The following is a 57671-nucleotide window of genomic DNA, read 5'->3' as shown; positions in this document are numbered from 1 at the left end:
AGATGGGTTGAAGATACTGAAATACAGAAACTGATGGGACTACAAAATGAAGAAGAAAACCGATAATCATCCAAAAAGAATATTTAAAAAGTTACTATTATGTATACTTGCAGTTATACTCCTTGTAACCATATGGTTCGAGATTCCTGTCACGGAATACATAAGTCTTGATGGCAATGGAAAGATAGATGCGCCTGTCAGATTTGCGCTAGTTACCGATCTTCACTCTTGCTACTATGGCAAGAATCAAAGTCAGCTTGTAGAAATGATTGATAAAGGGCATCCTGATGCAGTTCTTTTATCAGGAGATATTTTTGATGACAAGTTTTCTGATGATAATTCCAAAATATTTGTAGAAGCCATAGTCTCAAAATATCCCTGTTTTTATGTGACCGGAAATCATGAGTTCTGGAGTGAAAGAGAAACAGAAACAAAGAAATATCTGACATCTATAGGAGTTGTGGTTCTTGAGGGAACTTCCTGCACAATAAACATCAAAGGAAATGATATCGATATATGCGGGGTTGATGATCCAACTTATATGACACCAGATGAGTGGATGGCCCAGTTAGACAATGCCAATACAATGTCTAATCCAGAGCACTATAGGATTCTACTGTCTCATAGGCCTGAGAAAATTAATGAATACACGAATTATAACTTTGATCTTGTAGTTTGTGGTCATGCTCACGGAGGACAGTGGATAAATCCGTTTACGGGAAGAGGCACAATAGCACCAGATCAAGGGCCCTCTCCAAAGTATGTTGATGGTCTGTATGAGATTTCTGATAGTACTAACATGATAGCAAGCAGAGGTCTTGTAAGAGAAAGGATGCCATATCCAAGATTCTTCAATCATCCAGAGATAGTTATTATTGAGATTGGGGCATAGATACACTCTTCAAGAGAATATCCGTCATGTTCGTTGTTGATTCTCAGCCTGTAAGGGTTCTAAAAAGTGCTTACAGGCTGGAAATCAACAATATTCATTAGCTCAAAAATAACTTTCCCCCATAAAAATGTAATGTTATCCCGATTTTCCCAATGATATGTTGTTTTCTTTACTTATGATTTTACATATTATTGCATTTATGCTTAATACTCCGCCCATCTGCTTCTATAATCTCCCCTCAGCTTATGCTATTATTAAGATTGAAAATGAAAGCTTTATGGTACCTGGTAACCCATTTCTTGCCCCATATCAGTCTCCAAAACAATCCAAACGACATCTCATAAAATAGAATCTCATTAGAAAAGCAATTTAATTCATCGATTAAACTCTGTAAGTGCTTGAGCGACAATACCCTTAACTTCGATATATTCCGATTTTAAGATAGGCGGAAACTGTGTATTATTGGCAACATAAACTATCTGTCCATTTATATTATCAACACGTCGTAAATATAGTTTTTTCTCTTTTTTGTCATGCAAAACTACAACATCACCAATCGAAGGCAAAATTGATATTCTTCGAGTAATAAGATCTCTTTTTAGTACTATCTGATCCCCAATATGTATTGTTGGTTCCATCTCAGTTGTTCCCACTTTGTAATCAGCATTAAATTCTATAGAGAGTCCCCACTGATTATTTAGCCTTTTTTCTGATCCTATAAGCTCAATATTATTGTATCCTCCAAACTGGATAGTATTACAATCTACTAACTTTTCTACAGAACAATTAAGATATTTTGCTATGAGCATTAAATCGTACAATTCTACATAATCACATTTTCCAGTATAGTATCTGCGCAACACCTTTTCATCAATACCAGGAATATCCTCGCAATATGTTTGCCTTTCTAAAAGTATAGCTCTGAAATTTTTCCAAAAAAAATCTCCCCAATATTCTTCAACTGTAAAGATACGCTCTAATTCATCAAAATCATCTCCAAAGAATTCAACTACTTTCTGTATGCTTTTCTTTTGAGGATTACGACTATATGGCTTTATCCATCTATTTACCATTGCCTTAGTAACGTCAATTTCATTGGCTAGCTGTGCTTGAGACATTTTTGTCTCATGCAACTTCTTTCGTAAATAATAATTGAATGACATAGCGCCTCCTTGATAATTAATTACTTTAATCATATTTATCAAACCATATTTGTAATATTATATTATCTTATTACTATCTTTTATAGTCTTTTGTAGATAATTATTATCATTTGTATTTTATGTTTTATAAGGCTGAATTGGAATCCGAGATTCCTGTTTGCAAAAGTTAATTCTTGAACGCTGCAATACTTGCATGAACAATTCCTGGTAACTCCTTAGCAAAAGACGTATCGGCTCAACGATCAAATTTACAATTATTATATTTTGAATTATAATAATCTCAAATATAACTATTGGAGGTTGCCATGTCTAAGTTTATAGATCGTATAGATGAACTTGAAACGCTCGAAAGAGAATATGATAGAGATGATGCAGCTTTTGTAGTTATCTATGGACGCCGAAGAGTTGGAAAGACAACTCTTATTAACCATTTTTGTGAAGGCAAAAAATCTATCTATTTTCTTGCTACTGAAGAAAATGAATCTGAGAACAGAAACAGCTTTAAGAATCTTGTGTCTGATAATTTTGGTAATGAGCTTCTTGCAAGCGCAAGTCTTACTAATTGGGAACCTATCTTCAAAGTCATCGCTGAAGAATCCAAGCAAGAACGTCTTATTCTTGTCATAGATGAGTTCCAATATCTATGTAAAGCTAACCCCGCATTTTCTTCTATCATGCAGAAAATCTGGGATGAGACATTGCAAAAGGAAAATGTAATGCTCATCCTATGTGGATCTCTTATAAATATGATGACTTCACAGGTACTGAATTATGATTCTCCTTTATATGGCAGGCGAACTGCACAGATCAAACTTAAACAAATAGATTTTTCCTATTATCATGAGTTTGATGAAAAGCTTTCCCTGGATGATCAGATCCTCCAGTACGCTGTCACAGGTGGAGTTCCAAAGTACATTAATCTTTTCACCAAAAAGAAAAATATCTACACTGCTATAAAAGATAATATCCTTTCAACCGGATCATTCCTTTATGCAGAGCCTGAGTTCCTTCTTCAAAAAGAAGTATCAGAGATAGGAAGTTACTTTTCTGTACTAAAAACAATAGCAGCAGGCAACCATAAATTATCAAAGATTGCAACATCCCTTGGCGTACCGCAGTCAAATCTGACCACTTATCTTAAGAATCTTATAGACCTGGATATAGTTGAAAGAGAAATACCTATAACCGAGGAAAATCCTGAAAAAAGCAAAATGGGATTATACATGATCAAGGATAACTTTATTTCCTTCTGGTTTAAATTCGTATATCCTAACAAAAGCCTTATCGAATCGGGGCAGATGAAGTACGTTGAGGATAAGATTCGTATGAATTTTATTGATAACCATGTCTCCTATGTATTTGAAGACATCTGCCGTACAAAGGTATGGGACCTCCTATCAGAAGGAATCTCTTTCAATCGTGTCGGCAGGTGGTGGGGTGCTAAAGATGTCGAAATTGATATTGTCGCATACGATTCAGTCGGAACTGATATGATCTTTGGAGAATGCAAATACTCGAAGAATAAAAAAGGACTAAGTGTTCTTGAATCGCTCCAAAGCAAAGCAAAATCAGTTAATTGGAAAAAGAACAGCCGCAACGAATACTTCATAATCTATTCCAAAAACGGCTTTACCGATGACCTCATCAAATATTCAAAAGAACACAAAAATGTATTTCTAAAAGATACAAAATGATATTATTAGTGTATAAACACATAAAAAGGAGCTACCTATGAAATTCATCTCATGGAATATAGATTCAATTAATGCAGCACTTACAGGCACAAGCCCTCGTTCAGAGCTTAGCCGCAAGGTGCTCGATACTATTGCTGCGCAGGATGCTGACATCATCGCAATTCAGGAGACCAAGCTTCCTGCAACGGGAATGAATGCAAAGCAGGAAGAAGCACTTAAGTCTTATTTTCCCGAATATGATTTTGTATATGTAAGTTCACATGAGCCTGCGAGGAAGGGCTATGCAGGAACTATGGCTCTTTATAAAAAGGGTATGAAATTAGAAGCGGATTTCCCGACAATAGGGGCTCCTGATACTATGGACTGTGAAGGAAGGATGATCACTCTTGAACATGAGAAGTTCTTCTTCAACCTTGTATACACACCTAATGCAGGTGATGGTTTAAAGCGCCTTAATGATCGTCAGGAATGGGATAAAAAGTATACTGATTATATGAAAAAGCTTGATTCACAAAAGCCTGTTATCTCATGCGGTGATTACAACGTAGCTCATGAAGAGATTGATCTTGCTAATCCCGATAGCAATCACATGTCAGCTGGCTTCACAGATGAGGAACGCGAAGGTTTTACTAATCTTCTTAACGCAGGATTTGTAGATACATTCAGACACGTGAACGGAAATATACCAAATGTATATTCCTGGTGGGCACAGCGTATTAAGACTAGTAAGATCAACAACTCCGGATGGAGAATTGATTACTTCCTTGTTAGTGACAGAATAAAAGATAAGGTTACAAAATCCGAGATGCTGGATTCAGGCGAGCGTCAGGACCACGCACCGATAATCCTTGAACTTGATATCTAAAACAAAAACACTGTTTGAAACACGAACTATCACGTTTCTAAACAGTGTTTTTTCTTAAAGATCAACCTCGCTCAATCTTTTTTCATTGATCTTAATCCACTCATCCAAAGGAAGCGGCTTATAATCTGAATACATACAAAAGCAGTTTATGATCTCGCAAGGGATAGGAATCGTCATCTCATCACCGCCTTTGGGTCTTACAATGCGGGTCCTTCTCCTATTTTCAAGTACATATCTGTCTACAAAATCCTGATCAGATGTTGCATGAATATGACCGTGCAGCATATAAGAATGCGCCTTGCCGTTCACCAAGTCATACTGCCTGTTGTAACACATAATAGGATAATGAGAGCATATGACTCTGCGGTTATTGTCATGTAGCTCCATATAATCAGACATCTTCTGGAAAAGAGTTCTGTCGAAAGCGGTCTTTCTCAGCACATGATCATGATTACCAAGGACCATGAATTTCTTACCATGGAGCCTTAATATAATCTCCTTGGCACGCTTAACATCCTTGGACATAATGAAATCTCCAAGAATCACAACTTCATCCCTCTTCTGGACCACGCTGTTCCACTGGCTGATCATGTACTCGTTCATCTCATCCACTGTTTCAAAGCCGCGCTTATCCATGAGTTTATTAACTATATCATCATCAAAATGCATATCTGCTATATATCGTCTCAAGCCTGTGTTTCTCCTTATAATATCAACCTTATCACTACTATTTTAGCATATATATCTTCATCAAAGATTCCATGATACAGTAAGGTATAAATATGTATGACTTCTTGAATGTAAATTACAGAAACGCGCATTTACTGCGGATTTCGTAAGAAAGTGAATCGGTAGGTAAATAGGCTAGGCACCGAAGGTGTTCTCAATTGGCCTATTTACATGACTTTTGGAACGAAGTGACAAAAAGTCATATAATATACATAACGCTATCACATCATACTTCCCATTTATTTTAAGGGCCAATAACGTAGATTTGGCAGATACCACTGATATAATCCTCGATCGTTATCCGTACGAGGAGTGTCCAGGGGCATCGTATGTTCAATCGTACAATAACTTCACGTTTTCACCACTCAAAGCGCGAACAGCCAAAGCCCCTACGACGAGTGGCAAGGTAGATCGAGGATTATATCAGTGGTATCTGCCAAGGCACAATCCCCCAAATGGGACCTATGCTAAGTCTAAGTTATGCGAGTGTTAAGGTTATGTTAAGGTTCTTTAGGTTTACCGGAAAGGTTCGAATGATATCCTTTGTTCATAAGATAACAACACCGATTGAACAAAACGCAAATTCATTCGGCACTCACATAAACGGAGGATAAAAATCATGTGGACAAGAAAAGAACTTAAAGAAAAGGCAAAGAAATCGTTATCTGTAAACTACTGGAAGACCGTGCTTGTAAGTCTGATACTTGCATTCATACTCGGTTCAACAGGAAGCTCTATTGCAGGAAAGAGTCTTACAGAAAAGAAAGGCACTGATAATACTGTTAATACAGAATATCAGACAGAAAACGTTACAGATAATAATTCAATGAATTTCCCCTTTAGAACTACAGAAGATGGTAAATTAGAATTTTCTGATGGAAATTCCAGCTATGAACTTAGCAATTCACCTGAAAGCATTCCTGGTAGAATCGAACATGTTTCTAACATGATCGATAGTGGTAAATTCGGCGCAGGAATGATAATTGTACTAATCCTCGTACTTGTAACAGTAGTACTTATTTTAATTGGTACAGCTATCGCCATTGATATCCTTATACTCAGCCCTATGGAAGTTGGCTGCAAGAGATTCTTCACAAGAAACCTCAACCAGAAAGCTAATGTAAGTGAAGTTGCATATGCATTTGATAACAATTACAAGACTGTTGTAAAGACTGTTTTCTTCAGAGATCTGTACACAGCTCTTTGGAGTTTGCTCCTCATCATTCCTGGTATTGTAAAAATGTATGAATATCGTATGATCCCTTACATCCTTGCTGATCACCCAGAGCTTACAAGCAAAGAAGTATTCGCTAAGAGTAAAGAAATGATGAAAGGCCAGAAGTGGCACGCATTCGTACTTGACCTCTCTTTCATTGGATGGGGAATCCTTTCATTATTCACACTTGGACTCCTTGGCACATTCTATGTAACACCTTATAGAAACATGACCAACGCAGCTCTTTATGAGAAGCTCGAGTATGGAAGACTTGCTATCGAAGAAAAATAAAAACATTCACTGAAAAAGGAGCCAGCTTATGGACAAGATCCTCATAGCAGATGATGAAGCTGAAATCAGAAGTTTACTAAAACTATATCTCGAAAATGAAGGTTATGCAGTTGCAGAAGCTGGCGATGGCAAAGAAGCTCTTAAAGTTCTTGCAGGCGGAGACGTAAGTCTCTGCCTGCTTGATGTCATGATGCCGGAAATGGACGGTTTTCATGTGCTAAAAGAGCTCAGGAAAAACAATAACATTCCCGTCATCATCATATCCGCCAAGGATACCGATCCTGACAAGATCATAGGTCTCGACCTTGGAGCAGATGACTATATGGTAAAGCCCTTCAACCCTCTTGAAGCTGTTGCAAGAGTCCGTTCCAACCTCCGCCGTTACCACTCTTTAAAAGGAGATATGGAAGTAAAGAAAGAAGGACTTCTTTCTCTCAGAGATCTTAGACTCGACAGAGATGCCTGCATTCTCTATCGCGGTGAAAATAAGATAGAGCTTACCTCAACAGAACTTAAGATGATGGAACTCTTCATGGAAAATCCAGGTAAAGTTTTTACTAAAGAAAAGATCTATGAATATGCCTGGGGAGATAATTACGTAGTCGCTGATAACAATATCATGGTAGCTATAAGCAAGCTAAGGTCCAAGCTTGACGATGACCCATCAGCCTATATCAAAACTGTACGAGGACTTGGTTATCGTATTGAAAAAGAATAAAACGATATTTTTAACCATTGCAGCTTTAATTCAAAAGCCCTCACCTACTACGGATTTCATATACAAATCCACGACTTTGAGAATAAAGAGACATTAGTTCAAATATGAGGTTATCATGGACAAACTCAAAAGCTTTTTAATAAAACGACTGATCCTGATTCTTATAATAGTTGTCACGATAGAATTAATTCTAAACGCAATAGTTAACTTTGCATTTTTTCCTTTAATACAGATGCTTATGGGAGTCTCCGGATCATCCGCCTTATCAATCACTAACATTCCATATTTAATCTGGGGAATTTTAACCGGCAACAACGCATTTATATTCGGTTCATTTAGAACATCCGCAGCCGTATTCCTCATTCTTTTATCAATTTTCCTTCTGGCTCTGCCTGTCATAATAGGCATACTTACATATGCAACAATAGTCACCAAACAGGTAGAAATCTTGGAAAAAGAACGTGATCAGGAACGAAAAGATTTTGAAGCCCAACGTAACCTTATGCTCTCAGATTTCGCCCACGACCTGCGTACTCCAATAATGACAATAGGCGGCTATGCTACAGCCATAAATGATGGCATGGTCAAAGATGATGCTCAGAAAAAAGAGTATCTTACCGCAATAGCTTCAAAGTCAAAGAGAATGACCGAACTCATAACTTTACTATTTGAATACGTCAGAGTCGGAAGTGCCGGATTCACCTTAGACAGAAAAAAAATAGATCTCCATGCTTTCCTTACCGAAATAATCGCAAACAGCTATACAGACCTAGAAGACGCCGGAATGGAAGTAGATATAAATATCCCTGAAGATACCTTCTATATAAGTGCCGACGAACTCCACCTAAAAAGAGTTATAGAAAACCTGATAATCAACATCATCCGTCATAACCCTTCCGGAATAAAAGTAGGTTTTGAAATCACAAAACTTGCCGGTGTCGAATTCCTCGCCGTAGCTGACAGCGGCGATGCAATAACAAAATCCGAAGAAGAACTTTTCGAACCCTTCGTCAAAGGCGAAGACTCCCGCTCCAAGAACAGAGGAAGCGGCCTCGGCCTATCCGTCGCCAAGCAGGTAATGGACATGCATGGATTCGAAATCCACCTCAAACAGCCCTACAAAAACTATACTAAAGCATTTCTACTTAAGTTTACCGAAAGCACGAATACTTATTGAAATATACTATCCAAAAAATAGCTCTCTAATTGTCTGAAAAATAGACGTAGACAAGGCAGATGCCCCTGATATAATCCTCGAGCGTAATCCGTACGAGGAGTGTTCAGGGGCATCGTATGTTAAATCGTACAATATTTTAATTTTAAAGACATCGTAAGGCGCGTACAGCCACAGCCCCTACGACGAGTGGCAAGGTAGCTTGAGGATTATATCAGGGGCATCTGCCGCCTCACGCTACACCCTCACAGTACTTTCGACAAAAATTCCTTAAGTCTGTCGCTCTTTGGATTTTCGAAGATCTCTTCGGGAGTTCCCTCTTCCTTGATTCCCTTTTCATCGAAGAATAGTACTCTGTCGGCAACCTCTCTTGCAAATCTCATCTCATGAGTTACAACTGCCATTGTCATACCATCATCTGCAAGTTCCTTCATTAGTGACAGAACTTCCCCGACCATCTCAGGATCAAGAGCAGATGTGGGCTCATCAAAGAGCATTACTTCAGGATTCATAGCAAGAGATCTTGCTATTGCGATTCTCTGCTTCTGTCCACCGGAAAGACTGTCAGGGTATGCATCTTTTTTATCATAAAGTCCAACTCTTTTTAAGAGTTCACATGCCTTTTCTTCAGCCTCTTTCTTGGACATGATTCCAAGCTTTACAGGTGCAAGTGTAAGATTATTAAGGATGGTCAGATGTGGAAAAAGATTAAAATGCTGGAATACCATTCCCACTCTTCTTCTGATATCGTTGATATTTGCTTCCTTGGATGTGATATCTTCTCCATCCAGATATATATTACCGCCTGATACCTTTTCAAGCTGGTTAAGAGTTCTGATAAAAGTTGACTTACCACAACCTGAAGGTCCGATGATAGCTACAACTTCGCCCTTTTTGATCTGAAGATTTACATTTTCAAGTACGCTGTTATCATCAAAGGACTTAGAAAGATTTTTGACCTCTATTAAGATCTGATCATTTACATTTCCGCTCAAGATTTCTACCTCTGTTTCTCATGTAAATAGTCGTATGACTATTACTTTTGATAATCATTTTTCATTATTACTTTTAACCATTTTATCTTTGATTATTATTCTTTATCTTTGATTAAAAGAATTGATATTATAATGTATCTTCTTTTAATCTCATCTCTCTGACTTGCGAAGGCTCTTTTCCCACTTACCTACAAGTACGGTCAGTATCTCAACGATGATGAGATAGATGATCGCTACTGCAATAAGAGGAAGAAAGGCTTCATAAGTCTGGCTTCTGATGATATCTCCGCCTCTTGTAAGATCCATAAGGCCGATGTAACCGCAGATCGATGTCTCCTTGATAAGAGTGATGAACTCGTTTGCAAGTGCCGGAAGTACGTTCTTGATAGCCTGAGGAAGGATGATGTAGATCATAGTCTGGCGATAGCTAAGGCCGAGGCTTCGTCCTGCCTCAGTCTGGCCGTTATCAACCGACATGATTCCGCCTCTCATGATCTCGGCAACATATGCACCTGAGTTAATGGCAAAGGCGATAACTGCAACAAGTATCTTGGATACATTTACAGACTGGAATACTACGTAGTAAATGATAAGAAGCTGGATCATTGCAGGCGTTCCGCGGATGATAGTAAGGTAGGCTTTACAGATAGTGTTAAGTATCGGAAGCTTACCTGCTTTATCATGAGTAACCCTTACGACTCCAACAAGGAATCCGATAAATACACCAAGGATTACTGCGCAAAGTGCAATGATCAAAGTATTCTTAAGACCTGAAAGGATGTATATCCATCTGTCGTTCTCAACAAAGTTCTGTTTGATCTTCGCTATGAAGCTCGCTTCTACAGCAGATGAATTATTACCTTTTACGATCATTACCTGCTTACTGGTTACATAGGGTGATGAAAAATTGATAGACTTGGCACGTTCCTCGGTCATTGTCATTCCGGCGATGCCGACGTCTGCTTTGTGGGAGCTGACTGCATTGATGATAGCATCAAACTCCATGTCTTCAATCTCTATATTCATGTGGAGCTTATCACCGATAGCACGGATTATATCGATATCAATTCCGACAATATCATTTCCTTCATAGAACTCATACGGCTTGAAAGCTGCATTGGTAGCTACTACAAGTGTGCCGTTCTCATAAGTAGTTCCCTCAGGAATTACATATGGACTTTTACCCTTAGTCGCATCACCTATGTAGTTTGCAATTATGCTATCTACTGTGCCATCTGCCTGAAGCTCGGCAAGCGCTCCGTTAATATCTTCAAGAAGAGCATCATTATCCTTGGCAACAACCATTGCATAATCTTCCAATGCAAACGGCTCATCAAGTATAACAAGACTAGCTTCATTCTCTATTGAAGCAATGGCCGGCTGCTCATCTGCAATTACGCAGTCAATTTTGCCCTGCTTAAGAGCCTGGACAGCATCTGTAACTTTATTAAATCTCTCAACGGTTGAACCATACTCCGGAGCTTCATAATCACTTGCATAGATATCGCCTGTTGTACCAAGCTGAACACCTATGGATGCTCCCGGAAGATCGTCGATTGATTCAACTACTTTGCTGTTGTTATCTGAGCTGCAGCCTGCTGCACTCAGCATCATGATAATAGCTAATACGGAAAATAATTTTTTCTTCATGTATATTTATTCCTATTTGATTTATTTTTATGCAAGAGAAACTATATCACAATTTTAACATCATGGAAAGTATAAATATGCAAAAAATATTAATTTTTATCAAATTCTTTTTCTATATCGGAATCGCTAATACAACTGTAAAGATACATGATCATCAAATCTTTTTTTCCAGATTATTATGCACAGCAAAAAAGCTTCCGGTAACTTAAATACCGAAAGCTTATCTTGTACTTACAACATTTATAATATTGCAACATCAAAACTTATCTGTTATCTCTGATGATCATTCCGCCGCCCGCTATAAACTCACTATCATAGACAACTGCTGCCTGACCGGGTGTTGCAGCTCTTACCTTTTCTTCAAATTCAATACGGATTGTATTGTCATCTACATACTTAACATGGCAGGGAACGCTTGTCTGTGAATATCTGACCTTTGCAGTGTAAGTCTTATTCTCATCAAAATGCTCTTCACCCATGTGATTTATATCTGTTGCATATACAACGTCGCTAAAGAGATCATCGTTTGAACCAAGTATTACTTCGCCTGACTCTACATTTATATCTGTAACATACACAGGACGGCCAAGTGCTACGCCAAGGCCCTTACGCTGACCTATTGTATACTGAACTGTTCCTGTATGCTTTCCTACAACCTGTCCATCTGTAGTTTTGAATACACCGCTCTTACCAAGGCTTCCTGTCTCATCCTTAATAAAGCGTGCATAATCGCCGTCTTCTACAAAGCAGATATCCTGACTGTCCTTCTTGTGTGCAACAGGAAGTCCGAGCTTTTCTGCAAACTTTCTTATCTGAGGCTTAGTGTATTCTCCAACAGGCATAAGTGTATGAGCAAGTTCTTCCTGAGTCAGGTTATAGAGAACGTAGGTCTGATCCTTTTCGGAGGTTACAGACCTTCTAACAGAATATCTTCCGTTAGGAAGCTGTTCTACTCTTGCATAATGACCTGTTGCAAGAAAGTTTGCACCAATTTCTCTTGAGCGTTCAAGGAAGGCTCCCCACTTAACATACCTGTTACATGCGATACATGGGTTTGGAGTAAGGCCCTTCAAATATGAGCCCGTGAAGCGGTCTATAACATCACGCCTGAACTCCTGCCTGAAATTCATTACATAATAAGGGATGTCCAGACACTCTGCTACTCTCCTTGCATCCTCTACAGCAGAGATTCCGCAGCAGCTTCCTTCTTTTTCTATCTTACATTCATCAGACTGCCATATCTGCATGGTAGCTCCGATGACTTCATATCCCTGTTCTTTTAAAAGCCAGGCGCAAACTGATGAATCAACGCCACCTGACATTCCTACTACAACTTTTTCTTTCATATCTATCCTTGTCTAATTCAGATAATAACCTGCCCTAATAAAAAGATAAATTAAAGCCATCATCATATTATGAGGTAGGTGTCAAAAGTGCTTTGAGCACTTCTACCGTCTTTACTATATCATCTTTAGTATTCTCTCTGCCAATACTAAAACGAATTGTCCTTTTAGCTTCATCATCGCTCTTGCCAATAGAAGTCAGAACATGTGACGGTTCTAAGGCACCTGCACTACAGGCGCTTCCTGCTGATGCGCAGATTCCGTTCATATCAAGCCTTATAAGAATTGTTTCGGCGCTGACTGAAGGAAAAGTTACATTTAATGTTCCTGGAAGATGCTCTTTTTCGTTTTCATTGATAACAGCTCCGGGGATTTCTTTTAATATAGAACTTTTAAGTTCTTCTCTTAGAGCATTCTGGTTTTCATGATCGCTTTCCACTGCGCTTTCAGCTATTTCCACGGCCTTGGCAAAGCCGATAATATCAGCAACATTCTCAGTTCCGGGGCGAAGTCCAAGCTCCTGACTTCCGCCAAATAACAGCTTTGCAAACTTTTTTCTGTCTCTTATATAAAGAAGGCCGATTCCTTTTGGTCCATACAGCTTGTGAGCGCTGGCGCTAAGAAGATCGATGTTGCAGTCAGATACGTCTATCTTGATATGGCCAAAAGTCTGCACTGCATCTGTATGGAAAAGAATACCATGTTCATGGGCAATCTTTCCAATCTCCTCAATGGGTTGGATGGTACCTATCTCATTATTGGCATGCATTATCGAAATAAGAACAGTATCCTCTCTAATAGCACTCTTCAGATCATCAAGATCGATGCGACCTGTACTGTCAACATCAAGATATGTCACATCATATCCCTGCTCTTCCATGAAGCGAACCGTATTGAGCACAGCCGGGTGTTCGATCTTAGTTGTTATTATGTGCTTTCCCTTATCTTCGCTTATTTTTGCGCCCATGCGGATAGCCCAGTTATCAGACTCTGTACCGCCGCTTGTAAAAACGATGCTGTCATATGGAGCATTAATAAACTGCGCAATAGACCTCCTGGCCTTCTCCACCTGCATTCTGGTCCTTACGGCAGGCTGATAGAAAGCTGACGGATTCATATAATTATCTCTTAAAAAAGGAATCATGGCTTCAACAACTTCAGGTTCCGGACGAGTTGTAGCCGCATGATCAAGATATATCATTGGTAACCTCAATTATATTTTCCTACTGATCCACTAGGTAATATATACTCAACCCAAAGACCTGTCAATAAATATTGCATCAAGAAAGCCGCCCTCCGTATGACTAATGTCACCGGACAAGCGGCCCTCAGGTATTTTTAGGTATAGGAGATTTTATTGGTAAAAGATTTTAAGAGGTATATAAAAAGTATTGGCAATTATACTTTTTAGCTAATAAATAATGGCAATTTATTTGTTGTTACACATTTCTAAGCATGTATCAAACTGCTTCTTCCACAAGTTCTGGACTAACCTGCTCTACAGCCTTGAAGCCCTGCTCAAGATCCCAGAGAATATCGTCGATGTGCTCTGTTCCGATTGAGAGACGAATTGTGTTCTGGTAGATTCCGGCTTCCTCAAGCTGCTCAGGAGTCATTTCTGCATGTGTTGTATCGTAAGGATGGATAACAAGGCTCTTAACATCTGCAACGTTTGCAAGAAGTGAGAAGATCTTAAGTCCATCGATGAATGCGTATGCTTCCTTCTGACCGCCCTTAATGTTGAATGTGAATATAGAAGCTCCACCATTAGGGAAATACTTGTTATAAAGCTCGTGATCAGGATGCTCTGGAAGAGAAGGATGATTTACTTTCTCTACAAGAGGGTGGTTCGCAAGGAACTCTACAACCTTCTTGGTATTCTCAGCATGTCTTTCAAGACGAAGAGAAAGTGTCTCAAGTCCCTGAAGGAGGATCCATGCACTGATAGGTGCAAGTGTAGCTCCTGTATCACGAAGAAGGATAGCTCTAATATATGTTACAAATGCTGCAGGGCCTGCTGCATCTACGAAGGATACTCCGTGATAGCTTGCGTTAGGCTCTGTGAACTGAGGGAACTTACCTGATGCCTTCCAGTCGAATTTACCACTGTCTACGATGATGCCACCAAGTGTTGTTCCGTGTCCACCTATGAACTTGGTCGCTGAATGTACAACCACATCAGCGCCATGTTCGATAGGTCTGATAAGGAAAGGTGTACCAAATGTATTATCGATCACAAGCGGTATGCCATGCTTATGAGCAAGCTCTGCGAGTGCATCGATATCCGGAATATCCGAATGAGGATTTCCAAGAGTTTCAATGAAGACTGCTTTAGTCTTATCGTTGATTGCTTTTTCAACTTCGTCAAGGTTATGTACATCTACAAATGTTGTGCTGATGCCATATCCGGGAAGTGTCTGATCAAGGAGGTTGTAGCTTCCTCCGTAGATTGTCTTCTGTGCTACTACATTGTCGCCTGCCTTAGCAAGTGCAAGTATTGCATATGTTACAGCTGCTGCTCCTGCTGCAACTCCAAGTGCTGCTACACCGCCTTCAAGAGCTGCTATTCTCTCTTCAAGTACGCCCTGTGTTGAGTTTGTAAGTCTTCCGTATATGTTACCTGCATCTCTTAAGTTGAATCTGTCTGCAGCATGCTGTGCACTGTGGAATACATATGATGTTGTCTGATAGATCGGTACTGCTCTTGAATCTGTAGTAGGATCCGCCTGTTCCTGACCTACATGTAACTGTAATGTTTCAAATCTGTAATTATGTTCGCTCATACTCTTTTCCTCCGCTGACCGTTTTATTCTTATCTTTGATTTTTCTTTGATGATTTGTTGTTGTGCCTTTGGCTATCTGTGTTCTGTTGTCCTATTCGAATGGATTTCTCTTGCTGTTGAAATTACAATACACCATACGCTAAAGCTTGTATAATTCATAAATCCAAGAACTCGTTATAGTCTTAAACTATAACCACAAAGATTTTGATAGGTGGTTGTGCTTTTAATATGCGTAAAGGTTTTATGGAGTTTGAGCTTAGTTATAGGAAATATGCGCTATTATGAAAAACTTATTCTATTGCACGCTAAACAATGCTATTATAGTGGAGATTACGATTGATACAGGTTTTATGCATTGAAGCGAGGTAAAAGATGACACTTCAGCAGATGAAATATGTTATCGAAATTGCAGAGCGTGGTTCTATTAATGAAGCATCTAAGGCTCTTTTTATATCGCAGCCCAGTCTTTCGGGTGCTGTAAGGGAGATTGAGAAGGAGCTTAATATCAGCATCTTCTCAAGAAGTAATAGAGGTATAACTCTTACAACGCAAGGGAGTGAATTTGTAGGTTATGCCCGTCAGATCTTAGAGCAGTACAAGCTCATGGAAGATCACTACCAGGGTAAGCCTGATAATGAGAAGAAATTCTATGTATCTACACAGCACTATACATTCGCTGTTGAAGCTTTTTCCAAGACAATATTAAAATCCGGTATGGACGAATACGACTACGCTATATACGAGACCAGGACAAGTGAGATCATTCAGGATGTCAAGAATATGAGAAGTGAGCTTGGCATTTTGTACCTTAATACTTTCAATGAGAAGGTTTTGAGCGATGATCTTAAGGAGAACAATCTGGTATTCACAGAGCTTTTTGCCTGCAATACCTACGCATACCTTAGCTCAGATCACCCTCTTGCCAAGGAAAAGAGCGTGTCTATAGTTGATCTTGAAGAGTACCCTTGCCTTTCTTTTCACCAGGGAGAAAAAAATTCTTTCTATTATGCGGAAGAGGTTCTGAGTACCTATCCTTATAAAAAGATAATCCATGTAAATGACAGAGCGACAGCCCTTAATATGATGACTCTGCTTAACGGATTCACTTTGTGCAGCGGTGTTATATGTAAGGAACTTAATGGTGACGGATATACATCTATTCCGCTTCAAAGCGAGGAGATCATGCACATCGGATATATAAAGCGTTCCGATACAAAGCTGTCTCCTATCGCCAAGCAGTTCATTAAAGAAATGAAAAAATATGAAAGTGTATAAACTTAGAAGATCATAATAATTCAAAAAAGCGGCATCATCTGGTAAGTATCCAGAATTCTGGACATATATCAGATGATGCCGCTTTTTATTTATCTTTATGTATAAATTCAGATCATAAACTCAGCATATGATCCGGGATATCCCTTCTTAAGAGCATTGTTGAACTGGCTCTTGATGCGGCCTAAAGTAAGCCAGCCTACAGCCAATAATGCCAGGAAAGGTATAACAAATATAAGAGAAGAGAACATAAGAAGACCACTTCTATATTCCTCAGCAGTATGCTGAATAGTTGAGATTATCATAAATACAGACATGATAAGCATAATAGAACATGCCATGAACAATCCTTTTTTCTTAGCAGCCACATATTCAGATATATTCTGGTTGATAGCACGAAGCTGGTTCTTGTCCAGCTGACCGTTTTCTATAGCTTTCTTTGTATTTGGATCAAGTGTCTTATAATCAATTCTTACGCGCATATGATACTCCTTTTGTAACCAACATTTTAACGCACAGTTGTATATATTATCACGATTACTTCTGCTTATCAAGAAAAATCTCTCCACCGTAAATTTTGATAAATACTGCGCAGATAATAAGTTGTATACGCATAATATACATGTGATAATTATCTCTAGGGTTACGATATAAGCTGATTCTATGAGGCGAAAGAAAATCTGAAGTTTCCGCGTCTCATAGCTCTAAATAGCTCAGAAACGGAGGAACAATATGGGGAATTATAGGAATTTTACGCTGACTACATACTTTGTAGCACAGGCTACTGCTACCATCACAGAAGAAGAGCTTGAAAAACAGCTTGACTTCATCTTAAAGCATATGCGTCTCGACAAGGTATATCTTGAGCCATGGCGCGGCCTTCTTGCATCTGCCGAGCAGGTTGAGATGTGCAAGAAAGTCTTCAACAGACATGGCATCAAAGTTGCAGGCGGTATCACTACTGTCATTCCAACTCCTGAAGGTGATAAGCCCAAGGCAAGACTCTTCGAGACCTTCTGTTACAATGATCCCAAAATGAGAGCAAAGCTTCGCGAAGTTACACACTTTATTGGAGAGCATTTTGATGAATTCATCATTGATGACTTCTTCTTTACAAACTGCATGTGCCCTGAATGCGTTAAGGAAAAGAATGCATTCAACAAGGCCCACGGCATAAAGAGCGGCTGGCAGGAGTATCGCCTTGATCTTCTTAAACGCATCAGTCAGGAAGATATGATAGCTCCGGCCAAAGAGGCTAATCCAAACATTAAGATTACTATCAAATACCCCAACTGGGCAGAAAGCTATCAGGAAACTGGCTACAATCCCAAAGAACAGAGAGAGCTTTTTGACAATATCTATACAGGAACAGAGACACGAGATCCTGTTTCAACCGATCAGCACCTTCCAAGATACCTTAGCTACAGCCTCATGACCTATTTTGAAAATATGTGGCCGGGCCACAACGGCGGCGGATGGTTTGACACCTTCGACATGCACATCACTGAGCATTACCTTGAGCAGGCTTACCTTACCGCATTCTCAAGACCTAAGGAGCTTATGCTGTTCTGCTTCCAGTCTATATATGACAACATGTTTACACCGTCTCTTGGCTTCCAGCTTGATAAGCTTGACGAAGTCATGGACAAGGCCGGTAAGCCTGTTGGAATCACGTGTTATCTTCCTGACAACTGCCAGGGCGAAGATAACATTCAGGACTTCCTTGGAATGGCTGGACTTCCTATCGTATGCAGTCCTTATTTTCCTGAAAATGAAGATCAGATCATGCTCACAAGATCATCAGCCTATGATCCTGATGTCATCGAAAAGCTTGAAAAGTACCTTAGCAAAAAAGGCGGCAACGTCCTTGTAACAACAGGCTTCTGGGAGGCTGTTGGAGAAAAAGGCTACGACCTTACATCCATAAGACTTCGCGGAAGAAAGATAAGTGCAAACAGATACAGAGTGGAAAGTGCCGCTACCAAGGGACACCCTACCTACTCATTCCCATACAGTGATAAGCCTGTCACTCTCCCTGTAGCTGAGTTTAGAAACAATTCAACATGGGCTGTTGTTAAGGCATCTAGCGATGAAGAAAGCTATGGCATACTCCTTCGTGATGATTACTGCGATGGCCATATCTGGACTATTGCAGCACCTGACGCATTCCCTGATTATTACAGAATGCCATCTCCTGTACTTAGCCGCATAAGGCAGGCGCTTCCAGTAAATGGCATATGGTTTGAAGGCCCTTCAAGGATCAGTCTCTTTGCATACGACAACGATTCCTTCATCGTATATCCTTATGTAATGGATAACGTACAGCGTGAAGATATCCTTGTTCATGTAAAAGGAGCTAAAGCTTTAGAGGAATTTCCTAAGCACTTCCCTATGGCGGATAGCCGCATTGAGCCTCTCTATACGGAAGGGGATGATGCTGTATTTAAACTTTCAGCAATGCCGGGAGTATTTAAGATTTATTCGATCGTAAGATAACAATATATAGAAAAAGCCACAGCTAAATTTAATATGAACTTTAGCTGTGGCTCATTTTAAAATAAAGCACTTCTTTCAGTCTTATGGCATTAGTGCGATTATCTCAAGAAATGCATATGTAAACATTGTTCAAGGGAGACTCCTGATAAGTTATCTCCGATGCAGCTGCCTCGGTCTTTTCTTTACATAGAATTTTTTGATCTGTCTGTTGCTTCCCCGGAAACAATATTATACAAAAGTATCCCATCAATTACTCCCATAGAAACAACATCAGGAACTGCTACTTGACAACTAAATCATCAAAATACTTAAATCCCAAGAACACGGATTTGCCATATACATTGTTTTCAGGAGCAGCTTCTTGCGTAGCATATTCATCCAGGGATGATCCTCTTCTGACAAGAGCTTTAGCACCATCCAGGTCTCCATTTTTTATAGATACACTTCCCAAGTCACTAAACTGCAACTCTATCTCTTCCTGATTCTCCCATATCCCAAATATCACTTCTACAGAATCCGGGATCACTACTTTGTCTATATCCAATCCATCAAATGCTGTTGGCCATATTATTTTAACTCCATCGGGAATTACAACCTCTTTTTCATTCCCGTTATATCTGGCAAGAGTATAATCGCCAAACATGGCAAACTCCTCCTGATACCAAGGTTCATCAGCAAAGTACTCTTCAGCATATCCCCAGTCGGATCCACACAAATTCTTACCACCTTTTATTGATTTTAATGAAGTACATCCCTTGAAGGCGTCCAAATATGCCATAGTTGTAACACAATCCGGGATGTACAAACTTTCCAAGGATGAGCAGTTTAAAAAAATTGAGCTTCTAATAACACTGCATGATTCCGATAATGTTACACTCCTTAGACCGGTACATCCTTCAAAAATACAAAACCCTGTATCTTCTAAGCCATTCGGAAGCACGACATTATCCAGTGACGTACAATTCATAAATGCATACTTATTTATGAACCATATTTGATCAGAAAACTTTACTGTTTTCAGACTGGTACAATCTCTGAATGCATAAGCACCAATATATGTAACATTATCAGGTATATTAATGCTGACAAGCTTATTACAATTATCGAACATCCCATCGCTTACTATGGTACAGTTTTCAGAAAGTCTGACAGATGTAAGATTGACATAATCCTTAAATAAATCTTTCTCCACATATGTAACTGTATCAGGAATATATACACTTTCTGCATCCGGATACCCGATATTTGAAATCTTTGTAACTTTCCAAAACCAAAAGAAAGATGGTATTTTAATGTCCTTATCTGACCCTTTATACTGAGTTACGGTCACACCATTGTCATTGAATTCGTATGTGAAATCTATTCCATTAAGCTCCTTAATATTGCGCCCAAAATAAATCACCCCCAATATAGTACATGCTAATGCTACAATTATGATCATTTTATATTTCATCTGCTCCACCTTTCTTTTTAAAAAGATGCTGTTCATGCTATCATTTATAGTATCTTCGTAAAACCTCTTTACCAATTCAGAAAAAAGAGTAAAAAACTCCCCACGATATTGTACATATATCTACAATTTGTCACTTTATAATCCGACGAAATGCATTTTCTATGCGACGAAATACATCTAATGATTTTTTTACATCAACAACAGATTCATGTCACTTTCAAATCATTTCTTTTCTGGCAACAAAAAAGAGCGATGCCATGTGACATCACTCTTTATAAATAATAGACGTTTTCATACGAGCATAAACTTTTTCCGCTTCATTTGCTTGCTCAGGGAATCTTCATTTACTGCAAATTCTTTTTTATACAAAGCTTCTATTCCTGATTCATCCCATTCCCTCTCCACCTCGACCATCTACTTTGAATAAAAAATATCGGGGCCAGGTACTGCAATATTAGCACTTTCCCAGCAATCCCTGACCCTGATTCACTGTATCGATATTGCCTATATTATGTCTCCGGCACTTCCCAACTATCTACTATTTCATAATTAATTCCATTATCAATAGCATATTGTTCTGCTGTGGAACCGGAGGTGGTGATTATAACCGCATTATCAACTCCAATAAAAATACAGTTACCTATAGTTGTAACACTATCCGGAATATATACACGTATATCGCTCTTTTGATCTCCAAAGCATAAATCTTTTATTTCTGTAACAGTATCCGGTATATATACTTCTGAAACCTGAATAGGATAATCATAACCTGGTTCTACATCAAATGCAGGATCCATAACCTTTACTTCGTCCGGCACTACAACTATTTCTGACATTCCTTTATATGCTTCGAGTTTATCTTTTATTATTACAAAATCCGATTTCTGATTTTTTTCCCATGGGGTGTAATTCAAAATCGACGTACCAATAATATCAGCTTTTTCCACCCCAGAAATATCAGTGATTCCACTATATTTAAACGCATAATCTCCAATAGATTCTATTCCGTCATTTAATGATATTTTCTCAAACGATTCACATCTATAAAATGCTCCTTTTCCTATTATCTTAATTGAATCGCCAAGTTCAACATTTTTTAACTTTGTATCATCATTAAATGCATATTCTCCTATAATCTCAATATTTCGAGCATATATGCTTTCTAAGTTTTTACATTCTGAAAATGCAGCATAATCTATTTTAGTCATCTTATCAGGTATAGTAATACTGATAACTGTCTGGGCGTTGCTAAAGCAATCCGGTCCAATATGTTTTACAGGTATACCTAATATTCTTTCAGGAATTATCAGCTCTGAGTCTTCGCCTACATATTCAACCAATGTAATGCTTCCTTCATTAAACGATATCTTGTAATCACTTACTGCCAGAGGCATTTTAATATCATAAAAAAAGGAAATACAATACATTGTTAAAAATAGCAAACCTGCCGTTAAGAAAGGCAATAACAATAATTTCTTTTTATTCTTCATCAATTAATCCTCTTGATCATCATAGTCGTTACCTGTTTTCATGATATCACTTGCCGGACTGTAATCTACCATCTGAGCATCACTATTTTGAGTATCAAATGGATAACGTGGATTTATTGCCTCATATATTCCTAAATATCCACCTCCACCATCTACTTTGAATAAAAAATATCGGGGCCAGGTACTGCAATATTATCACTTTCCCGGCAGTCCCTGACCCTGATTCACTGTAACGATATTGCCTATATTATGTCTCCGGTTCTTCCCAGCCATCTACACTTTAATTAAGACTAGTTTTTATTAATAATAGGTAATTATCTTTGTATTGTTCATATAAAATCATAAAAAACATAAGGTATGTAACATTGGCTCTCCCGCTTTATCTCAATCCTCATCTTTAGCTGTGTCTCCTCCGTTTTTCTCGAAATCAAGATAAAAATCGCGCGTAGAAGAATAAGATTTGCCTCTCCATGTTATTTTTACCACTATTCCCAACTCGTACCCGCCTTCTCCAAAAGCATAGCGAGACACGCGTTCTATATTATCAGGAAGAACAATTGTTTCAAGGTCATAACAGTCCGAAAAGGCACAATCTTTTATCCTTACTGTATTATCAGGAATAACAACATCTATCAAACCCGAGTATGCGAACACTCCAGATGTAATTACTTTAACATTATCAGGTATAGTAATATGCTTTAACTTAAAACAACTTCTAAAAGAATAAACTGATAAATTTGTCATACTGTCTGGCAACAATACCATCTCTAGGTTTATAAAACCTCCAAAAGAGGCTCGTGCCAGTTTTGTGATACCCTCATTAATGACCAGCCATTTGACTTTAATTCTCAGATCATCATACTGATTATCCTTTTCAAGCCTGTACGCATAGTCAAACTCCCCTTCTCCATTAACAACCATAACGCCTTTTCTATAATACCAGTTGATGTTTTCACCGAACTGACCGGTTCGTTCAGCGTTTTCGCTGTTAATGCTCTGTGCTACCTTAAGCAGATCATCCTCAGATTTGATATCATAATCAGAATATTTGAAATAGCATATAGCAATCCCTGTTATCACAATTGCTATCACTATTGCAATTAAGCATGTCACATAGCTTTTTTTTAAATTATTCATTACTATACTCTCCATCTTCACTCTGTACTGAATCATTAATGCTGAACATACCATTCAGTATAACAGTCAATAGCCTTAAGCTGTTCATCAGTAGCATCTGGGTTAAATAACTTTTGGGTAAATGATATAATCAGATCCTCCTATACTTTTTGAAAACATTTAATATTTCTGATTTCTATATGTTGATCGATCAGAAAGTTATAAAAACTCAACAATATCTTACGCTCATTTGCATTTAGTCACCTTAATATACGACGAAATGCATTTTTTATCCGATGAACTGCATTTTAATTACAAATACTTCATCAAACAAAAAACAGCAAATGCCTTTTCCTACTGTGGGTAAAAATCCGGCATTTGCTGCTTAAATCTCTATTTATTCGTCCCTGACCGCCTTGGGTCTTGAAAGATTTATGATCTTGTTAGATACAAGGTTTGTAAGAAGCAGAAGCTCTACATCATCCCTGTATTCAGGCTTTGCAAAGTAGTATGCATAAGTCTTTACAAGAGAAAAGATGTTGGCTGTTCTTCCTTCAATCTTGAAATTTCTAAAGCCCATCGGGATATATTTGTCCCAGATAGCATCAGGGCTTATGTGTGTTTTGTACTGCCTTGTTATTGATGGCATTGAGTTATCGCCATAGGAGCACTCCCATGGAATGAGAGGCTTTTGCTTATCTTTGGGAAGCTTTCTATTCTCCAGAGTAATTCTGTTGTTCTCGCCTATAACTCTGTAATGCTCTGCTCTTCTTGGACAATCCGGAATACAGCAAGCGTTGATAAGAACCTCGCATCTTTCTTTGTCGATGATCTTCTCAAGTTCATCGAAATGGTTATTCATATTGTAATCAAGAACTACGAGGTTATAGTCCTTTTTAAGCTCTTCATTTACCCCGTCAATTGTTCTGATGCACTTGCAGGTTGAACTGTTAAGCTTAAGATTTGGATGAGTTTTTCTAATATAGTCTTCAAGAATAGGTGATACTACGAGTACTCCGTTCATCTTCTTAGGTGTATCAACCTGATCCAGACAGAAATTGCAGAACTCATTATCAAGGTCAGCTTCTGTAATTGTAGGATTAGTGTAGGTATATCTGACAGCTACATTCTTAGCATTTATAGCTCCTATAACGCCTGTAACATATGCTCTTGCACACTGATCTCCAGCGCTGTATCTGCCGCTACTCCAAAGTGATGCTGGAAAATCGCCAAAGCATGAAGCTATTTTTACACCTTCTCTGAAATACTTCGGAAATCTCTCTAACATGTCTATGAGAAGCATATTGAGCGGAAAATTATACCTTAGCCCCGGTATGTGAAATAACGCCTCCATTGTAAATCCCCCTAAAAAAAGATAATAGAATTGCTATATCATTCTAGCAATCCTATTATCATTTTACAATTCTTGCTTTATTTTATCTCACTATATATTGCTTATTATTGGTCACAAATACAGTAAGAAGATCTTTGATCAAATTTCAAACGCAGTTCCTGTAAACTCGAACTTTCCTTCTTTGCCAGTTGCAAATGGTCCTGGGATTATAGCGCCATCTCTCTTTGCTCCATAATAGTCTGTATCAAAAATGATCTCAGATCCGTCAGGATTCTCGAAGCGCTGCTCAGGCTCGAAAGCTTTACCAAGGACATCACTTGTGATAAGTGTATCCTTGAACTCTCCAAGAAGTGAATAAATGTTAGTTTCAAGGCTAAGTTTTCCGTCTTCATTATTCAGAGTAACATTAGCTTTATCCTTGTCGTTTACAAGGTTATTTTTTTCCTTGGAATAAACGTCAGCGCCGTTAAAATATGCGTTACCATCAACCCATACAGGAAGGTGTCCAAAGTGATACTTGGCAAGGTATCCCATGTCAGGCTCTCTATCCATCTGGAAGTTTGATATCCATTCTTCATATGTCGGGAAGATATCAAAGCACTTTGTACCAACGCGCTCGTAGTCATTATCTGCAGGAGTCTTCTTTTCATCAGTCACAGGGAAGTTTTGAACGAAGATATTGTTGTAAATCCTGTCATCTCCGTGGAGGATTGTCATAAAGCCTGCAACCTCAGTCCTGTGGCGGATGTGGTAAGGTGTATATCTTGGTTCTCTCTGACCATTTTCAATACTGTCAACGCCTGAATTGATAAGGCCAAATGCTCCGAGCATAAGGTTGTGAACGCAGGCAATGCCTTCGCTTGGCATGATAACTGACACTTTGGACAGAAGGACATTATTATCAATAAGTGTAGGTCCGTGGCCAACTTCAACGAATACGTCATTAGAGAACATAGCTCCCTGTGCTGGAGTTCTTCCCTCCGGGCGGTGATTGTCATGCATAAGGTTCTGAGTTACTCTTGCGCCCTGAGCTTCCCAGTCAAGCCATACGCCCATGATACAGTTATGAATGTGGTTTCTTCTGATCGTTACATCGATCGCTGCATGGAGCTTAATACCTGCTGTTTCTGCACCGCCAAGCTGCTGTGAATTACAGATATCGTGAATATGGCAGTCTTCAATTGTTGAAAATACGCCGCCCATTCGGCCTACGATACCAGTCTGCTCGCAGTGGTGTACGTTACATCTTCTGATGATGTGATGACCCACATTCTCCTTAAGCCAGCCATGGTACTGGCCTCTGCAGACAGCATCACGCTCCATCTGGGTCGGGCTCTTAACATGCTTGGTATAAAAATACATGTCGTTTTCTTCATCACGATATTTACCAAGTGAAATACCGCAGCATCTTGAATTGCTGATCTCACAATCCTCGATGATCCAGCCCTTACTCCAGTGAGGTCCGACCATTCCGTCCTGATATGCAGCTGGTGGTGCCCATGTGGTTGCAGCTTTATTTACATCAAAGCCGCTTAATGTGATATAGTTAACACCGTTTTTATCAGGCATAAAGCAGTTTCTTCTAACTGCGATATCTACCTTTTCATTATTAGGATCAAGACCCTTAAAGTTAGCATAGAAAACTGTAGCACCGTCTTCCTGAACGCTGAACCACTTGTATGTGGACTCTTCCTGTTTCCATGCGCAAGGATCTGCAGCGCCTTCGATACACTCTTCCAAAGTTACTGTTTCATACATCATCCTGTCATTAAGGTATACGCTTCCTGTATGGCGGACAGTTGGTGCAAAGTACCAGTCTCCGCATACAAATGTAGTGTATGGATTATAGTCACCAAAGATCTTGTTATCAACCCTGGCTGTCCATACGTCGCCCTTGTAGTGATCCCATTTGTCTACTACTTCAGCACCTGTGATAACAGCTTTTAAAGGTTCTGATGATCTATAAGTGATCCTTGCATCTTCTGATCCTGCATTCTTTGGAATAACATGCTCGCGGTAGATTCCTGGCATAACGATCACTTCGTCGCCAGGCTGTGCGATATCTGCTGCCGCCTGAATAGTCTTAAAAGGAGATTCTTTGCTTCCGTCCCCGTTTACAGATGCACTTGCATCTACATAATAGCTTTTTCCCATAGTAACCTCCGTAGAATAATCTTGATCGATAGATAATGGTCATATGCATACAAACAGCGCATAAAACCTGATCCTTTATTCAAAGTAAAACTTATTATTTTTACTATATCATCATTTTCAAAAATAATTTTCGCATTTTATGCTTATTTCTGCTTATCTTTTAACTTTTTAAGCTTTAATTTTGAATCGTTTTTAGGATCAGTTTCCCCAAAGCTTTATATCATTTTCTAAATGCTGTGAAAGAATTCGTTATTTCTTAATGCTTTGTATGTCTATAACCGATAAATATTATAGAAAAAGGATTTTTCTTAGATAATTATTACCGGACAAGGACGTCTGCAGAAAGGCATATTTTAGTATTACAATGGGCGGCTTTGTCATTCAACACAACATAAGTGCGATGAACTCGAATCGTACGCTGAATATCACTACAGGAAACCTGGCGAAATCATCTGAAAAGCTCTCTTCCGGATACAGAGTCAACAGAGCAGCGGATGATGCGGCAGGTCTTGCCATTTCTGAGAAAATGAGAAGGCAGATAAGAGGTCTGTCTCAGGCTTCCAGAAACTGTGAAGACGGTGTATCTCTTATTCAGATCGCAGAAGGTTCCTTACATGAAGTTCACGATATGCTCCAGCGAAGCAACGAACTTGCTGTTAAAGCATCCAATGATACAATGACGGATTCTGACCGTCTTTATATTGAAGCCGAGTACAGGCAGCTCCTTGATCAGATTGACAAAAATGCTGCTTCAACTACCTTTAACGAAATACATCTTTTCCCTTCAGAAGGTTATTCTCCAACAGATTCATTTTCTGTTGACCAGAGTATAAATTTCAATGTGACACTTGGAGCAGACGGCAATATAAGCGCAAATAACATAACAATTTCCTATCCTTCAACAATAGATGGTGTCACAACCCCCGGTACCGAGTGGGATACTCTTGGCGAAGTTATAAGTCAGACCCTTATTCCCAATGCTGTAAACCAGATATTTAATGCACTGCCTTCTCTTCGAAGTGCTTTTAATTCTCAAAGCGGTGGAAGCGAAGTTCCAATCTCCCTTGATATTAAATATGTCGATGGCGGCGGAAGCACTCTTGCCTATGCAAGTCTGGCATCTGCTATAGGTAATGATGGAACGTCCTACTCTGTACATGGAATAACCCTTGGTATGACTGTTGATAAAGATGATTTTTCTAATTCATCCGTTGACGGCAGCACAGGTAACGGAACTAATAAACTTGAAAGTACTATTGCTCACGAACTCATGCATACCATCATGCAGTATACAATGCCCGTTGCCATGGCAAAGGACTTTTTCCCAACATGGTTTACTGAAGGTGTAGCTCAGCTTACTGGTGGCGGCGTTGCAACTAACTGGAATAATGGACTTTATAACGCTGTTTCTGGAATTACAAGTCAGGATGATACAAGTAAGGATGAAGCTGTTGCTAATTATCTTAAGTCCTATACTATGGCTAACAGGCCATACGGACATGGCTACCTTATGTCAGCTTATCTTGGACAGCTTGCAAGTGGTTCTTCAACCGTAAGCGCAAGTAACATTGCAAGCGGTATGAACAGAATAATGCAGGGAATAATTGATGGAGATGACCTTGGAACAGTTCTGCAGAATCTTGGAATAGTGGATGATGCCAACACATATCAGTCAACACTTGCATCTCTTTTCTCAGGAGCAACTGCAAATTCTGATATAACCAAATTCATGAGACAGCTTGCATATAATACGAATTATTCTGGTGGAGGTCAGGGATCTATCATTGGAGATGGCGGTCTTTCTGATGGCGATATCATAAATGGCGGAACAGCATCATCTCCCCTTGTAGTAAGTTCTGATGGTGCTGCTCCTGTAAGTTCAACTTACAATCAGGGCGGCGGTACAGGCGGAGCTCTTACTCCAGGAGCTTCAAGCGGCGGTACAGAAGTCACAGGTGCCAATACTCTTTTTATACAAGCAGGATCTGAAAGTCAGAGAAACAATAAAATTGGTATACGCCTTTTCAATATGAACTCTGAAGCTCTTGGTCTTAAGAACAGCAACATGATGACAGCTAATGATGCCATGAGCGCGATAGATTCTATCAAGAGTGCACTTACTGCAGTAAGCAATGTGCGAAGCTACTATGGTGCTACTCAGAACAGACTTGAACATACCATCAAAAACCTTGATAATGTTGGTGAAAACACATCTTCTGCAGAATCTCAGATAAGAGATACCGATATGGCTGCTGAGATGGTCAGATATTCTAACATGAACATTCTATCCCAGGCAGGACAGTCGATGCTGGCTCAGGCCAATCAGTCCAAGCAGGGCGTCCTTAGCCTGCTTCAGTGATCATATGCTGTGAAATACGCCTACTATGCATATGACCTTTGATAACAAGAAAGGACTAACATGGGAAGTATCATTAAAATATCTTGCAAAAAATGTGGAAGATCATGGGACATTAAAACCGGTATGGGGATGACTCATGCTTTATTAGAGAACTGTCTTGATGATTTTACTTCTGATGTTGCTGACAAGATCCGTAAGAATTTTGAAGGCCAGGAGTTTCCTCATTACACCTTCATGTATAGGGCCGCCATATGTAATAAATGCGGCAAAGTCATATCTGTAGCGCAGCTAGAAGATCTTGATACAAAGCAAAAATATACCGCAGCCTGCCCAGGCTGCGGCTCTTATGACGTCACCATTATAGATGACAAACTCTCTATAACCAAATGTCCTAACTGTGGCCATCATGGCCTTACTTCTGAAACATCAGGACTTTGGGATTAGATCTGGTCCACAAGATTTACCATTTCTATAGCTGCAAGTGCGCAGTCATATCCCTTATTACCAGCCTTGGAACCGGCTCTTTCGATTGCCTGTTCGATATTCTCTGTTGTGATAACTCCAAAGAGTACCGGTACTCCTGTTGAAAGGCTTGCCTGTGCAACTCCCTTGGATACTTCGTTACATACATAATCGTAGTGAGATGTTGAACCTCTGATAACTGCTCCTACTGCGATAACTGCATCGTACTTGCCGCTTGCTGCCATTTTCTGAGCGATAAGCGGGATTTCGAATGCTCCGGGTACCCATGCTGCAATTATATTCTCTTCCTCTACGCCGTGTCTTCTAAGGCCGTCTACAGCTCCGCCTACAAGTTTATTAACGATAATCTCGTTAAATCTTGATGCAACGATGCCAACCTTCATTCCTTCTTTTGCTACTAATTTTCCTTCAAGTAATTTTGTGCTCATGATTATTTCTCCCTTACTATACTATTTGTATTTGTTGTTTGTATTTAGTATCCGCAGTTTTAAATCTATTAAAGATTTCTTCTTCCGATCATTTATTAAATCTTTGCTATTATCAGCTCTTTTACACCGCACTTCTTGGCTGAATCTTCTTGGTACTTTCGTTTAGGAAAATATGTCCCATCTTCTTTTCCTTGGTGAGCATATAAAATTCATCGTACTTCTGAGCTTCGATCTCTATCGGAACTCTTTTATTTATCGTAAGTCCCAGACCGTCAAGGCCGTAAACCTTGCTTGGGTTGTTGGTAAGAAGATTAATTGTTTTAACTCCAAGATCTCTTAAGATCTGAGCTCCTACCCAGTACTCACGAAGATCGGGCGCAAAGCCAAGTTCAAGATTGGCTTCTACTGTATCTCTTCCCTGCTCCTGAAGTTCATATGCCTTTAATTTATTGATAAGACCGATTCCTCTTCCCTCCTGACGCATGTAGAGAAGAATACCTCTTCCTTCTTTTTCTATCTGAGACAAAGCTGCAGATAACTGCTTACCACAATCGCACCTAAGTGACCCAAACACGTCTCCTGTAAGGCACTCTGAATGCACTCTGCAAAGAACGTCTCTACCATCACCAATATCACCCTTAACAAGTGCAATGTGATGCTCTCCTGTAATGTCGCTGACATAGCCGTAAGCCTTGAACATGCCGTATTCTGTAGGAAGGTTGACGCTTGCCTCTCTTACTACATGCTTTTCATTTATCCTGATGTAATCCTGAAGATCTTTGATAGTTGTAAAAGTAAGACCATTATCAGCAGCAAGTTTTTTGAGATCTTCTGTTCTCATCATGTGGCCGTCATCCTGCATTATCTCACAGCAAAGGCCGCACTCCTTAAGACCTGCAAGTCTCATAAAATCTACGGTTGCTTCGGTATGTCCGTTTCTTACAAGGACTCCTCCCTGCCTTGCAACAAGAGGAAACATGTGACCGGGGCGCCTGAAATCCAGGGGAGTAGCTCCATCTTCTACCACCTTCATGGCAGTAAGAGATCTGTCATATGCTGATATCCCTGTACTTGTATCAACATGGTCGATCGATACTGTAAATGCAGTCTCATGATTATCAGTGTTGTTGGTTACCATCATTGGAATCTGGAGCCTATTTGCTATTTCACTGCTCATTGGCATACATATAAGGCCTTTACCTACACTTGCCATGAAGTTCAGATTTTCAGGTGTTGCGAACTGCGCAGCGCAGATAAGATCGCCTTCATTTTCTCTGTCATCATCATCTGTAACTACGATTATTTTTCCATTTTTAAGATCTTCAATAGCTCTTTCTACAGACTCTTTGTCAAAATTATTGTTCATGATCGTTTCCTTTCTTATTCCTTTTCAAACACAAGATTTCTAACTTAAGGTTTTCTTTTTTCAAATATCAAAATCCGTGTTCTGCCAGGAAATCCATTGTTATTCCTGTACTTTTGTTTGCGCCCAAAAGCTTTTGTACGTACTTGGCTATCACATCATTTTCAAGATTGACCTTGTCTCCTCTTTTCTTATCAAGGAGAGTCGTTTCGGATCCTGTATGAGGAATAACTGATACGCTGAAACTATCTTTGGTTACAGCCACGACCGTAAGGCTGATTCCGTCTATGCAGATGGATCCTTTCTCGATTATAAGGTCGAGTATTTCAGGCTTTGCTTCTATGGTCACGACTACAGCATTGCCTTCATGAACCAGCGATACAACGGTTCCTGTTCCATCTATATGGCCGCTTACTATATGACCTCCAAACCTTCCGTCTGCTGCCATTGCTCTTTCAAGGTTGACCTCTGCCATGGAATATAGGTCGCCCAGGTTAGTTCTTCGCAGCGTCTCAGGCATGACATCTGCGATAAAAGAGTTATCATCCATCGCTGTCACTGTAAGACACACACCGTTAACTGCAATGCTGTCTCCAATCCTGGTTCCTTCAAGCACTTTAGATGCTCCTATTTTGACAAAAGAGCTGCTGCCTTGTAGATGTTTATTTAAAAGTTTTCCTTTTTCTTCAACTATTCCCGTGAACATATCTTATATACCTTTAATATATTTTTGTGACGTTTGAATGACCTCTTTAAAATACATAATGATCATATTTTTCTATATAAACTTTTTATCGATCATTCATCGATTAAGGCTATATATTACTTTGCCCTGATCATCCTAAGATTCTCGACATCATACTCAATAAGGATATCTGTATCGAAAGTTCTCACCTTAGGATTCGAAAGCTCTACACTGTCTTTCATCTCCTCTATTCCCATTTCATCAACAGGTGTAAAAGCTCCCTTTCCGCCGACGATCTTATTTCCTACAAATGTATAGATCTTATTGACCTTACCTGCTGAAAGGAATGCGGCATTTATGTGCTTACCACCTTCAACCAGAATTCCATCTATCTGTATGTTTCCTAGTTTTTTAAGAAGATCTTTAACGCATATGTGTTCACCTTTTGAATCAGGAGATATGCCAAGCACCTGAACACCAAGACTCTTTAATTTTTCTACTTTGGAAATCTGATCATTACCTTTTGTATACTCATCAAGACACGCCACGATCACAGTTCCCTGATCTGCTGTTTTAACAAGGTTGCAGTCCAATGGGATATTCAAATGGCTATCCATTACGATCCTTACAGGGTTTCTTCCTCCTGGAATCCTGCAGGTAAGAAGCGGATCATCAGCAAGTACAGTACCAATCCCTGCAAGAATACCTGTGTAGGTAGACCTAAGTTCATGTACATATGACCTTGCACTTTCACCTGTTATCCACTTTGAACTTCCCTTATCTGTAGCGATCCTTCCATCTGCTGTCATCGCATACTTTAAGGCTACATAAGGTTCTTTTCTAGAAATATAATGGAAAAAGACGGGGTTTATCTCATCGCACTCATCTCTTAAATAGTCTTCTATGACTTCGATTCCGTGCTCACGAAGATATGCCGTTCCCTTTCCTGAAACCAGCGGATTGGGATCTCTTGAGCCGATAACGACTCTGCTTATCCCGGCTTCCACTATCGCAAGAGTACACGGAGGCTGCTTTCCATAGTGACAACAGGGCTCAAGTGTCACGTATATGGTCGCTCCCTCAGCACTTTCATTAAGACTTTTTATCGCATTCCTCTCAGCATGAAGATCTCCATATTTTTGATGACAGCCTTCGCCGATCACTCTTCCATCCTTAACGATAACAGCGCCAACAAGTGGATTTGGATTAGTATGGCCTTTAGCAGTAAGGGCAAGTTCTATTGCCCGTCTCATGTATGAAGGATCTAATAATTCTTTATTCAAATGTCCCCCTTTTGGTCGGGGCTTTTAAGTGGGAAGATTTAAGACATTCGGTTTCAAACTGTAATAATTCCCTAAGTATGTAGGGATCAGTTTAAACGATGTGAATGAATTTTCTTTGAATAATGTTATGCATGATAATGATAGATATTGTCTAGTTATTTTACCGAATAGGGGTTCCTCTTCAATAAAAAATGTGCCCCTTCGGAAAGAGACACATCACCATCTATCATTTGCAGGATAGATATCTATTTAGTATAGATATCATCTTAGCATAACGGTAATCTCACTTCTCTCATCCAGACTTTACTGTCGGCCCCGGAATTTCACCGGATCATGCCTTTTGGCTCGCGGGCTATACCGCCGGTTGGGAATTGCACCCAGCCCCGAAGTAATATTAGTATTATTTAATTTTGAAAGTTAGCTTTTGCTCACTTCGCTTAGTATAAGTTAGGACACTTATACTTGTCAACCCAAAAGATATACGTGGAATTTTATCTTTCATGCAAAATTCCAAATCGCATTCATCAGTTCATTCCAAGCTGCTCACGAAGCTGTGCAAGTGTTGGAGCCTTTGAATCCTTCTCAGAGATCTGATTGAGGTCACTTCTGTCTATATCAATAGGCCACTTTATCTTAAGTTCAGGATCGAGTGGGCAAAGCGCTGTTCCCGGCATACCAGGAGCCCATTCATTATCAAAGAAATACAGGTATTCTGTATCTTCAAGAGCCTGGAATCCATTGCATACACCCTGAGGAACAAATACCTGAACTCCAGGTGTGATGTGAACTGTCTGAACAGCGCCAAATGTTTTGCTGTCAGGTCTTGTATCAACATATGCACCAAAAACAGAACCATATGCTACTGTAACGAGTTTGTTCATAGCTTCGCCGTGAAGACCTCTTACAGCTCCTTTTTTAGTTCTTGTAAGATTGATCTGCTTCCATCCTGTTACTGTCTCAGGAAGAACTTCTGAATATACGCTTCCACGGAATAATTCGCGAACAGTTCCGCGGTCATCTGTAGCAGTCTTTGCGCTTATAACTTTTAATCCTTCTATATTGGAATCCTTTGCATTAAATGGCTCTATCTGTACACCCATTATTATCTCCTTGTTTTTTGACAAAACCTCTGTCAAATGTTTGTTTTTTCGATTCTATAAAATGAGGTAGGTGTCAAAAGTTCCTTATTGACACCTTATGACTAACGGATTGTTCCGTTTCTTCGAGACTCTCACATCTACGTTTCACTCCGGTCGGCGCAAAGCAGACATCCCCCGGATGTCTTGCGCCCTAAAACATTCGCAAATCCGCACTACGTGCTACTTTGCTCATGTTTTGCGGGTCATAAATTCATATTCGATTTCGAGCAAGCTCGAATCGAAATGACTTTTGACCCTTACGTCATAATATAGGAATCAACCACTGAAATATACACCAAACTTCGCACAAAGTAAATAGCAAAAATCAGCCCCGGAAGCTTTCTGCACTACCAAGCTTCCGGGGCTTTGAATTCTCTCTTTATTTTTTATTTTCCTGTTTTTTCTTTCTCATTAATCTTCGTTAACAGGCTTATCTCTCATAAGATAATCTTTATCATCATCGATCATTTCCAGCATAATATCAGCGAACTTGGGATCGAACTGGCTTCCTTTGCCTTTTTCTATTTCGCCTCTTACCTTTTCCTGAGGGAGTGCCCCTCTATAACTTCTGTTGCTGGTCATGGCATCGTATGCATCGGCTACTGCAATGATCCTTGCTTCTTCAGGAATATCATCTCCGGAAAGTCCCTGTGGATATCCCTTTCCATCGTATCTTTCATGGTGCCATTTGGCTCCTGCTGCAAGTTCCGGCATCTCCTTGATATTGCTTAGGATCTTGCCGCCTATTCCAGGATGCTTTTTGATACATGCAAACTCTTCATCTGTAAGTCTTCCGGGCTTATTTATTACTTCGTCAGGCACGCCGATCTTGCCAACATCGTGAAGAAGTCCCATCATAAAGATCTTCTCCTGATGCTTTTCATCATAGCCATATCTACTTGCTATCTCTTTAGAATACTCCGCCACTCTTCCCGAGTGACCATTTGTATAGTTATCCTTAGCATCAATAGCATCCGCAAGACTCTCAACGACGTGTAGGAAAAGATTCTCATTCTCCCTTGTCTTTTCATCTACCATGCTCTCAAGATCTTTTTGAAGTCTTACAAGTTCTACTGCATGCTTAACTCTAAGTACCAGAACACTTACTATAAAGGGTTTTCTGATAAAATCCATTGCGCCAAGCGAAAGGCCCTTAGTCTCCGTATCCTCATCTTCATTGGCAGTCAAAAAGATAACAGGAGTATCTCTCCATGAAGAGGCACTCTTTTTGAGTTCCTTAATAACTTCAAAGCCGTCCATCTCCGGCATGTTGATATCCATAAGAATAAGATCAGGCGCAGGATTATCTGTCGTATATTCCAAAAGAGCTTTGCCCGACTTGAGCACAACCACCTTAAACCCGGCATCCGTAAGAGTATTCCAGGCTTTCTTTAAAATTATAGGGTCGTCATCAACAACTATAATTTGTGGTATCATACTAACCTCATGTCACGAGTGAAACGAGTGGCTAATGGTTGGAATTGGTGGAGCTCGCGACACCAATTCGCGGAGTTTATCGTAGATAAACTCATAACCTCATGCTGCGAGTGAAACGAGTGGCTAATGGTTGAATTGGTGGAGCTCGCGACACCAATTCGTAGAGTTTATCGTAGATAAACTCATAACCTCCGAAAATATTTTCCTATAGATTAATGATATCTTAAAACCGTTTATTCATCAACTTTATAGTGGTATACTCAAAATATGCAAACCGCCCACATATCCATGGAGGAACGCTATTTATGAACATTAATATCCCCGGTATTGATATAGAAAAAGCCATCAAAAACTCAGGTTCTGAAGAACTCTTCATAGAGCTTCTTAATGATGTCTACAAACTCATGGATGATAAAAGTTCTCTGATAGAAACATACCTTAAAGATAAAGACATTCAAAACTACACAATTCAGGTTCATTCCCTCAAGACCACCTGCCGCATGATCGGCGCTATGGATCTTGGAGAGGATTTCTTTACTCTTGAAAAGCTTGGAAAAGAAAACAATCTGGAGCAAATTGAAAAACTCACTCCAGATGTTTTAAACTCTTTTAGATCCTTAAAGCCTTATCTTGAACCCTTTGCTTCAAAAAAGGGTGGGGCAAAAAATGCTTTTGATAAGAATGCCTTTTCTGAAATCCTGCATAAACTTATTGCCGCTATAGATGACTTTGATCTTGGCGCCTGTGAAGAAGCGATGAAAAAGCTTCTTTCTTATAACTGTACAACTGAACTTTTCGGTAAGGTGGAAGCCTTGGATAAACTTGTTTCCAATCTTGATTATGATGAGGCCAAAAATTTATCTAGCCAAATATTAGACAAGCTCTAACAAAACCTACCATAACTACCTTAGTCCGGTCTGAAAATATATACTATCTATTTTCTCAATCTTTACACATATAAAACAAACTAAAACTTTGATATTCATGAGGATGGCAGCCCAGGTTTATTTTCCAGCTATCGTTCCATAGGCTGCCACCGCCTCATCCACTGTCATCTCGCCATTTATAACAGCATATGCTGCTGCCCTGAATTCTTTTACCGCAGTATCAAGTATTTCTGTATCTCTAAAGTTAACAGTCCTATCCTCCGGGAATCCCGAAAGCGAAGCATAAACTTCATCCAGAGAATAATCCTTAGTAGGAGTTATAAGCCTCTTTTCCTGCGCCATAAGTCCAAGCTCTTTTTCACTTGTAAGGAATCTTATGAATTCATTAGTCATATCGAGGCTATCACTATTTTTATTGACGCTAAACAGGATAGACATGGAATCCATATAGTATCCGCCATCATCTCCTGAAGGAGCTACATAGAAGTCATACTTGAAAGGATTCGCTGTAAAAGCTTCTGATTTACTCTCACGTTTTTTGGTTCCGGACACAACGTCACCGGAGCAGATCATCATAGGCACATCGCCTTCAAAAAATCGCATGATAACAGCATTATAATCGTCTTCAATTTCTGCTTTGCATTTGTCTATATCTATGCAGCCGCTGTCCACAAGCTCTTTTAACCTGGTCAAAGGCTCTCTCATCACTTCGCCTGCAGAAGGAACAAGATTGTTAAGATCACCTTCTACACTTCTGTCATCCTTAACTTTTTTGGCGAACATTGGATAAGCAAAGGAGTAGCCTATTCCCGGTGTTGTATTGGTATCAGCGCCCATAACAGGAGAAGCATAGCCTGCTGCCTTAAGCTTTTCGCAGGTTTCTTTCAGCTCTCCAAAGGTCTTAGGTACTTCGAGGTTTTCTTTTTCAAATATATCCATGTTTACAAGCATTCCATAGGACGTGGCAAATACCGGAAGCGCCAGTATTTCTCCATCATTCATCTCCCATCTAAGTCCCTGACGAATGCAATCAAGATTTATATTAAGTTCAGGATCAGAAAGGACTTCAGCCCCATCAAACAAAGGATCAAACCGCTCGTCGCCATACATCCAGGGCTGAACGACATAAATATCCGGCGGCTCCTGACCTGCCAGAGCCTGCCCGATGGTATTGCTGTAATCATCAAGGTAGGTATACACGATCTCGCCATTTGGATAGTAAGTATAGAATCTCTCAAAGACACTTTCCAAAGACTCAAAGTTAGAATATGTACCAGCTACAGACAGCTTATACGTGGTATCCGATGAGTATTTAGGTGTAAACTCTTTACTTTTATTTGTACTCTGACTACACCCTGCTGTGCCAAGTACCAGCATTATTACAAGAGCCGTGGAAATGATTTTTGTAATGTGTTTACTCATGCCGTTTGCTACTCCTTCCTGTATCAATACCATTTGTAGAGCCTTACGTTCCGAAACCTACAAGCGTGTTATGGTAGAATCGTCAAAAAACTCATTTACTTGTGATATGATCTCGTCACGATCTATTTCTCTGAAATTATTTCGGATGATCTTTGATTTATCAAAACCGTTTTGCGATTCCTCGTTCAGATCAATAAGTATAAGATCAGCATCATGCTTTTCAAGATACGTAAGAGCCTGTTCTTTAGACTTGACCACTACTACGTTATAGCTATCTGATAACCACTCCTTAACCTGTCGCAAAAAAGCTATATCACTATCTACTACTAATATGCTGCGCTTAGCTTCAGCTTTTTTATCATCATCTCCCGAAGTATCCGCCGGCTTCTCCACCAGCTCCGGAGGCAGGTACCTAAGGAGCATGCTCTCAAGTCTTCCTGTATCAATAGGCTTTGTCAGGTAGTCATCAAATCCTGCATTTATGTACATCTCGCGCATTCCGGAAACTGCGTTAGCTGTAAGGCAGATCACAGGTGTATCCTTATTAGGCGTATCCAAAAGAGCCTTCATTTCCTTCAAGGTTTCAATGCCATCCTTGTCTGGCATCATGTGATCAAGGAAGATCACATCGTAACGAATCCGCTTAAATAAAGCTATGCAGGCATCTCCGCTATCTGCAGTTTCTATCTGCATCCTGGTCTCACTAAGGAGGCTACAGAACACCTTCAGGTTAACCTCTGTATCGTCAACCACCAGCATTTTTGCCTTTGGTGCCACAAACTGTACCCTGTACTTCTTCCGTTCGCTAAGGAAGCGCTTGAAGGCAGTATCAAAATCTCCAATCGGCTCCCACTTTACGACCTTCTGTTTTAGGTCAAAAGAAAAGACAGATCCCTTGCCATATTCGCTTTCCACCTGTAGTTTACTATCCATCATTTCAAGGAAGCTCTGGGCAATAGCCATTCCAAGGCCGGTACCTTCAATGTTTCGATTCCTCTTTTCCTCAATTCTCTCAAAGGCTACAAAAAGCCTGTCAAGGTCTTCTTTCTTAATTCCTATTCCGGTATCCTTCACACTGACATGAAGGATCACGTAGTCTTCATTATCTTCACATTTTTGTCCTGATACGGAAAAAACAATGCCGCCTTCTTTGGTGTATTTGACAGCGTTTGAAAGGATGTTGGTTATAACCTGCTTAATCCTTATCTCGTCGCCGTGCATAATTCCCGGTATATTTCTATCAACATCAAGTTCAAAAGACAGCCCTTTTTCCTCAGCCCTGCGCTGAACCATATTTACAAGATCGTTCAAAAGAGATACAAAGTTATAATCTACATCTATGATCTCCATCTTGCCCGCTTCAATCTTGGAAAAATCGAGAATATCATTGATAATCCCAAGAAGGGTGTTCCCTGCAGTCCTGATGCTCTCGGAATACATCAGAGTCTCATCATCACTACTTTTTCTTAATATCATTTCATTCATGCCGATGATGGCATTCATAGGCGTTCTGATATCATGAGACATGGTGGACAGGAAAAGAGATTTGGCTTCATTAGCCTGATTGGCCGCCTGCGCTGCAACAGAGAGCTTTCTATTAAATTTAAGGAGTATAAAAATATTGAAATGAAGAAGGACCATAAGGCCTACTGATACTATTCCCAATAGTAGCCAGTCTATGGACCTGCTGGCCGTCAGCTCTTTTGCCGGGATATAAGCCACCAGGAACCAGGACTCAATACCGCTTAACGGCGTATAGGCAATCACACTGTCTTCTCTTTTTGAATTACGGATATGCATGGAACCTGTACCTGTGCGGATAGCATCCATCACCTTGTTATATTCCTGAGTAGACATTGGATTATAGGATTTGAAGTACTCAAAGAAATTACTGTTTTTGAGGGACTTGCCGTGGATCATGTAGTCGCCATCCCAGTCTATAAGGGATATTTCTACATTTTCGTACTCACCCTTCAAAAAAACCAGCTTTTGCTCAAGACGGCTAACAGGTACTACGCGGATGATAAGCCCCTCTCTCATAGCGCCTGTTTCACTATCCACAACCTTTACATTGTTTAGAAAGGCTATGGACTGAACACCGTTAAGCGGATTGGTATAAGCCCTTGTCAGGTTGACAGCGCCGTTTACGTTACTGATCTCAAGGTTTTCAAAAATAGATATATGGGAATATTTTACAGAATAATCCGACGGGTCAGTAGTGCTGGCAGTAGTTGAAATTCCAGCCATGGATCCGTCATCGATATAGATTAGGTGTCCTGATATTTCAGGAGATATCTTTGCTTTTCTAATATATGATATGGCCTCTTCAATTGTCATCGGAGTTCCAGCATCCGCTGACCCGTTTATATAGTTGGCCCAAATGTCGCACAGATGCTGCTCATCCTCCAGATAATTGGCGATGATCTGCGCTGTTGTGGTCGTCATATTCTCAAAAGACGCAATCGAAGAATAGTCTGATTCTGTTGCCCTATCGTTGGCATACTTCACGATAATGAAAAGAATCAAACCTATTATCAATATATTAATGATAATGATATATCTTTTCTTCAATCTGTATCCTCGGTATTAAGATTAACAGTTTACGAATCAATACAGATTAATTGTACCATTTATCGTTAATTTGTGTTACTAAAAATAGAATGTCTTTTATGTCTCGCTAAGTTCCATGAAATCGACGCCTTCATTTGTTGTTACGCCAACATACGCCTTATCTGTTGTACGTCCAACTTCATAATAATGCTTAACTACATACTTAGCAGTAAATGGCATTTCGAGGCCTACAATTTCATCAATTGGAAACCATTTAGATATACCTTCGTTGGATTTTAGATCATCATTTACATTATCTTTAAGTTCTGCAAAGAAATAGTAATTCTGTCTTATCTCATCCTTAGTATATCTGAGGGTTACATATCTCAATGTAAGACCGTCAATATCTTCCGGATTTAAGCCAAGTTCTTCTTTCATCTCTCTAATGACACAGGCCTTTGCATCATTTAACTCATTTTCTTCAAAATGACCACCTGCAGAGCCTGTCCACACGTCATTAACGACTCTTCCGCCTTGTCTGTATAAGAGCAAAACTTTATCATTTTTCATAAGATAGATACTTGTCATATTTCTGAGCTTAGCATTCATTTGTAGTCCTCCCATTAGTGATCATTTGCATCTACGACGATATGTAGTTCTTGTGTACTTAGCTGCACATCTATTTAATAGCTATAGCTGTAAACTCCCCTGGGAGCATATTATTTTCCCAAGATGGGTGCTCATCAAATCTCTCCAATATGAACCCATTTCCGATTATAGAATTGATGATCTCGCTGATTGTATACTTTCTGTATAGGCACTTTGGAATCTGCTTACGGATTTCTTCGTCATAGAACCTTGCATGTGCCATCTCACCTTCGAATATATCTGTGGAGAAGTAGCTCATTGTAGGCTGCTGTAATCCGAGTGCATCAGAAATCTTGGTGAAAGGATGAAAATCGCTGCAGATCATCTTTCCACCGGGTTTAAGAAGGTTGTTCATAACTTTCATAAAGGCGTCTATATCATGGAAGTAATGAAGGATTCCACCTTCCATGAATACTACATCAAAGAAACCTGCGTATTTGTTCATATCGATTTCCATAATGTCACAGACTTCGTAGCCTATTTTGACACCTGCTGCATCTGCTGTTTCTACTGCATATTTTTTGTTCGCTTCCGATATGTCAAAAACAGTTACTTCGGCTCCTAGAAGTGCCAGCGGAATTGCTTTTTTGCCGCATGATCCGCATATATTGGCAACTTTGATTCCCTTATATGAATCAAAATAGTTTGCATACTGTTTCAGCATTTTCTTGGGATTTTCTTTGTCCTTCGCTGCTCTTTCCTCCGGCGTTCCTGCAGTCCTAACCCAGAACTCGTAAGCATCAAACTCCCAGGCTTTCTTATGTTGCATGCTGTAATCTTTCAAATGTTTCTCCCCCTTATTAGTTCTTTTTCCGATCAAGAATGATCTTCTATGATCTTAACTGCATCAGTTTCTACCCATGCAGGTCTGAATCCGCTTTTAATGGCAATGTTTTGTGACATGATATTAGCTGCTGCCGTTCCATAAAAAGGTGTATCGTCCATCTCAATGATCTTGTTCTTTAATAGTGTCACCAGGTAAGTGCCAATTCCTCTTGACCTGTATTCAGGAAGCACATCAATTCCAACCTGCTGCCAGTGCGGCGCATCTTCCGAGCAGCCTGCCATTCCCATAATATTATCTCCATCGGTAGCAATGACTACGATCCTGTCAGGCCGTACCGGGCAAGGCTCTGGATATGCAATCGCATTGGGAAAGCGCGGATCTCCGTAGAACTGCTTTATTTCACTATCATAAAGCCACTTCACCTGAAAACGTTCTGATACGGTTACATCAAGGCAGGGCAAAAACATATGATGTGTAGAATTCATCTGATAACCATACTGTTTCAGCTCGTCATTTAGCTTTAGAAGATTATCAAGTTCAAACAGTCTATGCCCCTCCACATCTTTGATAAAACCGTGCAAAAACTCATGCAGGCATTCATCAGCCATGATCACTGTGCTTGCTCCAAGTGTCGCCATTTGCAAAAAAGGCATATCCGGGCTGTAACTTCTTCTGCCATCATTCCATTCTGATTTTGTGATGATGATCTCACCCTTCCTCAAATCTTCCGGAGTACAGTTATAATCAACAGCTATCTGCTTAAAAAGCTTTTCATAATATTTTTTTAACATCTTTTATCATCCTTGCTTATCTTTTTCACTTATGATTTTTTGCAAATTCATATACCTTCTCTGACCATGCCCAAATATCAGCACAGTCATTTTCTATGTAAAATACTCTATCTTTTAAATTAGCTGGAATGCATGATTCTAGTATATTTCTTTTATCTAATGGAATAATAATTGTGTGAACCCAATCTGACAAAACCACTTCGTCTTTGACCTTTAGCGGCAAGACGCCCTCGAAAGTGGCATTAGGATGTTTTACGATTTTATCATATTTGAAGAAAAATCTCACTCCCGGAGTGAAATTTTCGCTCAAATCTTCGTCAGTGGGAAAGTGTTTCAGTTTTCTTTCCATGACCAGTCTGTCCCCGGCCTGACAATTCCCCCATGCAAACATTACATAATCAAAATAGTCTTCCGGATCATTTGCGGCATTTCTGCTTTCTGCCTTTAATACAGATGCCGGAACACCTCTCCATTTAGTAGGTGCTCTAAGCGCTCCGCACTCGAAAATGCTGATCGCATTTTCAATAGGTGTAGTGTGGCATACAAAATCCGTCATGCAGCCTTTATACTTAGGACAGGCTACGCATTCTGTGATCTTATCAGGAACTGCAACACGCTGTCCAAAGTCATAAAGCTTCCTATAATCGTCAATTGCATTTATGATCTTTATATCCGCTTCAATTTGGCAGTCTCTGCCATTGTCACGTTCGTAGCGTTCAAAATCCAGTATTGTCTGAATTTCCCATTTTGAAATGTCAGGATATGATGACAATTTTTTATAAAAAACTCCGTCCCAACATTCAGTGCAATCGAAATCGCCTATTTTAATCAACATATATGATCCCCAATTTTTCTACCATTGTTTCGTTGTTCTATAAAAATAATTTTTAAGATATATATGATTGTCCCTTGAATTATGAGACATTTAGAAAAAGCAGATTTCTAATTAGCGATTATAATAAAATATGCTTATACTCTTCTAACAAATCATGTGAATACTCTTTTTTTATATCAGACTCTCTGACAATCTTCCAAAGAGCTGCAGCAGCTTTCAGCCTCTCATTGAATATACCGGTTGCTTCGTCCGCGCAGAAATCTTTTACAAACTTATTCCACTGAAGAGCTGACTTATCGTATGTAGCATACGTCTTTTTCCCATAATATATATCCAAGAGATCTCCAAGGGTAAAGCTTTCGTCGCCGCTTTCTTTAACCGCTTTTGCAGTAGCAACCATATCGACATTGAACTTAAAGTTCTCTTCCCTTGTCTGCTGCTTAAAGAACTCTCTGAATCTATTTCCAAATGTGAAGCCGCAGGCAATCAGTCCTGTATCTAATGTAAGCTCTGTTACCACTACCTCTTTCTTTTTAGCTGATTTCTTCTTTTCCGGAAGAATCTTTTCACCTGAAAAATAAGCCTCCACAACCTTATTAAGTTCTATCTTGCTGCCGGTAGCTTTAAGACCATGAGCCTTGCAAATCTTGATAAGTTCGTCTCTATACCAATAGTATTTGCAGAATTCTGTATAATCTTTTATGCTGTCAAATTCTGGTCGTTGCACAATTTATGATCCATCCTTTTGTTTTTCTTTATATAGCTGCAATTGTTTCATATTAAGTTTCAGCTAGCTATAATCAAAAATTCAATATATGTTTATTCTCCTAAACACACCCTACAATGATAACATAAAAAAATAAATCATTTCTTGTCTTGCGTTATTTACTGATATTGTTTTAATATATAAATCATGAAATTAAGAAAGGTGGTAACACACATGGTTATGTTCTTAAAGTTAAGAAATATCTAATAGCATGAAACTTATAGAATAGTTTCATGCTTCGATCAACTCGAAACGAAAACTATTTTTATAAGGAGAATCCAAATGATATTTCAAGACAATATAATTAAAGAGTATTTACGCAACGTTTATTTTATTTCAGGCACTGCTTGCGGCGGCAAGACAACAGTTACTAAGGCGCTCAGTGAAAAATACGGTATTCCCGTATATATTATTGATGATCAGTTCACAGTTCATCAGCTTATGTCAGACAAAGAGCATCAGCCCTCTATGAATACCCATTTCAGAGATGCGGATGAGTTCTTTGGAAGAAGCGTAGATGAGTATAAAAAATGGCTTTTGGGAAATAAGAGAGAGCAGCTCGACTATGTACTGCTTGATCTTATCAAACTTTCGAGAGATCAGATCATTTTGTGCGATCTCCATATCGTTGTAGAAGAAGCTGACATAATTACAGATCCTTCCAGAATTGCTTTCATGATTTCCAAGCCTGAGAATATTGTGGATACATATTGTAACCGTCCGGATCACAAACCGTTCAGCGATTTCATCCACAGTGCAACTGATTACGAAAAAGCCAAGGCAACATGTGAGCAGACTTTGACTGAACTAAACATTGAAGCATACAACTATATCAAGCAGAGCGATTACTTCTGGGTTGAGCGTGATAATAGCAGAAGTGTTGAAGATACTGCTGCTTTAGTTGCGAATCATTTCGGATGGCGTCTGCTGGATGATCTGTCTATCGAAAAGGTCGATAAAGGAACCGATCTTGCAAATGAACTCCTGTCTTTTATAGAGAACTGTTCTTGGACTGAAGCAAAAGATCACATTGCAGATCTCGTAAGGAACTGGGAATTTACCGATTGGGAGACATTGTTTGTTGCAAAGAGCAAGGGCAAAATAATCGGAATGGCATCCGCCATGAAAAAGGATTATTATCCCCTGCCTGATATTTATCCTTGGATATCCTGTGTATTTGTATCTGAAGAATACCGCGGACAAAGGATCAGCGAAAAGCTGATCGATCATGCAAATGAGTATCTGAAAGAGCATGGATTTAGAAAAAGCTATATCCCAGCACCTGTAGAAAATGTTGGATTGTATGAGCACTACGGATATTCGTTTGTAAAAGAGATCACTAATTACGGTGGCGGTGATGATCTTCTGTATTCAAAAGATATTTAATAATTCTTTTTACAAAATAAGGATGTGCATTTTAAAAGGATCGGAGTAAAATCCGATCCTTTTCTATATTCATCTCCCAACTGTGTATTTTTCTTCTGCAACTACCTCAAAAGGCTCTTTCTTGAAATTGAAGCAACTGACGGCATTGCAAGCGGATAACATATTTTCCAGCCTCTTTTTGGTCAAAGGAAATGTTACCAGGTCCAGCGCTTCATCTCTGCGAACCCATTTTACATCCAGACTTTCATCACTTGTTACAAAGTTTCCGCCTGAGTATTTGCAGGAAAAATCTATATTAACTATGTCTTTCTGAATGTTTTTACATACTCCTATGAAGCCGGTAATTTCAACGTCTACGCCGGTTTCTTCTTTTACTTCTCTGATCAGTGCATCCTGAAGTGTTTCACCTGGCTCAACCATTCCGCCGGGATATTCCCAGCCTCTAGTGGGACTTTTTAGTAAAAGGATCTCGTCCTTGTCATTGCATACAAGACCTGCTACAGAAACAAAATGTGTGTATTCCACGTTTCGTCCTCCTAATTTTCCTTAAGCCTTGCGATAAATTCCATCATTTCTATTTCTGTTTTTTCCGGATATGGAAATCCGCAGCTATCTGCAACCATATTTCCGGCTTTATTCCAAAGAGTCGCCACCGCATTAAATGCGCTCCAGATCTGATCATAGTCAGCGCTCGGATATGTCTTTTTGTAAAGAGCAAAAAGTTCGTCCTCAAGCAATGCTTCAAGCCTACTATCCAAGACGCCCATATCTACAGGCTTACCTGATTCCAGGTATATATGCCATCTAAGCATTTTATTTAGAAGATCCCTGACTGCTACGTTAAGATAAAACATTGCGGATGGAAGCTCTTTTCTCAAAGTATACTCAGCAAATGTTTTCATCACCCACCAGAATTCATTGCAGGTATTATCGAATATCTCTTTAGTTGGCGTATCTGCAAATATAGTCTGTGTTTCCTCAAGGCGCTCTATTTCAGGAAGTATATTATCCTTGTCCAGAATCTTTTGATAAGTATCACCTATCCAAACATTTTCATAGGTATTTTCTCTGTTGAACCTGCTAAGGAATGTAGCTTTGTCCATGGTGTTAATGACAAGAGTAATTCCGTCCTCAAATACCATCAGATGAGCTTTGGCACCTGGAAACATCTCCGGATAGTTCTTATCACCTCTGTATAGCAAGACTCTTTTCCCAAAGCATATCTCGAAAGTTTTGTCATCATCGTATTTTTCAATATCATCCACGATGAAACAAAACTGGTACGAATATAAATACTTCCTGACCGGAAGAAGATCTGTTCTAATGACTGCTCTGACGGCGTCATCGGCTCTTGCTGTATCTAAAACTATATCTAGTATTTCGTTTTCTGTTCTCATCTGTTATCTCTCTGATATCGCAGCATCCCACTTTTTTCTATCTATCCATTTAGGGCTGCCATTTTTATTTTTCCCTATCATTACGTATCTTTCAGCAGGTCTCGCGTTTTTCCCATTGCCTATTCCAGGTCGTCTTTTCTCTACTACCCAACTCTTTTATTAAATCATCTAATTTGCTCATAAACTTTTCCTCTAAAGACGCCTCTATATAGCGCACTTCCTATCTCTACAATTACGCAACAACTTGTTTCGCAATTATAAATCATCATCTTTTAGCTCAGATTCAATTTCTTCAATTGTTTCACCTGGCTCAACCATTCCGCCGGGATATCCCCAGCCTCTAGTGGGACTTTTTAGCAAAAGGATCTCGTCCTTGTCATTGCATACAAGACCTGCTACAGAAACAAAATGTGTGTATTCCACGTTTCATCCTCCTAATTTTCCTTAAGCCTTGCGATAAATTCCATCATTTCTATTTCTGTTTTTTCCGGATATGGAAATCCGCAGCTATCTGCAACCATATTCCCAGCTTTATTCCAAAGCGTCGCCACCGCATTAAATGCGCTCCAGATCTGATCATAGTCAGCGCTCGGATAAGTCTTTTTGTAAAGAGCAAAAAGCTCGTCCTCAAGTAATTCTTCAAACTTACTATCTAAAACGCCCATATCTACAGGCTTACCTGATTCCAGGTATATATGCCATCTGAGCATTTTATTTAGAAGATCCCTGATTGCTACATTAAGATAAAACATTGCGGATGGAAGCTCTTTTCTCAAAGTATACTCAGCAAATGTTTTCATCACCCACCAGAATTCATTGCAGGTATTATCGAATATCTCTTTAGTTGGCGTATCTGCAAATATAGTCTGTGTTTCCTCAAGGCAGTTCACTTATGAATGGTTTGAATGTATTCAATACAATTTTCTAAGATTGTATTGTCATTTTATTGTCACAAGTGACAATGTGGTTGTACCACAGTTATCACTTTTTCAACACCTTTGTTTTACCAATCTTTATCGCTTTGACATTATACCTATCGATTCATCGAGTGGCACTTTTATTTCGTCTGTCGCAAGACTCCCATCGCCGTAAACGCTGTGATCTGACCTATAAACAACTATCAATCTTATAGATAAAAGTATTAACGCAACTCCAAATATTGCATAAGATCTGATCCAGATTGCCGCACCTACCCGGGGCTGCGCAAGATTTATGTCATCTGTATAGTATAGTACTATTGAATCACCATCATGCTCAGCTCCCATTCCTGTTATATTGTAGGAATGATAGTGGTTATCATCACCCGTAAAAGTAGCAATTTCTCTGCCTTTTTCAGAAGAATATTTTGCAACTACACTATTAGCGCCTTTAATACTTTTGTACTCAGAATACTGCATTCTAACAGTATAAGCTAAGATAAGAAAGCAAATCACCCACAACACCCACCATACTGTTGCTGCATATCGCCTTGCATTCCTTTTTGCTTCCTTTTCTGTATGAAACTCCCGATATCTACCCATTTTGTAAACCCCATTTCTCTAAATTTTTATTTCTTGATAACAAGCCTATCATTCTATCATAATTTCTTCAGTACGAAAAGAATGGATATTCAGGTCAGTATCCCAGGACATCAGAATGCAAAATTCTGTTTCATTTCGTTATATTTATCGGCTGTCATAAGAGCAGTTTCCTGCGTATCCTTAAGAGTTACGGTGTAGGTCCACCTGCCGTATATCTCAAGTTTTTTTACAGCATCTGTTCTGATGATGTAGGACTTATGACACCTCATGAATCTGGCCGGATTGAGCTTTTCCTGAACGGAAGATAGCGATGTCGTTGTTAAAAAAACTTCGTCTTTTGTTACTATCCTGGTCATCCCATCAGTTCTTTCAACCATGATTATGTCTTCGGTGTCAATGAGGTTAATCTCCTCCTTACCTCGGATCACAAGTTTATCAAAAGAAAAATCGCTTTTTCCGGTTGGCACTTCTAAGGATGCTGTTTCAGTCATGCTCTTTATTCTTGCCAGTGTCTTGCTGATTCTCTCAAGGTCGAAAGGCTTTACCAAATAATCAAAAGCATAGATTTCAAAAGCATTTGCCATATACTCGCTGTGAGCTGTTGCAAAGACAATTTTCACCTTAGGGTCCACCTCTGTGATAGCTTTGGCACAGTCAAGGCCGCTCTCACCGCCCAGGTCTATATCCATGAAAACTACGTCGGGACGAAGCTTTATAAAATCACTGATGGCAGCTGCAAAATTTCCGCATGAGGACACCACCTGACATCCCTCGCTTTTTTCTATCATCTTGCCGAGGATCATACGAATCTGCTCGTCGTCCTCCACCACCATTACCTTTAGCATAAATGAAACTCCTTAATTACTGTTTGTCCTTTTTATTCTCTACGTACTGCATAACACCTGTTCCGATGTCGTTTTTCATCTTGGTATCAGCCTGAACATTCTTTAAATTGTAATAATCCAGAACACCGAGCTTACCTGATCTGAGCGCTTCCGCCATCGCTCTTGGAATGTCAGCCTCCGCCTTTACTACCTCAGCCTTCATCTCCTGCTCAAGGGCTACCGCCATAGCTCTTCTTTCTTCTGCCTTTGCCTGAGCAATCTTGGTGTTAGCTTCCGCCTGAAGGCTCTGAAGGTTAGCACCAATGTTTCTTCCAATGTCAATATCGGCTATATCAATTGACATGATGTCATAAGCTGTACCTGAATCAAGTCCCTTTTCCAAAACAACCTTTGAAATGTCATCGGGATTTTCAAGAACGCTACTGTGGGTCTGGGCAGAGCCTACTGTTGTTACAATGCCTTCACCTACTCTTGCAAGAACTGTAGCTTCACCAGCACCACCAATGAGATGATCGATGTTGGTTCTTACTGTTACACGAGCCTTTACCAGAAGCTCGATACCATCTTTTGCTACCGCTGCGATCTGAGGGGTCTCGATAACCTTTGGGGTTACGCTCATGGTAACAGCTTCGAATACGTCACGGCCTGCCAAATCGATAGCTGAGGCCTGCTCAAATGAGAGGTCCATGCTGGCTCTTTCAGCAGCAATCAAAGCATTAACTACGTTGTCAACATTACCACCTGCAAGGTAATGAGCCTCCAGCTGATTGGTAGTAACCTTGAGTCCTGCCTTTGTAGCTTTGATCATAGGATCTACAATCTTGGCTGGTTTTACACGTCGAAGCTTCATTCCTACCAGAGTAAAGATACTTATCTTAACGCCGCTGGCTACCGCTGAAATCCACATTCCAACGGGAATTATTGTAAAAAATACCACTACCAATACTATTATAAGAGCTGCGATTATTATAGTTGTTGTCATTTATTTCCCCTCCTGAACGATTATCCTGTTGTTTTTTACTTCTGTTATCACAAGTGCCGAATCCTTTTTTATGTAGTAATTTGATGAAAGAATATCTAGCTTAACTCCATCAAACTCGCCTTTTCCTGAGGGACGAAGGTCCGTAAGAGCAACACCTTTTTTACCAATAAGATATTCCATATCGGTTTCATCAATAAACAGATTCTTGCCCTGAAGATCAGTATCCAGCTTGATTGGAGATTTGATCTTCTTAGAACTGAATACTACGATGCTTATTACCAGCATTACCGCAATCACCACAATCGCGATGACTCCCACCAGAATTCTTTCTGAAGCATTTCTTCCGGTTAAAAAAATACCTGCCGCAGCACATATTATTCCTGATATTCCCGGTAGTCCAAAACCCGGCATGTAGAATTCAACGCCTATAAGTAGGATACCCACAATCAGTACTACAATACCCAATATCTGAACTGCTCCCATTTTACTCTTCCTTTCCAAAGCTGACAGTAAAGCTTGTTTCTTCTTTGTCAGATTTAAGTTCTATTTTTCCTTTTGCTTTACTTACTATCTCAGAGACAATTGCAAGCCCCATTCCATGTCCATCTTCCTTTTTGGTAGTAAAGCCTTTTTTGAAAATGCTGTCTCTAATCTCCAACGGAATTTCCGGACCATTGTTCTCAACACTGAAAATGTATTGTTGCGGCGATTCCGTGATGTTTACTCTGATTTTCTTTTCCTGAACATCACTGTCCTCAAGAACTTTTATCGCATTATCCATGAGGTTTGATAACACCTTGCATAGCTCCCAGTCTTCGATATGGAGTTCTTTTAGATCAGACTTCACCTCTATCAGAAACTCAATACCACCAGTTTCAGCCTCTGCTGATTTAGCCGCCAGGAGTGCATTTATTGCGGGCTTAGACGTCTTAACAGCTTTTCCCGTTTTTAACAGCTCCTTATAAACTTTTCTGAGATAGGAATTCATCTCTTCATATTCCTCAAGCTCCATCAGTCCGTATACAACCTGTAGCTGATTAAGGTAATCATGTCTGTCCATTCTGAGTTTGTCATTGAGTCTAGACAGATTGTCTATGGTCTCAATAAGCGCATCGTTCCTGTTTAACAGTTTCAAATAATTCCTTATCAAAATGATTATGCAGCCGGTTAATATCACCACCAGCGCTACACAAAAGATAAGATATAGTGACCTGTCTTCCACAACCGCCTCCGTGTTTGTTTATAGTCAAATGATATCATTTTCAAATCCGTAAACAACTCAAATTCTTTCAATTATACAAAAACAGGGCTGAAATGTCAGAAATGTGATGCTGCTCTCCATAATGCCCATTAAAAAAACCCCCGAATTCGGGGGTTTAAAATCACTCAAGATATTGTCTATTAGCAGGAGCTTCATTTAAAACAGACATTTTATTAAATGGCTGATTATTGCAACCATTTTGCAACCAGACAATTTAAAAATCCAGTATTTATGCCCGTTTCCAGCGACAATCCATTATTCCATCTCAATAGTTCCCGGCGGCTTAGAAGTAAGATCATACATTACTCTGTTAACGCCCTTAACTTCATTGATGATACGTGTCATACATTTCTGAAGGACGTTCCACGGGATTTCGGCAGCTTCTGCTGTCATGAAGTCAGAAGTAATAACTCCGCGGAGTGCAATCGCATAGTCATACGTACGCTCATCACCCATTACACCTACGCTACGCATATTTGTAAGTGCTGCGAAGAACTGGCCTTTACCCATATCGATGCCGGCCTTTTCAAGCTCTGTACGGTAGATGTAATCAGCATCCTGAACGATTCTAACCTTTTCAGGTGTAACATCGCCGATGATTCTGATTCCAAGTCCAGGACCTGGGAATGGCTGACGGAATACAAGCTTTTCAGGTATTCCAAGTTCAAGGCCAACCTGTCTTACTTCGTCTTTGAAGAGCATTCTAAGAGGCTCAACGATCTCTTTGAAATCTACATGATCAGGAAGTCCGCCTACGTTGTGGTGGGACTTGATAGTAGCGCCCTTACCGATTCCGGATTCTACAACGTCAGGATAGATTGTTCCCTGAGCAAGGAAATCAACAGCGCCGATCTTCTTGGCTTCCTTTTCAAATACGTTTATGAATTCAGCTCCGATTATCTTACGCTTGGTTTCAGGATCTGTCTGTCCTGCAAGCTTCTCATAGAAATAATCCTGAGCATTTACTCTGATAAAATTGAGTTCATATGGTCCTTCAGGTCCGAATACAGCCTCAACTTCATCGCCTTCATCCTTACGAAGAAGACCATGATCAACAAACACGCATGTAAGCTGCTTGCCGATAGCCTTGGACAGAAGAACTGCACAAACAGAAGAGTCAACGCCACCTGAAAGTGCGCACAGTACCTTACCATCGCCGATCTTCTCACGAAGTTCCTTAACAGTAGTTTCTACAAATGATGACATCTTCCAGTCGCCTGCGCATCCACATACATCACGGACAAAGCCTCTGATCATCTTTGTTCCCTGAGGTGTATGAAGAACTTCAGGATGGAACTGTACTGCATAAAGCTTCTTAGCTGCATTCTCCATAGCTGCAACAGGGCAGTTTCTGGTGTGAGCTGTTATCATGAAGCCTTCAGGAGCCTTGGCAATATAGTCTGTGTGGCTCATCCAGCAGCTTGTGTTGCCATCACCATCTGTTTCTATATTCTGGAAAATAAGACTGTCGAGTGCCTCTATAGTAACTTCAGTATGGCCATACTCTGAAACAGGTGCTGTCTTAACTACGCCGCCCATTCTGTATGCCATAAGCTGTGAACCATAGCAGATTCCAAGGACCGGAATACCACATTCAAAAAGTTCACGAGAGTAAGTCGGTGAATCTTCTTTGTACACACTTGCAGGGCCACCTGTAAGAATAATTCCCTTGGGATTTTTTGCTTTGATTTCTTCAATAGGCATTGTATACGGGTGAATTTCACAATAAACATTGCATTCCCTGACACGCCTTGCGATCAGCTGCTTGTACTGACCACCGAAATCAAGAACGATAATAAGTTCCTGTGCCATAAACTCTCCTTGCAAATCTTGATATATCTAAAATTTATTGTTACCAGGATTGATATGATATACAGTCTGAAAAGTAATATAATCCAGACAATATCTATATTCTATGAATGCATTAGATTGATCTATATTAACCAAAATCTGAATGAACATTCAAACAACTATTACTCTACATAACTTGTCTAAATTTCGCAAGTAAAAAAAACACTACAAAAACCCTATTTTATCCGACATATTGCTCTAATAAGTCTTCTATATTCATCACAGAAATATATTTACATATCATTATACAAACCTTCGTACTGACGTAATTGTACGATAAGTAGCATATCCATACTTAATACCTGTCTTAGCAGAACTTGCATGAACGATTCGTCCATTACCAAGATATATAGCACAGTGTCCGGCATATACTATTACATCTCCGGGCCTTGCTTCTTCATAGGAAACACCTGTTCCTGCTGAATTAAGGGCATAAGATGTTCTTGGAACTGTTATTCCAAAAGCTTTATATACTGAATATACAAAACCTGAGCAGTCACATCCGTCAGTAAGGCTTGTTCCGCCAAATACATAAGGATTACCAACAAACTGACATGCATAAGCTGCTATATTGTCACCGGTTGCTTCACCTGCCGGAGCATATGTCTTATTTGAATTAGATGAAGATGATGAGCCAGATCCTGATCCTGAAGAATTTGAAGCTTCCTGAGCTGCTTTCTTGGCAGCTTCTTCAGCGGCTTTCCTTGCAGCCTCTTCTTCTGCTTCCTTTGCTTTTATCTCAGAATCAAGTGACGCTATCTGCTGAGTCTGATTCTTGAGCTGCTCTTTATAGGCTGCTGCCTGAGCCTGTGCATTAGCAAGCTGCGTTTCATAATCAGCATAGAGAGTTTTGTACTCTTCCAGGGTTTCCTGAAGCAGTGCCTGTTCCTCTGCAAGTTCTTCCTTAGTGGTCTCTAGCTCTGCCTTTTCCTCTTCAAGCTGAACCTTATAGATTGCCTTTTCCTGCTGAACCTGAACATAAGCTTCAAGCTGCTGCCTGTCATAATCATAAAGCTGTTTTACATACTCGGCCTTAGTTGTAAAGTCAGAGAAGCTTGTGGCATTCATAAGGATCTCTACATATGTGGTCTCGCCCTTTTCATACATATACTTGATACGGGCGCACATCTCTGTGTAGAGCTGCTCTTCCTGTGCCTTGGCTTCATCATATGCCGCCTGAGTTGTTTCTATCTCACCTTCCTTGGTTTCTATTTCATCTTCGATAAGTGAGATATCTGCAAGAAGTCCTACAAGCTGATCATTTGCAACATCGATCTGCTCTCCAAGCTCTGACTGCTCTGCTGCAATTTCCTGAGCAGCATCTGTTGCACTGTCATAGGCATCCTGGGTTTCCGACTTCTTATTCTCAAGCTCTTCTTTCTGCTTTTTTAAATCAGAACTGGTGGTGGCACACACGGGCACCGCCACCAGCTGAATTGTTGTTAACAATGCTATGATTAATACGGAAAAAATCCTTTTGATTCTTGTCATAATATGCTCCCCGGCGAACGTATCCCTCTGGAAACTATTTTATCACACTTGATGTGATGTTTCGACCTCAATCAGGCGAACACGAACACTAAAAAACTGATTCCCATAAGACTACACGTAAAAAAGCTGCCACACTGTAAGTGTGACAGCCTATAGTTCTAATATATATTGAAATATTAGTAGTTGAGGTTACCAGGTGTTCTTGGGAAAGGTATTACGTCTCTGATGTTCTCAATACCTGTTAAGTACATGATAAGACGCTCAAAGCCCATTCCATATCCTGAGTGGTAGCATCCGCCAAACTTTCTGAGGTTTACATACCATTCAACCTGGCTTCTGTCTACTCCATGGATCTTGATAAGCTCTTCAAGCTTGTCCAGGTCAACTTCTCTTTCAGATCCGCCCATAAGCTCGCCTGAGCCAGGAACTTCAAGGTCAACAGCAGCAACTGTCTTGCCGTCATCGTTGAGTTTCATGTACCATGCCTTGATATCCTTAGGCCAGTTGTAGATGAATACAGGCGCTCCAAAGTGCTCTGTGATCCACTTCTCGTGCTCTTTGGCAATATCTGATTCATAATCAGGAGTAAACTCCCATTTCTCTCCGGAACCCAGAAGAAGGTCGATAGCATCATGGTGAGAGATTCTTACAAAGTCAGAATTAACAACCTTTTCAAGCTTATCCTTAAGTCCCTTTGATACAAACTGGTTAAGGAACTCGATCTCAGCAGCACCCTTTTCAAGAGTGTATCTGATAACGTACTTGAGCATATCCTCTTCTGCATCCATAAGACCATCAAGATGAGTGAAAGCCATCTCAGGCTCGATCATCCAGAACTCGTTAGCATGAGTCTTAGTATTGGAATCCTCTGTTCTGAAAGTAGGTCCGAATGTATAGATCTTCTTGAATGCCATAGCATAAGTTTCGCCGTGAAGCTGACCGGAACCTGTGATATAAGCCTCTTTGCTGAAAAGATCCTGTGAATAATCAACCTGTCCATCCTCTGTCTTCGGAACATCAGCAAGGTCAAATGTTGTAACCTTGAACATCTGATTGGATCCTTCACAGTCAGAGTTAGTCATGATAGGTGTGTGAACATATGTATAGTTATTGTTCTGGAAATACTCATGTATTCCTGCAGCTGCGATTGATCTGATCTTAAATACTGCCTGAAACATCTTGGTTCTTGGACGAAGATAAGCCTGGCTTCTTAAGAACTCAACTGTATGTCTCTTAGGCTGAATCGGGTAGTCTGTAGGGCAGTCACCGATAAGCGTGATGCTTTCAGGCTTAAGCTCATATTCCTGCTTACCATTGGACTCAACCAATGTTCCTTTCACTTCTACAGCTGAACCCGGATGAATCTTTGTGATCTCATCGAAATTTGAAAGTTCTTTTGTATATACAACCTGAAGTGTATTAACGGAAGTACCATCATAGAAATCTATGAATCCAAACTCTTTCTGGTCACGGTTATTTCGAACCCAGCCCTCGATTTCTACCGTATCTCCGATCTTTTTTGTCTTAAAAACATCAATTAAATCCATACTGCTCCTTTCCTCCCGAATTATGGGAGAGTATTGTAAATATAATTTTTAGAACCATTTGCTTACGTAATAAGCAATGGGATTCTTATCTTAAATAATCGATATTATATCTCTAAGTCAAACAAAATTATTCTGCTACTGTCTCTTCAGTTTCAGCTTCTTCTGCTTCCTCAGCTTCAAGTTCAGAAGCTTCAACTTCTACAAGTGTAGCATTCTCTGAAAGGAAATCCTGTGCCTTTTCTGATATAAGCTGCTCAGCTGCAAGCTCTCTAACGTCTCTTCCGTATGTTGTGCTATAGAATTCTGCAAAAGAATCTACGTCTGCATATCCTGACTGAGTTGCAATCTCAAGAAGCTCTGCTTCAACGTCTTCAGCAGTAACTTCAAGACCTTCTGCCTCTGCGATAGCTCTTTCAAGGAAGATATACTGAAGCTGCTCTATAGCCTGCTCGTTCTTGTATGATTCAACTTCTTCAGGTGCGATTCCAAAATTCTGTGCAATATAATCATCTACTGATGAATAAGATACGCCATAGTAATAGCTGTACATCTGCATGTAATACTCAAGCGTATCTTCATAGTCAGCTATAAATCTGTCGATAAGTACCTGAGGGAACTCCTCAGTAAAAGTTGCATTATCATATGCCATCTCAAGAGCAGATGATCTTGCTGTTTCCTTA

The 57671-nt window shown here is 39.8% G+C and carries 52 protein-coding genes and 1 riboswitch (2 of these 53 cut by a window edge); of the genes, 13 read left to right on the top strand and 39 right to left on the bottom strand.

Annotated elements, in window-relative coordinates; all coding sequences use genetic code 11:
• Together WAA20_RS01365 and WAA20_RS01360 are read left to right on the top strand one after the other, a co-directional pair.
• Positions 1 to 66: the 3' end of a hypothetical protein gene (locus WAA20_RS01365; protein WP_167562770.1), read on the top strand. Its footprint begins 96 nt before the window's first position; 66 of the gene's 162 nt are visible here — the last part of the coding sequence; its start codon lies off the left edge, out of view; it ends in the stop codon at positions 64 to 66.
• Positions 47 to 892 carry a metallophosphoesterase gene (locus WAA20_RS01360; RefSeq protein ID WP_073390533.1) on the top strand — a complete coding sequence of 282 codons (846 nt, stop codon included), beginning with the start codon at positions 47 to 49 and terminating at the stop codon, positions 890 to 892. The genes WAA20_RS01365 and WAA20_RS01360 overlap by 20 nt, the downstream gene beginning before the upstream one ends.
• Before the next feature lie 374 nt (positions 893 to 1266).
• On the opposite strand, the gene WAA20_RS01355 is transcribed toward WAA20_RS01360, so the two are convergent.
• Positions 1267 to 2088: a helix-turn-helix domain-containing protein gene (locus WAA20_RS01355; RefSeq protein WP_081373995.1), complete on the bottom strand. Its 822-nt coding sequence runs from the start codon at positions 2086 to 2088 to the stop codon at positions 1267 to 1269.
• A gap of 272 nt (positions 2089 to 2360) precedes the next feature.
• Between WAA20_RS01355 and WAA20_RS01350 the strand changes: the two genes are divergently transcribed.
• Both WAA20_RS01350 and WAA20_RS01345 read left to right on the top strand, forming a co-directional pair.
• Positions 2361 to 3749, top strand: a complete 1389-nt coding sequence (locus tag WAA20_RS01350) for an ATP-binding protein (RefSeq protein ID WP_073390536.1) — start codon at positions 2361 to 2363, stop codon at positions 3747 to 3749.
• A 37-nt stretch (positions 3750 to 3786) separates the two neighbouring features.
• The gene (locus WAA20_RS01345) at positions 3787 to 4614 is read left to right on the top strand and encodes an exodeoxyribonuclease III (RefSeq protein WP_073390538.1); all 828 of its coding nucleotides are present in this window, start codon (positions 3787 to 3789) and stop codon (positions 4612 to 4614) included.
• A gap of 54 nt (positions 4615 to 4668) precedes the next feature.
• On the opposite strand, the gene WAA20_RS01340 is transcribed toward WAA20_RS01345, so the two are convergent.
• Complete coding sequence (locus tag WAA20_RS01340) at positions 4669 to 5304, bottom strand: metallophosphoesterase (protein WP_073390539.1); 636 nt, start codon at positions 5302 to 5304, stop codon at positions 4669 to 4671.
• 658 nt (positions 5305 to 5962) lie between these two features.
• On the opposite strand from WAA20_RS01340, the gene WAA20_RS01335 reads away from it, so the two are divergent.
• The 3 genes from WAA20_RS01335 (at position 5963) to WAA20_RS01325 (ending at position 8745) form a co-directional block, all read left to right on the top strand.
• Positions 5963 to 6850 carry a DUF975 family protein gene (locus WAA20_RS01335; protein WP_073390356.1) on the top strand — a complete coding sequence of 296 codons (888 nt, stop codon included), beginning with the start codon at positions 5963 to 5965 and terminating at the stop codon, positions 6848 to 6850.
• A 28-nt stretch (positions 6851 to 6878) separates the two neighbouring features.
• The gene (locus WAA20_RS01330; RefSeq protein WP_027218315.1) at positions 6879 to 7568 is read left to right on the top strand and encodes a response regulator transcription factor; all 690 of its coding nucleotides are present in this window, start codon (positions 6879 to 6881) and stop codon (positions 7566 to 7568) included.
• 115 nt (positions 7569 to 7683) lie between these two features.
• On the top strand, positions 7684 to 8745 hold the full coding sequence (locus tag WAA20_RS01325; protein WP_073390355.1) for a HAMP domain-containing sensor histidine kinase: 1062 nt from the start codon (positions 7684 to 7686) through the stop codon (positions 8743 to 8745).
• Positions 8746 to 8987: 242 nt separating this feature from the next.
• Here the strand turns inward: WAA20_RS01325 and WAA20_RS01320 are convergent, their stop codons facing one another.
• From WAA20_RS01320 to WAA20_RS01300, 5 genes are all read right to left on the bottom strand, one after another.
• Positions 8988 to 9737 (bottom strand): amino acid ABC transporter ATP-binding protein, encoded by a 750-nt coding sequence (locus WAA20_RS01320; RefSeq protein WP_073390353.1) that lies wholly within the window; start codon positions 9735 to 9737, stop codon positions 8988 to 8990.
• 150 nt (positions 9738 to 9887) lie between these two features.
• Positions 9888 to 11387: an ABC transporter substrate-binding protein/permease gene (locus WAA20_RS01315; protein ID WP_073390351.1), complete on the bottom strand. Its 1500-nt coding sequence runs from the start codon at positions 11385 to 11387 to the stop codon at positions 9888 to 9890.
• 263 nt (positions 11388 to 11650) lie between these two features.
• Entirely contained in the window at positions 11651 to 12733 is a 1083-nt protein-coding gene (gene mnmA, locus WAA20_RS01310) for a tRNA 2-thiouridine(34) synthase MnmA (RefSeq protein ID WP_073390350.1), read from the bottom strand.
• Between the two features lie 67 nt (positions 12734 to 12800).
• Positions 12801 to 13931, bottom strand: a complete 1131-nt coding sequence (locus WAA20_RS01305) for a cysteine desulfurase family protein (protein ID WP_073390348.1) — start codon at positions 13929 to 13931, stop codon at positions 12801 to 12803.
• A 259-nt stretch (positions 13932 to 14190) separates the two neighbouring features.
• On the bottom strand, positions 14191 to 15513 hold the full coding sequence (locus WAA20_RS01300; protein ID WP_073390347.1) for an O-acetylhomoserine aminocarboxypropyltransferase/cysteine synthase family protein: 1323 nt from the start codon (positions 15511 to 15513) through the stop codon (positions 14191 to 14193).
• Positions 15514 to 15885: 372 nt separating this feature from the next.
• On the opposite strand from WAA20_RS01300, the gene WAA20_RS01295 reads away from it, so the two are divergent.
• Complete coding sequence (locus WAA20_RS01295) at positions 15886 to 16788, top strand: LysR family transcriptional regulator (RefSeq protein WP_073390345.1); 903 nt, start codon at positions 15886 to 15888, stop codon at positions 16786 to 16788.
• A gap of 107 nt (positions 16789 to 16895) precedes the next feature.
• Here the strand turns inward: WAA20_RS01295 and WAA20_RS01290 are convergent, their stop codons facing one another.
• Entirely contained in the window at positions 16896 to 17267 is a 372-nt protein-coding gene (locus tag WAA20_RS01290) for a hypothetical protein (protein WP_073390344.1), read from the bottom strand.
• A gap of 250 nt (positions 17268 to 17517) precedes the next feature.
• Here WAA20_RS01290 and WAA20_RS01285 point away from each other — a divergent pair, with 250 nt between their 5' ends.
• Positions 17518 to 19281: a hypothetical protein gene (locus WAA20_RS01285; protein ID WP_073390342.1), complete on the top strand. Its 1764-nt coding sequence runs from the start codon at positions 17518 to 17520 to the stop codon at positions 19279 to 19281.
• Between the two features lie 280 nt (positions 19282 to 19561).
• Here the strand turns inward: WAA20_RS01285 and WAA20_RS01280 are convergent, their stop codons facing one another.
• The 5 genes from WAA20_RS01280 to WAA20_RS01260 all read right to left on the bottom strand — a co-directional run bounded on the left by WAA20_RS01280 (position 19562) and on the right by WAA20_RS01260 (position 26848).
• Positions 19562 to 20770, bottom strand: a complete 1209-nt coding sequence (locus WAA20_RS01280) for a leucine-rich repeat domain-containing protein (RefSeq protein ID WP_073390340.1) — start codon at positions 20768 to 20770, stop codon at positions 19562 to 19564.
• Positions 20771 to 21243: 473 nt separating this feature from the next.
• Positions 21244 to 22224: a leucine-rich repeat domain-containing protein gene (locus WAA20_RS01275; protein ID WP_073390429.1), complete on the bottom strand. Its 981-nt coding sequence runs from the start codon at positions 22222 to 22224 to the stop codon at positions 21244 to 21246.
• Positions 22225 to 22608: 384 nt separating this feature from the next.
• Positions 22609 to 23361 carry a leucine-rich repeat domain-containing protein gene (locus WAA20_RS01270; protein ID WP_073390428.1) on the bottom strand — a complete coding sequence of 251 codons (753 nt, stop codon included), beginning with the start codon at positions 23359 to 23361 and terminating at the stop codon, positions 22609 to 22611.
• A gap of 376 nt (positions 23362 to 23737) precedes the next feature.
• Positions 23738 to 24628, bottom strand: a complete 891-nt coding sequence (locus tag WAA20_RS01265) for a hypothetical protein (RefSeq protein ID WP_338802058.1) — start codon at positions 24626 to 24628, stop codon at positions 23738 to 23740.
• A 204-nt stretch (positions 24629 to 24832) separates the two neighbouring features.
• Positions 24833 to 26848, bottom strand: a complete 2016-nt coding sequence (locus WAA20_RS01260) for a right-handed parallel beta-helix repeat-containing protein (RefSeq protein ID WP_073390426.1) — start codon at positions 26846 to 26848, stop codon at positions 24833 to 24835.
• A 364-nt stretch (positions 26849 to 27212) separates the two neighbouring features.
• Between WAA20_RS01260 and WAA20_RS01255 the strand changes: the two genes are divergently transcribed.
• Both WAA20_RS01255 and WAA20_RS01250 read left to right on the top strand, forming a co-directional pair.
• Positions 27213 to 29207, top strand: a complete 1995-nt coding sequence (locus WAA20_RS01255) for a flagellin (RefSeq protein WP_073390425.1) — start codon at positions 27213 to 27215, stop codon at positions 29205 to 29207.
• A 60-nt stretch (positions 29208 to 29267) separates the two neighbouring features.
• Positions 29268 to 29651, top strand: a complete 384-nt coding sequence (locus WAA20_RS01250) for a hypothetical protein (RefSeq protein ID WP_073390420.1) — start codon at positions 29268 to 29270, stop codon at positions 29649 to 29651.
• Here the strand turns inward: WAA20_RS01250 and ribE (WAA20_RS01245) are convergent.
• From ribE (WAA20_RS01245) to WAA20_RS01220, 6 genes are all read right to left on the bottom strand, one after another.
• A complete protein-coding gene (gene ribE / locus WAA20_RS01245) occupies positions 29648 to 30118 on the bottom strand; it encodes a 6,7-dimethyl-8-ribityllumazine synthase (protein ID WP_073390419.1) in 471 nt (156 codons plus the stop codon). The two genes, WAA20_RS01250 and ribE (WAA20_RS01245), sit on opposite strands and share 4 nt — an antisense overlap.
• Positions 30119 to 30239: 121 nt before the next feature.
• A complete protein-coding gene (locus WAA20_RS01240) occupies positions 30240 to 31484 on the bottom strand; it encodes a bifunctional 3,4-dihydroxy-2-butanone-4-phosphate synthase/GTP cyclohydrolase II (RefSeq protein ID WP_073390417.1) in 1245 nt (414 codons plus the stop codon).
• Between the two features lie 67 nt (positions 31485 to 31551).
• Positions 31552 to 32187 (bottom strand): riboflavin synthase, encoded by a 636-nt coding sequence (gene ribE / locus WAA20_RS01235; RefSeq protein ID WP_073390416.1) that lies wholly within the window; start codon positions 32185 to 32187, stop codon positions 31552 to 31554.
• Positions 32188 to 32303: 116 nt separating this feature from the next.
• Complete coding sequence (gene ribD / locus WAA20_RS01230) at positions 32304 to 33449, bottom strand: bifunctional diaminohydroxyphosphoribosylaminopyrimidine deaminase/5-amino-6-(5-phosphoribosylamino)uracil reductase RibD (protein ID WP_242951239.1); 1146 nt, start codon at positions 33447 to 33449, stop codon at positions 32304 to 32306.
• A gap of 280 nt (positions 33450 to 33729) precedes the next feature.
• A riboswitch (FMN riboswitch) is annotated at positions 33730 to 33844 on the bottom strand.
• 129 nt (positions 33845 to 33973) lie between these two features.
• Positions 33974 to 34549, bottom strand: a complete 576-nt coding sequence (rfbC, locus tag WAA20_RS01225) for a dTDP-4-dehydrorhamnose 3,5-epimerase (RefSeq protein ID WP_073390413.1) — start codon at positions 34547 to 34549, stop codon at positions 33974 to 33976.
• A gap of 450 nt (positions 34550 to 34999) precedes the next feature.
• Entirely contained in the window at positions 35000 to 36025 is a 1026-nt protein-coding gene (locus WAA20_RS01220) for an HD domain-containing phosphohydrolase (RefSeq protein WP_073390488.1), read from the bottom strand.
• Positions 36026 to 36330: 305 nt separating this feature from the next.
• Here WAA20_RS01220 and WAA20_RS01215 point away from each other — a divergent pair, with 305 nt between their 5' ends.
• Complete coding sequence (locus WAA20_RS01215) at positions 36331 to 36912, top strand: Hpt domain-containing protein (protein ID WP_073390490.1); 582 nt, start codon at positions 36331 to 36333, stop codon at positions 36910 to 36912.
• Positions 36913 to 37029: 117 nt separating this feature from the next.
• On the opposite strand, the gene WAA20_RS01210 is transcribed toward WAA20_RS01215, so the two are convergent.
• The 7 genes from WAA20_RS01210 to WAA20_RS01180 all read right to left on the bottom strand — a co-directional run bounded on the left by WAA20_RS01210 (position 37030) and on the right by WAA20_RS01180 (position 44672).
• Positions 37030 to 38334 (bottom strand): ABC transporter substrate-binding protein, encoded by a 1305-nt coding sequence (locus WAA20_RS01210; protein ID WP_167562769.1) that lies wholly within the window; start codon positions 38332 to 38334, stop codon positions 37030 to 37032.
• 57 nt (positions 38335 to 38391) lie between these two features.
• The gene (locus WAA20_RS01205; protein ID WP_073390493.1) at positions 38392 to 40905 is read right to left on the bottom strand and encodes a response regulator; all 2514 of its coding nucleotides are present in this window, start codon (positions 40903 to 40905) and stop codon (positions 38392 to 38394) included.
• Between the two features lie 96 nt (positions 40906 to 41001).
• Positions 41002 to 41493 (bottom strand): NUDIX domain-containing protein, encoded by a 492-nt coding sequence (locus tag WAA20_RS01200; protein ID WP_073390495.1) that lies wholly within the window; start codon positions 41491 to 41493, stop codon positions 41002 to 41004.
• A 70-nt stretch (positions 41494 to 41563) separates the two neighbouring features.
• Positions 41564 to 42316 carry a class I SAM-dependent methyltransferase gene (locus tag WAA20_RS01195; protein WP_073390502.1) on the bottom strand — a complete coding sequence of 251 codons (753 nt, stop codon included), beginning with the start codon at positions 42314 to 42316 and terminating at the stop codon, positions 41564 to 41566.
• Between the two features lie 32 nt (positions 42317 to 42348).
• The gene (locus WAA20_RS01190; protein WP_073390496.1) at positions 42349 to 43110 is read right to left on the bottom strand and encodes a GNAT family N-acetyltransferase; all 762 of its coding nucleotides are present in this window, start codon (positions 43108 to 43110) and stop codon (positions 42349 to 42351) included.
• 25 nt (positions 43111 to 43135) lie between these two features.
• Positions 43136 to 43945, bottom strand: a complete 810-nt coding sequence (locus WAA20_RS01185; RefSeq protein WP_073390498.1) for a hypothetical protein — start codon at positions 43943 to 43945, stop codon at positions 43136 to 43138.
• A gap of 118 nt (positions 43946 to 44063) precedes the next feature.
• Positions 44064 to 44672 (bottom strand): SAP domain-containing protein, encoded by a 609-nt coding sequence (locus WAA20_RS01180; protein WP_073390499.1) that lies wholly within the window; start codon positions 44670 to 44672, stop codon positions 44064 to 44066.
• 321 nt (positions 44673 to 44993) lie between these two features.
• Between WAA20_RS01180 and WAA20_RS01175 the strand changes: the two genes are divergently transcribed.
• Complete coding sequence (locus tag WAA20_RS01175) at positions 44994 to 46097, top strand: GNAT family N-acetyltransferase (protein WP_242951240.1); 1104 nt, start codon at positions 44994 to 44996, stop codon at positions 46095 to 46097.
• A 69-nt stretch (positions 46098 to 46166) separates the two neighbouring features.
• On the opposite strand, the gene WAA20_RS01170 is transcribed toward WAA20_RS01175, so the two are convergent.
• The 13 genes from WAA20_RS01170 to WAA20_RS01110 all read right to left on the bottom strand — a co-directional run.
• Positions 46167 to 46622 carry an NUDIX domain-containing protein gene (locus WAA20_RS01170; RefSeq protein ID WP_034484954.1) on the bottom strand — a complete coding sequence of 152 codons (456 nt, stop codon included), beginning with the start codon at positions 46620 to 46622 and terminating at the stop codon, positions 46167 to 46169.
• Between the two features lie 11 nt (positions 46623 to 46633).
• On the bottom strand, positions 46634 to 47494 hold the full coding sequence (locus WAA20_RS01165) for an aminoglycoside 6-adenylyltransferase (RefSeq protein WP_338802049.1): 861 nt from the start codon (positions 47492 to 47494) through the stop codon (positions 46634 to 46636).
• A gap of 255 nt (positions 47495 to 47749) precedes the next feature.
• Positions 47750 to 47917, bottom strand: coding sequence for an NUDIX domain-containing protein (locus tag WAA20_RS01160; protein WP_338802047.1), 168 nt, complete (start codon positions 47915 to 47917; stop codon positions 47750 to 47752).
• Between the two features lie 11 nt (positions 47918 to 47928).
• On the bottom strand, positions 47929 to 48384 hold the full coding sequence (locus tag WAA20_RS01155; protein ID WP_338802045.1) for an aminoglycoside 6-adenylyltransferase: 456 nt from the start codon (positions 48382 to 48384) through the stop codon (positions 47929 to 47931).
• A 123-nt stretch (positions 48385 to 48507) separates the two neighbouring features.
• The gene (locus WAA20_RS01150) at positions 48508 to 49014 is read right to left on the bottom strand and encodes a hypothetical protein (RefSeq protein WP_073388755.1); all 507 of its coding nucleotides are present in this window, start codon (positions 49012 to 49014) and stop codon (positions 48508 to 48510) included.
• A 110-nt stretch (positions 49015 to 49124) separates the two neighbouring features.
• A complete protein-coding gene (locus WAA20_RS01145) occupies positions 49125 to 49859 on the bottom strand; it encodes a LytTR family DNA-binding domain-containing protein (RefSeq protein ID WP_073388753.1) in 735 nt (244 codons plus the stop codon).
• Between the two features lie 16 nt (positions 49860 to 49875).
• Positions 49876 to 50841 (bottom strand): flotillin-like protein FloA, encoded by a 966-nt coding sequence (floA, locus tag WAA20_RS01140; protein ID WP_073388752.1) that lies wholly within the window; start codon positions 50839 to 50841, stop codon positions 49876 to 49878.
• Positions 50842 to 51324 carry an NfeD family protein gene (locus tag WAA20_RS01135; protein ID WP_073388750.1) on the bottom strand — a complete coding sequence of 161 codons (483 nt, stop codon included), beginning with the start codon at positions 51322 to 51324 and terminating at the stop codon, positions 50842 to 50844.
• A 1-nt stretch (position 51325) separates the two neighbouring features.
• On the bottom strand, positions 51326 to 52063 hold the full coding sequence (locus tag WAA20_RS01130) for an ATP-binding protein (protein WP_139263790.1): 738 nt from the start codon (positions 52061 to 52063) through the stop codon (positions 51326 to 51328).
• 294 nt (positions 52064 to 52357) lie between these two features.
• The gene (guaA, locus tag WAA20_RS01125; protein WP_073388747.1) at positions 52358 to 53914 is read right to left on the bottom strand and encodes a glutamine-hydrolyzing GMP synthase; all 1557 of its coding nucleotides are present in this window, start codon (positions 53912 to 53914) and stop codon (positions 52358 to 52360) included.
• A gap of 282 nt (positions 53915 to 54196) precedes the next feature.
• Entirely contained in the window at positions 54197 to 55444 is a 1248-nt protein-coding gene (locus WAA20_RS01120) for an NlpC/P60 family protein (protein ID WP_338802039.1), read from the bottom strand.
• A gap of 176 nt (positions 55445 to 55620) precedes the next feature.
• Positions 55621 to 56991, bottom strand: a complete 1371-nt coding sequence (gene asnS, locus WAA20_RS01115) for an asparagine--tRNA ligase (RefSeq protein WP_073388744.1) — start codon at positions 56989 to 56991, stop codon at positions 55621 to 55623.
• Between the two features lie 127 nt (positions 56992 to 57118).
• On the bottom strand, positions 57119 to 57671 hold the 3' end of the coding sequence (locus WAA20_RS01110) for an FKBP-type peptidyl-prolyl cis-trans isomerase (RefSeq protein WP_073388743.1). The gene runs 746 nt beyond the window's last position; the window shows 553 of its 1299 coding nt (coding positions 747–1299); its start codon lies beyond the right edge, outside the window; its stop codon occupies positions 57119 to 57121.

This window comes from Butyrivibrio fibrisolvens, assembly GCF_037113525.1.
In the GTDB taxonomy this organism is placed as follows: Bacteria; Bacillota; Clostridia; order Lachnospirales; family Lachnospiraceae; genus Butyrivibrio; species Butyrivibrio fibrisolvens.
This window is presented reverse-complemented; position numbering and strand designations above follow the sequence as displayed.

Coding starts and splice junctions, on each gene's coding strand:
- WAA20_RS01360 (WP_073390533.1), top strand. CDS start 47: ATGAAGAAGAAAACCGATAATCATCCAAAAAGAATATTTAAAAAGTTA.
- WAA20_RS01355 (WP_081373995.1), bottom strand. CDS start 2,088: ATGATTAAAGTAATTAATTATCAAGGAGGCGCTATGTCATTCAATTAT.
- WAA20_RS01350 (WP_073390536.1), top strand. CDS start 2,361: ATGTCTAAGTTTATAGATCGTATAGATGAACTTGAAACGCTCGAAAGA.
- WAA20_RS01345 (WP_073390538.1), top strand. CDS start 3,787: ATGAAATTCATCTCATGGAATATAGATTCAATTAATGCAGCACTTACA.
- WAA20_RS01335 (WP_073390356.1), top strand. CDS start 5,963: ATGTGGACAAGAAAAGAACTTAAAGAAAAGGCAAAGAAATCGTTATCT.
- WAA20_RS01330 (WP_027218315.1), top strand. CDS start 6,879: ATGGACAAGATCCTCATAGCAGATGATGAAGCTGAAATCAGAAGTTTA.
- WAA20_RS01325 (WP_073390355.1), top strand. CDS start 7,684: ATGGACAAACTCAAAAGCTTTTTAATAAAACGACTGATCCTGATTCTT.
- WAA20_RS01315 (WP_073390351.1), bottom strand. CDS start 11,387: ATGAAGAAAAAATTATTTTCCGTATTAGCTATTATCATGATGCTGAGT.
- mnmA (WP_073390350.1), bottom strand. CDS start 12,733: ATGAAAGAAAAAGTTGTAGTAGGAATGTCAGGTGGCGTTGATTCATCA.
- WAA20_RS01305 (WP_073390348.1), bottom strand. CDS start 13,931: ATGATATATCTTGATCATGCGGCTACAACTCGTCCGGAACCTGAAGTT.
- WAA20_RS01300 (WP_073390347.1), bottom strand. CDS start 15,513: ATGAGCGAACATAATTACAGATTTGAAACATTACAGTTACATGTAGGT.
- WAA20_RS01295 (WP_073390345.1), top strand. CDS start 15,886: ATGACACTTCAGCAGATGAAATATGTTATCGAAATTGCAGAGCGTGGT.
- WAA20_RS01290 (WP_073390344.1), bottom strand. CDS start 17,267: ATGCGCGTAAGAATTGATTATAAGACACTTGATCCAAATACAAAGAAA.
- WAA20_RS01285 (WP_073390342.1), top strand. CDS start 17,518: ATGGGGAATTATAGGAATTTTACGCTGACTACATACTTTGTAGCACAG.
- WAA20_RS01280 (WP_073390340.1), bottom strand. CDS start 20,770: ATGAACAGCATCTTTTTAAAAAGAAAGGTGGAGCAGATGAAATATAAA.
- WAA20_RS01275 (WP_073390429.1), bottom strand. CDS start 22,224: ATGAAGAATAAAAAGAAATTATTGTTATTGCCTTTCTTAACGGCAGGT.
- WAA20_RS01270 (WP_073390428.1), bottom strand. CDS start 23,361: ATGAATAATTTAAAAAAAAGCTATGTGACATGCTTAATTGCAATAGTG.
- WAA20_RS01265 (WP_338802058.1), bottom strand. CDS start 24,628: ATGTTAGAGAGATTTCCGAAGTATTTCAGAGAAGGTGTAAAAATAGCT.
- WAA20_RS01260 (WP_073390426.1), bottom strand. CDS start 26,848: ATGGGAAAAAGCTATTATGTAGATGCAAGTGCATCTGTAAACGGGGAC.
- WAA20_RS01255 (WP_073390425.1), top strand. CDS start 27,213: ATGGGCGGCTTTGTCATTCAACACAACATAAGTGCGATGAACTCGAAT.
- WAA20_RS01250 (WP_073390420.1), top strand. CDS start 29,268: ATGGGAAGTATCATTAAAATATCTTGCAAAAAATGTGGAAGATCATGG.
- ribE (WP_073390419.1), bottom strand. CDS start 30,118: ATGAGCACAAAATTACTTGAAGGAAAATTAGTAGCAAAAGAAGGAATG.
- WAA20_RS01240 (WP_073390417.1), bottom strand. CDS start 31,484: ATGAACAATAATTTTGACAAAGAGTCTGTAGAAAGAGCTATTGAAGAT.
- ribE (WP_073390416.1), bottom strand. CDS start 32,187: ATGTTCACGGGAATAGTTGAAGAAAAAGGAAAACTTTTAAATAAACAT.
- rfbC (WP_073390413.1), bottom strand. CDS start 34,549: ATGGGTGTACAGATAGAGCCATTTAATGCAAAGGATTCCAATATAGAA.
- WAA20_RS01220 (WP_073390488.1), bottom strand. CDS start 36,025: ATGATACCACAAATTATAGTTGTTGATGACGACCCTATAATTTTAAAG.
- WAA20_RS01215 (WP_073390490.1), top strand. CDS start 36,331: ATGAACATTAATATCCCCGGTATTGATATAGAAAAAGCCATCAAAAAC.
- WAA20_RS01210 (WP_167562769.1), bottom strand. CDS start 38,334: ATGAGTAAACACATTACAAAAATCATTTCCACGGCTCTTGTAATAATG.
- WAA20_RS01200 (WP_073390495.1), bottom strand. CDS start 41,493: ATGAATGCTAAGCTCAGAAATATGACAAGTATCTATCTTATGAAAAAT.
- WAA20_RS01190 (WP_073390496.1), bottom strand. CDS start 43,110: ATGTTAAAAAAATATTATGAAAAGCTTTTTAAGCAGATAGCTGTTGAT.
- WAA20_RS01185 (WP_073390498.1), bottom strand. CDS start 43,945: ATGTTGATTAAAATAGGCGATTTCGATTGCACTGAATGTTGGGACGGA.
- WAA20_RS01175 (WP_242951240.1), top strand. CDS start 44,994: ATGATATTTCAAGACAATATAATTAAAGAGTATTTACGCAACGTTTAT.
- WAA20_RS01165 (WP_338802049.1), bottom strand. CDS start 47,494: ATGAGAACAGAAAACGAAATACTAGATATAGTTTTAGATACAGCAAGA.
- WAA20_RS01150 (WP_073388755.1), bottom strand. CDS start 49,014: ATGGGTAGATATCGGGAGTTTCATACAGAAAAGGAAGCAAAAAGGAAT.
- WAA20_RS01145 (WP_073388753.1), bottom strand. CDS start 49,859: ATGCTAAAGGTAATGGTGGTGGAGGACGACGAGCAGATTCGTATGATC.
- floA (WP_073388752.1), bottom strand. CDS start 50,841: ATGACAACAACTATAATAATCGCAGCTCTTATAATAGTATTGGTAGTG.
- WAA20_RS01135 (WP_073388750.1), bottom strand. CDS start 51,324: ATGGGAGCAGTTCAGATATTGGGTATTGTAGTACTGATTGTGGGTATC.
- guaA (WP_073388747.1), bottom strand. CDS start 53,914: ATGGCACAGGAACTTATTATCGTTCTTGATTTCGGTGGTCAGTACAAG.
- WAA20_RS01120 (WP_338802039.1), bottom strand. CDS start 55,444: ATGACAAGAATCAAAAGGATTTTTTCCGTATTAATCATAGCATTGTTA.
- asnS (WP_073388744.1), bottom strand. CDS start 56,991: ATGGATTTAATTGATGTTTTTAAGACAAAAAAGATCGGAGATACGGTA.